Origin of the sequence: Streptomyces colonosanans (genome assembly GCF_001866645.1) — a bacterium.
GTDB classification, from domain to species: domain Bacteria; phylum Actinomycetota; class Actinomycetes; order Streptomycetales; family Streptomycetaceae; genus Streptomyces; species Streptomyces colonosanans.
In genome coordinates, this window is sequence record NZ_MLYP01000037.1 from 57672 (window position 1) to 111651 (window position 53980).

Consider the following 53980-nt stretch of genomic DNA (forward strand, 5'->3'; position numbering starts at 1 on the left):
TGCGCTCGCCCCCCTCTGACCCCTCGGAGGTGTGGCGCGTCCGAGGGCCTGAGACCGGGGCATGATCTTGGGTGTTCGGCTGCCCCGCACGGGGCAGTCATCCGTTCACTCCCCCGTGCAAGGGGGCTGCGGTCGCCCCCGTCGCACGCCGTAAGGTTGGGACGTACGCGAGGGCACGTCGGAAGGAGGCGCTGGGTGATCGAGCTCGAGGGGGTTCCCGAGCTGATCGACCCGGTCATGGTGGCCGCGTTCGAGGGCTGGAACGATGCCGGCGACGCCGCCTCCACCGCGGTCGCGCATCTGGACAGGGAATGGAAGGGCGAGGTGTTCGCGGCGCTGGACGCCGAGGACTACTACGACTTCCAGGTGAACCGCCCCACAGTGTTCATGGAGGCCGGGGTCCGTAAGATCACCTGGCCCACGACCCGGCTCTCGGTGGTCCGCGTCGGCGGCGACAAGCCCCGTGACCTGGTGCTGGTCCGCGGCATCGAGCCGTCGATGCGCTGGCGTTCGTTCTGCAACGAGCTGCTGGGCTTCGCCCACGAACTGGGCGTGGAACTGGTGGTGATCCTGGGTGCCCTGCTCGGTGACACCCCGCACACGCGTCCGGTCCCGATCAGCGGGACCACGTCCGACCCGGACCTGGCCCACCGGATGGACCTGGAGGAGACCAAGTACGAGGGCCCCACGGGCATCGTGGGCGTCCTGCAGGAGGCGTGCACGCATGCCGGCGTGCCCGCGGTCTCGCTGTGGGCGGCGGTCCCGCACTACGTGTCCCAGCCGCCGAACCCGAAGGCCACGCTGGCCCTGCTCAACCGTCTGGAGGACCTCCTCGACCTGCGCATCCCGCTGGGCGAGCTGCCGGAGGACACGCGCGCCTGGCAGGTGGGCGTGGACCAGCTGGCCGCGGAGGACAGCGAGGTCGCCGAGTACGTCCAGACGCTCGAGGAGGCCCGGGACACCGCCGAGCTGCCGGAGGCGTCGGGCGAGGCGATCGCCCGTGAGTTCGAGCGGTATCTGCGGCGGCGGGACGTCAACCCGCCCGGTGGGCACGCCACGGCGGACGGCGGCGAGGGCGGTTCGTATCTGCGGGACAACCCCAGCGGCCGTACGCGACCGCCCAAGCCGCCACGGCCGGGAAACGAGGACGAGGACTCGTCGGAGGACTGACAGGGCGGTGCGCATCCGGCGCACCGCCCTCGGCGTTCATGCGCGATGTTCACGCGCGAAGGGTGGTCGCGGTGCAGCCCATGAGCGGCGGCGCGGCCCGAACCCGGCAGCCGCGAGCGGCTGTTCACCGCCGACCGGGGCGAGGACGGCAAGCACCGGTGCGGTCCTCGCGGTGGACGGTCCGGCCCCCTGGCGAACAAAGGCGAGCGGCGCCGGGCGCGGTACGACCCGCCCGGCGCCGCCTTCCCTGTGCTGACAGGGCCCCCTGCTTACAGGGCCACGCCGAGCAGCGCATCCACGGCGCGCGAGACGACACCGGGCGCGCCCGTGTCCGTGCCGCCGCTCTCCTCCTGGAGCGCGACCCAGCGGTCGACCGCGGCGAGCGCGGCCGGTGCGTCCAGGTCGTTCGCGAGGGCCTCGCGGATCTCGTCGACGAGCGCCTCGGCGGGCGGGCCGTCGGGCCGCGAGACGGCGGAGCGCCAGCGGTCGAGCCGCGCCTCGGCGTCCCGCAGGACCTGGTCGGTCCACTCCCAGTCGGACCGGTAGTGGTGGGAGTGCAGCGCGAGCCGGATGGCGGCCGGGTCGACGCCGTCGCGCCGGAGCTGGGACACGAAGACGAGATTGCCCTTGGACTTGGACATCTTCTCGCCGTGCAGCGCGACCATGCCGGCGTGGACGTACGCCTTCGCCATCGGGTACTCGCCGGTCAGGACCTGCGCGTGCGAGGCGCCCATCTCGTGGTGCGGGAAGGCGAGGTCGGAGCCGCCGCCCTGGACGTCGAAGCCCATGCCCAGGTGGTCGAGCGCGATGGCCACGCACTCGATGTGCCAGCCGGGCCGGCCACGGCCCAGAGAACCGCCGTCCCAGCTGGGCTCACCGTCGCGGGCGGCCATCCAGAGCATCGGGTCGAGCGGGTTCTTCTTGCCCGGACGGTCCGGGTCACCGCCGCGCTCCGCGGACAGCAACCGCATGGCGGCGGCGTCGAGGCGGGACACCTCGCCGAAGTGCGGGTCGGACTCGACGGAGAAGTAGATGTCCCCGTCGAGGTCGTACGCAGCCCCGGCGTCCCTGAGACGCTCGACGAGCGGCACGATCCCGGGTATGGCCTCCACCGCACCTATGTAGTGCTTCGGGGGCAGCAGCCGCAGCGCGGTCATGTCCTCGCGGAAGAGGGTGGTCTCCCGCTCGGCGAGGGCCACCCAGTCGACGCCGTCGCGCTCGGCGCGCTCCAGGAGGGGGTCGTCGACGTCGGTGACGTTCTGGACGTAGTGCACCTGCCGCTTGGTGTCCAGCCACACACGCTGAACGAGGTCGAACGCGTTGTAGGTCGCCGCGTGACCCATGTGGGTCGCGTCGTACGGGGTGATGCCGCAGACGTAGATACGGGCGACGGGACCGGGGTCAAGGGGGACCAGGCCACCGGTCGCGGTGTCGTGGATCCTCAGGTCGCGGCCCTGACCAGGCAGGGCGGGGACCTCGGAAGCGGGCCAGGCATGCATGTCACGAGCCTAACCGGCGGGAAGTTGCGCATACGAACCGGACCGGGCCGGATGGCCGGGAAGGCGCTCTTGCAAAGCACTTCCCGGTGTGCAGATGCTCTCCCGGCCTGCCCTGCCGTCCGGCGCCGGGTGGCCTCACACCGGTGGCCAGGGGATCGCGGGCCACTCCCCGCTGGGCTCCGGATACTTCCCGCAGGCCAGCAGTGCCTCCACACGCGCGCGTGTGGCCGCCACCTCGGCCGCGGTGATCAGCCCGGCCAGCCGCACGGCCAGCGCCGCGCCCTCCTCCAGGGCTCCCTTCAGCCCTTTGAGCACCTCGACGGCCTCTCCCGTCAGCGGCTCCCCGGCCCACCCCCACAGCAGCGTGCGCAGCTTGTTCTCGGTGTTGAAGGTCACTCCGTGGTCGATGCCGTACAGGTGTCCGTCTTCGGTGGGCAGCAGATGGCCGCCCTTGCGGTCGGCGTTGTTGACGACCGCGTCGAGGACGGCGAGCCGCCGCAGCCGCTCGTCGTCGGCGTGCACGAGCAGAGCGGTCCTGCCGTCACCGAGGTCGGCGAGCCCGACGGCCTTCCAGCCGTCCTCCGGCTCCTCGGCGTCCACCAGGGCGAGCAGTTCGGCGTCCGGCTGCCCCTCGATCCACAGCTGGCACATGCCCTGGCCGTAGGGCCCGTCGCGCAGCACGGTGGGCGGCACGAGACTCCAGCCGGTCGCCTCCGACACCTCGTACGCGGCGACCTCGCGCTGCGCCAGCGTCCCGTCCGGGAAGTCCCACAGGGGTCGCTCGCCGGCGACGGGCTTGTAGATGCAGGCGGCTTGCCGGCCGTCGGACGAGACCGTGCAGTACAGCGCCGCGTTGGATGCGTCACGGATGCGTCCGCGTACGGTCAGCTCGCCTTCGGCGAGCAGTTCGGCCGTGGTCACGCTCCGCGGCGGTATCCGTTCTGGCGCGGACATACATGTCCTTCCGGGTCGAGCGGCAGGCTGCACAGCGGGCAGGGCGGACGCCCGGCGTTGACGACGTCGAGGGCGCGTTTGGCGAAGGCCCTGGCCTGCGCGCCGGTCAGCCGGACCCGGAGCATCGGCGGGCCGTTCTCCTCGTCCTGCAACAGCCGCTCCTCGGCCTCGGCGAGGTCCTCCTCGGAGTCCGCGTCCAGCTCGACGAGGGCCTGGGCCTCGACGATCATGCGCTGTTCGTCGCCGTCCCAGGCCAAGGCCATGGTGCCGACGCGGAACTCCTCGTCGATCGGGGTGTCCAGCGGCGCCGTGTCGGTGATCTCCGAGGGGGCCATGGCGGGCACGGCGGCGCTGCCGCCGCTGCGGCGCACCACTTCGTCGAGAAGCTCGTCCATGCGCTCGGCGAGCGCCGCGACCTGGGTCTTCTCCAGAGCCACGCTGGTCATCCGGTGTCCGGCCGAGGCCTGCAGGAAGAAGGTACGGCGCCCGGGCAGCCCGACCGTACCGGCCACGAAACGGTCCGGGGGGTCGTAGAGGAACACCTGACGGGACACGTCCTGTCTCCATTGGATCGGGACCGGCTGACCGCGCCGGCCCGCTTCGGTTGCTGACGATTACTGCTGCTGACAACTACTGCGCTGGTTCGACCGCTTCACCCTACTGCGGCCGACGATCACGGTGCGCCCGCACCGCCCCCGACCGTGGCGTCCTGGCCGGGGGGTTCCTCACGCGGCACCAGGGAGGCGAAATCACCGGTGTCCCCGAGACGTACGAGAAACGGCCGCAGTCGTGTGTAGCGGATCGCGGTGATGGAACACGGTTCGACGGAGATCCGCTGGAAGAGGTCGAGATGAAGGCCGAGGGCGTCCGCGACAAGGGATTTGATGATGTCGCCGTGCGAGCACATGAGGTACACGGCGTCCGCACCGTGATCGCGCTCCACGCGCGCGTTCCACTCCCGTACCGCTTCCGCGGCGCGGGTCTGCATGGCCCGCATCGACTCGCCGCCGGGGAAGGCCGCCGCCGAGGGGTGCGCCTGGACGACCTCCATCAGGGGCTCGTCCTTCAGCTCGGCGAGCTTGCGGCCGGACCAGTCGCCGTAGTGGCACTCGCCGATGCGTTCGTCGGTGTGCGCGCGCAGTCCGGGGCGGGCGTCGAGCAGCGGCCGGACGGTCTCCTGGCAGCGCTGCAGGGGGCTCGTCACGACCTCGGAGATCGGCAGTTCGGCGAGCCGCCCGGGCAGGGCCGCGGCCTGCGCGATGCCGCGCTCGTCGAGCGCGACGCCGGGCGTCCAGCCGGCGAGCAGTCCCGCGGTGTTGGCGGTGGAGCGTCCGTGCCGGACGAGGATCAACGTGGGCATGCGGCCCAGCCTAGGACCTGCCCCCGGACTCCCGCGCAGGGCCGAAGGGCGGCCCTGCGGTGATCCCGGGGACGGCGGCGCCGGCGTGCGCGCCACGCGCGTGTGGCAGGTTTCCGGCGCCTACGCGAACTCCGGTGCCGTCCTCGCGGGCCCCGGATGCCTGTGCCGAACAAAGGACAGGGAGGACCGCGCGGCGCGTAACCAGGGGCCTGCCGACGCGTTGTTCCCGGTGACGGCCGTGGCGGGGAAGACACCCGAGCCCCCACCACGGCCGTGGAGACCTTCCGCTCGTGTTACGCGAGCCCGGCCCGCTCCAGGGCCTCGGATCCAGCCCGGAGCGAGGCGATCCGCTCCTCCAGCGTGAAGCCCGCAGGGGCGAGCGTGAGCGTGGTGACGCCGGCCGCGGCGTAGGCCTTCATCCGGTCGGCGATGCGGTGCACGGAGCCGAGCAGGGTGGTCTGGTCGATCAGCTCGTGCGGGACGGCGGCGGCAGCACCCTGCTTGTCGCCCGACAGGTACTTGTCCTGGATCTCGGCGGCCGCCTTCTCGTAGCCCATGCGCTGGGCGAGCCGGTTGTAGAAGTTCTGCTTGCGGCTGCCCATGCCGCCGACATACAGGGCGGTGTAGGGGCGGAAGAAGTCGGCCAGCGCGGCCACGTCCTTGTCGTCGCCGACGGCGAGCGGGAGTGTCGGGCAGATGTCGAAGCCGTCGAGGGTCCGGCCGGCCTTCTCGCGTCCGGCGCGCAGATGCCTGATCGCGGTCTCCTCGAGGTGGTCGGCCGAGGGGAAGATCAGCAGGGCCCCGTCGGCGATCTCGCCGGTCTGCTCCAGGTTCTTGGGGCCGATCGCGGCGATGTAGAGCGGGATGTGCTCGCGCTCAGGGTGCACGGTCAGCCTGAGCGGCTTGCCGGGGCCGCCGGGCAGCGGGAGGGTCCAGTGCTCGCCCTCGTACGTCAACCGCTCACGCGCCATCGCCTTGCGCACGATCTCCACGTACTCCCGGGTGCGGGACAGCGGCTTGTCGAACGTGACGCCGTACCAGCCCTCGGAGACCTGCGGACCGGAGACGCCGAGACCGAGGCGGAAGCGGCCGCCGGAGAGCGAGTCGAGGGTGGCGGCGGTCATCGCGGTCATCGCGGGTTGACGGGCCGGGATCTGGAAGATGGCGGAGCCGACGTCGATGCGCTCGGTCTGGGCCGCGACCCAGCTGAGCACGGTGGCCGCGTCGGAGCCGTACGCTTCGGCCGCCCAGCACACCGCGTATCCGAGCCGGTCGGCCTCCTGGGCCACGGCCAGGTTGTCCGCGTCCATCCCGGCGCCCCAGTAGCCGAGGTTGATCCCGAGCTGCATGACCCAATCCCCTTACCGCTCAGTAATGTCCCTTGTGGAGGGAGACAGTAGTCGACCGGCCTGGCCGCGGACACGGGGGAAGTCGGTTGTCCACAGGCCCCCCATGAGCCAAGTTCAGGCCGTAATCTCGGCGTTCATGGAGCAGAGGCATCTCGGCCGTACCGGCCTTCGTGTGTCCCGGATCGGACTCGGCACCCTGACCTGGGGACGTGACACGGACGAGCACGACGCCGCGGACCAGTTGAAGGTGTTCTGGGAGGCGGGCGGGACCCTCGTCGACACCGCGGACGTGTACGGCGACGGGGAGGCCGAGTATCTGCTCGGGAAGCTCGTGGACGGGCTCGTGCCACGCCGGGATCTGGTCCTCTCGACGAAGGCGGGGAGCGTACCCGACCCCGACCGCCGTTTCGACGGTTCGCGCGGGCATCTGCTCGCCGCGCTGGACGCCTCGCTTTCCCGCCTCGGCACGGACTACGTCGATCTGTGGCACATCCATGCCTTCGACGCCGCCACCCCGCTGGAGGAGACCCTGCAGGCGCTCGACCTGGCGGTCAGCAGTGGCCGGGCGCGCTATGCGGGCGTGTCCAACTTCTGCGGCTGGCAGCTCGCGAAGGCGGCGACCTGGCAGCTCGCGGAGCCGGGTGTACGGACCCGGATCGCGAGCACGCAGATGGAGTACTCGCTGCTGCAGCGCGGAGTGGAGCGCGAGGTGCTGCCGGCGGCGCTGGACCTGGGGGTCGGGCTGCTGCCGTCCTCTCCGCTGGGCCGGGGCGTGCTGACGGGCAAGTACCGGAACGCGACGCCGGCCGACTCACGCGGGGCGTCCGAGCACATGGCCCCGTTCGTCGCGCCGTACCTCGACGACACGGCGAGCGGCATCGTCGATGCCGTGCAGACGGCCGCCGACGGACTGGCCACCACACCGCTCCAGGTGGCGCTGGCGTGGGTCCGCGACCGGCCGGGCGTGGTCGCCCCGATCGTCGGTGCGCGCAATGCGCAGCAGCTCACGACGGCATTGTCAGTGGAGACGCTTAGTCTTCCTGGCGAGATCTGCCGGGCGCTGGACGATGTGTCGGCCCCGGTACACCGCTATCCCGATCACGACTGGAGCACGCTGTGACCACGGACCCGGAAACCACGGAGACGGCCCCCAGCCCGGGGGAACCGGCTGACGAGGCCGGGACCGGGACGGGTGGGAGCACGGACGGCGGCGGAGCATCAGGGGGCCCGGAGCCGGCGCCTGCGGCCGGTGAGGTCTCCGCGACATCAGCGACACCGGCCGACGGCACCACAACCGACGATGGCTCTCGGAGCGCGGGCACCGGCGAGGGCGACACCTCGCCCCAGATGTCCGCGGCCGAGGCCGAGCTGGCCGCTCAGCGGGTTGAACGGGAGCGGATCGAGCGGCGGAAGGCGGAGAGGAAGGGCCCGATCGAGGCCGGCGGGAAGCTGAGTGGGAAGGCCGCCGACCTGCTCGCGGCGGTGCGGGCCGTGGAGAGCGGCGAGAAGCCGGTGCCGGGCACGTTCGGCGGGCAGGCACCGTCCCCGCGCCGGCCCGCCGCCCCCGAGCCCGTGCGGCGCCCGCAGCCCGTGGCGCCCCCGGTCGCGCCTGCGGCCCCCGCCGCGGAGGCCGTCGCCGCCGTACAGGCCGTTCTGGCCGGGGGCGGCGCCCCTGACTCCCTCGCGCCCCAGGTCGCCGAGGCCCTCGGTGAGGGCGCGGACGCACGACTGCGCGCGGACCCCTGGCAGTTGCTGCGGGTCGCCGGTGTGCGGCCCGAGCAGGCCGACGGGTTCGCCCGGGCGCTGCTCGGCGCCGAGTGCCGCCCGGACGACGAGCGCCGGGCCCGCGCGGTGACGGTCTGGCTGCTGGAGCAGGCGGCCCTGGCCGGGCACACCGCGCTGGAGGCCCCCGCCCTCGAGGCCGCGCTCGCGCAGCGCTCGGTGCCGGACCCCGATGCTGCCCTCCGCAGCACGATCGCCGAGGGTGAGGCCCTCGTCTTCGAGGACGCCCTGGAGACGGCCGCACCGGATGCGGACGAGGAGGACGACGAGCGCCCGGTCCGCCTCATGATCGGCCTGGAGCGGTACGCGCTCGCGGAGGAGAGCCTCGCCGACGGACTGGCCCGACTGCTCGACTCCGTACCGAAGGAGGACGGTTCGGCCGCGGACTGGGAGCGGGAAGCCGGATCGGCGCATGGCTGTGCCGCGGAGCTGATCCGCGCGGTCGCGGGCCACGGACTGGTGCTTCACACCGGCGGGGAGGCGTCGCGTGCCGAGTCGGCGACGCTGCTGCAGGCGGCGCAGCGGCTCGGTGTACGTGCCTGGGCCGCCCTGCACAGCCCGGCCGGCCGGCGTCCGTTCGCCGCGCTGCTCAGCCGGCCCGGTCTTCCGGATGCCCCCGCGGAGCCGACGCGTCCGGCGCTCGCCACGGTGGCGGGCCTCCTGTCCGGTGCGGAGGGCCCGGGCCGGGACGCGGACGGGGCGCTGGACCTCGATCTGCTGATCGTGCTCGACGCGCCCCAGTTGGACGTCGAGACGGCGGCCCTGCTCGTGGAGTCGCTGCCCGACGGCGCCCGCCTGGTGCTGAGCGGAGATCCGGGGGTGCTGGGGTCGGCCGGTCCGGGACGGGTGTTCGCGGATCTGCTCACCGCCCGCGTGTGCCCGCAGATCGCCTCACGCACGCCCGACCCCGGCCCGATCGGCGAGTTGGTCTCCGCGATCGGCGTCGGTGAGCTCCCGCAGGTCGACGCGCCCGGCAACGAGGTCGTGATCGTGCCGGTGCGGAACGCCGGGGAAGCGGTGCACCGTACCGTGCAGCTGGTCGCGGACTCGGTGCCGCGTGCCCTCGGCATCCCGGCCGAGGAGACGCAGGTGATCACACCTGGCCACGGCGGGGCGGCGGGCACACGCGCGCTGAACGCGGCGCTCAAGGAGCGGCTCAACCCCGGCCCCGGCCGCTTCGGCGGCTTCGACCCGGGCGACCGGATCGCCTACTCCCCCGCCCCGGGCCGTACGCTGCCGGGCCGTGTCGTGAAGGCGGACGCCGAGGGGCTGCACCTGGAGTGCTCGGGTGCCCCCGTCGTCGTACCGAAGGAGCGGGTGGGGCAGTGCGTGCGGCATGGCTGGGCGCTGACCGCGCACCAGGCGGTGGGGCAGCAGTGGCGGGCGGTGGTCGTGGTGCTGCCCGGTGACGCCGCTCAGGCCCTCACCCGGCCCTGGGTGTACACGGCCTTCGGCCGTGCGGTCGGCCACCTGTCCGTGGTGCACGGGGTGGAGCAGGCACTGCCCCGTGCTGTGGCCGAGGTCCCCGCCAGGCCGCGGACCACTCGCCTGCCCGTACTGCTGCGCCGCTAGTGCCACCGGCAGGCAACGTTTGCCCGTCGCCGGGCGCGCGTTGCCTGCCCCGGCACTAGCGGTCGGAGTCCAGAGGCTCCAGGTCCTCGTCGTCGTCCAGGTCGGAATCGGGTCCGAGGTCCTCCTCCACGTCGTCGTCCTCCGACTCCTCGTCGAAGACGGCGCTCATGTCGAAACGGCAGACGACCCTGTGCGGATCGACGGGTTCGAAGGGGGCCTCCAGCCATTCGCCCGGCTCCGCGGGTTCGTCCGCGGCCGTCACCCACAGCGTGGAGTCGCCCTCCTCCAGGCCGAACTCCTTGTGCCGGGAGGCGATCTCGTCGGGTTCGAACTCGCCGAAGAGGACGCCGAGGGCGCCGTGGACCGTGCCGGACGACGGCTCCGGCGCGCCCTCCTCCTCCGCGGCCTCCACACGCTCCGCCTGCGTCAGCAGCCGCTGCGGCTCCACCACCGTGTAGTCCCGGCGGATCAGCACGCTCAGCGCGTTCGGTTCCTCGGGGCCCGTGTACGGCGGGAGCTCTTCCTCCACCTCGGGGATCTCGAAGGGCGTGACCTCGTCGTAGCGGTCGTAGAGAAGCTCGTCGTACTCCTCGGCCGCCGCGGCCAGCTCGTTGAACGCCTCGTAGACGGCCGGGTCGTCCTCACCCGTCCTGCGCTCGACCGCGGCCAGGTGGCGGTCGAGCGCGGTCTTGACCGCCTCGGCGGCGGCGCGTACCTCGGTAGCGGTCGGCTGCACAGCATCAGACATAGTGCAGACGCTATCCGTAGCGGACCCCAGCCCGCACAATAGATGCGATGCCGGAATACGAATTTGTCGATGTGTATGTACCGCGCGGGGTCTCGCGCAAGGACGCCACGCGCCTGCTGACAGACCATGCCGAATACGGACACTGGGAGTTGGACCGCCTGAGTCTGCTGCGCGACGGCAGCCGCAGGGTGCGGTTGCGCCGGCGGATCATCCGCCAGGTGCGTGCCACATGGTGACCCAAGGTGGCTGAAATGAATCGGGCCCCGCTGCGGCGGGGCCCGATCCGCACGCCGTGCGGGGAGGGATACGGCGTGCGTGCGACGGGCGCGCTGTCAGACCGTGATGAGTCGCGCGCGGTGTGACGCCCTGGGCCGGGACGGCCGCTGGGGCGCTCCCGCCTCCGCGTTACACGTGCGCGCGCGCCCTGCGGTAGAGCAGCGCACCGCCGAGCAGGGCCCCCGCGCCGGCCGGCACCAGGATGCCGAGCGGAGCGCTACCGGTGTGGGCGAGCTGTGCGGCGCCCTGGGGCTGGGTGAGGACCTGCGTACCGGGGTGATTGGTGTGGCCGTAGCCGCCGCTCGGCTGCTGCGGTGTGCCGGGGTGGTTCGGGTGACCGGGCCGCCCCGGGTGCTCGGGCGTGCTGGGAGGCGTGGTGCCGCCGTGGCTGCCGGGCGGTGTCTCGTGGCCGCTTCGCGGAGGCGTGGTGCTGCCGCCCCCGCGGGGCGGGGTGGTCGACTGGCCGCCGCCGGTGTTGGCGCAGCGGTTGCCGCCCGCCCCGTTGCCGAGGCCGACCACGTTCACGGAGTTGCCGCAGACGTCGACGGGCACGTCCACCGGCGCCTGCACGGTGTTGCCGGAGCCGATTCCCGGCGAGTCACTGGTGCGCCCTTGCGCATACGCGCCGCCTGCGCCGCCGGTGCGGCTGCCCGAACCGATGTTGGCGCAGGCGTTGCCCGTCGCCGGGTTGAGCAGTCCGATCACGTTCACGGTGTTGCCGCAGACGTTGACCGGTACGTGCACGGGCACCTGCACCGTGTTGCCCGAGAGCACACCGGGCGAGCCGGTGGCCGATCCGTTCGCACCCGAGTCGGCGTGCGCGTAGCCGCCGGTGACGGCGAGGACGCCGGTCGCCGCCGCCACAGTCATCAGGCCCTTGCGGGTGACCTGTCGCATTGTTGATTCCCTGCCTTCGACGTTGTCGTGGACCTTCCGGAACACGCCCGCGCGCTGGATGCGCGGGCGCGGAGGAACCGGTCGGCCCCGGAGTGCGGCACGCACTCCGGGGCCGACGGACTCAGACCCTCATGGGGTGAGGCACAACGTCAGCTGTTGACGCAGGTGTTGCCGAAGGCGGGGTTCAGCAGCCCGATCACCGAGATCGTGTTGCCGCAGACGTTCACCGGGACGTGCACCGGAACCTGAACGACGTTGCCGGACAGGATACCCGGGGAGTTCGCAGCGGCACCCGAGGCACCCGAGTCGGCGACGGCCAGGCCCGCGCCCGCGAGAACCAGACCACCAGTGGCAGCCGCAGCAGCGACGACCTTCTTGATCATTATTCCTCCTTGTTGGCAAACGCGATCCAAGCCTCGGACCGCACCACCTGTAACGAGGAGGGAGTAATGGGGCTACGAGCCTATGGTCGCATTCACCCGTTCTCGTCTACTCCCGTACACGCTCGCGAATACCGGGGTCGCACGTCGACGCCCAACCCGAGGCGCGACGAAGGGGGTTGGGAGCGACGCGCAGGCCCTCAGGAGGCGTCGATGAACCGGTCGAGGACGCGCACGCCGAACTTCAGCGCATCCACCGGTACCCGCTCGTCGACACCGTGGAACATGCCCGCGAAGTCCAGCTCCGGCGGCAGCTTCAGCGGCGCGAAGCCGAAGCAGCGGATGCCGAGATCTGCGAAGGACTTGGCGTCGGTACCGGCCGACAGCATGTACGGCACGGCGCGGGCGATGGGGTCCTCGGCGGACAACGCGGTCTGCATGGCCTCGACCAGCGCCCCGTCGAAGGTGGTCTCCAGCGCCTTGTCCGTGTGCACGTCCTCGCGCTTGACGCGCGGGCCCAGGATGCGGTCGAGGTCGGCGAGGAACTCCTCCTCGTGACCCGGCAGATAGCGCCCGTCGACGTGCGCGGTGGCCTGTCCCGGGATCACGTTCACCTTGTAACCGGCGCCCAGCTGGGTCGGGTTGGCGGTGTTCTGCAGCGAGGCGCCGATCAGCTTGGCGATGCCGCCGAGCTTGGCGAGTGTCTCGTCCATGTTCTCGGGGTCGAGTTCGGTGCCGAGTGCGTCGCCGAGTTCGTCGAGGAAGTGCCGCAGGGTCTTGGTCACCCGCACCGGGAACTTGTGCCGGCCCAGGCGGCCGACGGCCTCGGACAGCTCGGTGATGGCGTTGTCCTTGTGGATCATCGAACCGTGACCGGCGGTGCCGTCCACGGTCAGCTTCATCCAGTGCATGCCCTTCTGCGCGGTCTCCACGAGGTACAGCCGCAGCTTCTCGTTGACCGTGAAGGAGAACCCGCCGACCTCTCCGATCGCCTCGGTGACCCCTTCGAAAAGATCCGGGTGCTTGTCGACCAGGTGCCGGGCGCCCCAGGTGCCGCCGGCCTCCTCGTCCGCGAGGAAGGCGAGGACGATGTCGCGCGGCGGCCTGCGCCCGCTGCGCAGCCGGTCACGGACGACCGCCAGTGTCATGGCGTCCATGTCCTTCATGTCGACCGCGCCGCGCCCCCACACGCATCCGTCGGCGATCTCGCCGGAGAACGGGTGGTGCGTCCAGTCCTGCGCGTTGGCCGGTACGACGTCGGTGTGGCCGTGGATCAGCAGCGCGGGCCGTGAGGAGTCCTCGCCCTCGATACGGGCCACCGTGGAGGCCCGTCCCTGGTGCGACTCGAAGATCTGCGGTTCGAGCCCCACCTCGGCGAGCTTCTCGGCGACGTACTCCGCGGCCCTGCGCTCGCCCGGCCCCGAGTGGTCGCCGTAGTTGCTGGTGTCGATCCGGATCAGCTCGCGGCAGAGGTCCACGACCTCGTCCTCGCCGGTGACGTTCCTGGCCGTGTCCGTGTGGGTCACGCTGGTTCCTCCCGCTGTCACTGCTGGTGGTCCCTTCATCCTCCCTCCGACCCCCCTCGCTCCCCAAGACCGGTCCCGGCCCCTCACGCGCCGTTCACGAGGGAACGGGGCGTGATCGAACACCCCCGAAAGCCTGGTAATGTTTCCTTCGTCGCCGCGGGGAAGACCGCACGACAGACACCTGGTCCGGGTGGCGGAATGGCAGACGCGCTAGCTTGAGGTGCTAGTGCCCTTTATCGGGCGTGGGGGTTCAAGTCCCCCCTCGGACACCAGCTGAAACCCCTGTTCACCAGGGGTTTTTTGCTTTCCAGGACTATGGCGTGACCAACCACGTGACCAACAGCCTGGAGACTCCCCAGGTCAGACCAGGGAGGACAGGCCAAGTCGGCCCGCACCGGAGGCGGCCAGTCGGCGCGCTCCGTCCTTACGAGAGTGGCCGTACCGGGCCATGGTGTAGCCGGGCGAGTGGTGCCGGACGTTGGCGGAGACCTCTACCGGATTCTCTCCGGCCTCCAGATCGTTCGTGACCTTGCTGTGCCTCCAGTCGTGAATCCGGAAGTCCTCCGGCAGGTGCAGGCGGGTGCGCAGGGTGCGCCACCGTGCAGACACCTTCTCCGGGTCCTGCGGGCCCCCGGCCTCGCCTCGGTAGAGCTTGAAGCCGTCTCGGGCGAACACAAGGTCATGATCGACCCAGGCGGAGCCGAGGCGTGCCCGCTCGGCGTCCTGCCGCTCCTTCTGCCACTTCAGAACGTTCATGACGCTCTGGTCCACGTAGATCAGCGCGTTGTCGTCACCGTCCTTGGTCAGCTTCCGGAGGCGATAAGTGTTGCCCTCTTCGACCACCACCCAGCCCAGTTCGATGGCTCCCTCTTCCCAGTGGACGAGAGACCACTTCATCCCAAGTGCCTCACTGCGCCGCACGCCGGTAGCGGCGTAGACGGTCCACAGCGGAGCATCACGCAGACAGTGATGGGTCAGGCCACCGTCACAGGCCCGGTTCCCGCAGGGCTCCCACACGGTTGCCAGGAAACGGGCCGTCTGGCCGTCGTCCACGGTGGGGTACTTCTGTTCCTGCGCCCGTATCTCCCGCGCCGTGGGCGGGTGCGCAGTCGCCGCCGGATTGGCGGGGATCAGCTTGGGCACAGCAGCCCCGAGAGCACCGGACAGGATGTTGTGGATGTGCCGGACGCTTTTCGCCCCGAGCGGCTTGCCCTTGTTGGTCGGACACGGAGCGGTCTCCAAGAGCCGATACAGATCATCAAGCGCGTCGTCGGTGACCTCGCACAGCTTCACGCTGCCGATGTGCGGCTTGATGTGAAGACGGATCTTCGTCTCGTACCCGGCCACGGTAGTTCCCTCCTTCCTGAGATTCGACAGCCACTTGTCGAGCCAGTCACCCAGCTTCATGTCAGAGCGGGCCGCGATCTTCCCCGCCTCGTGGTCTGTGTGCCACTGCCGGAGTGCCTTCTCCGCCTCCGTCTTGGTCTTGTACTCGCGACCTATCCAGTAGCGCTCCCTCTTGCCTGTCGCCTTGTTGAAGTGGAGCGGCGTACGCACACCCCAGGTGTTCGGTCTGCCCTTGCGCGGGATCTCCACCGGAGTCCCCCCGAGCCCGTTACCGCGCTTCGTCACGTGGGAAGGGTGCCCTTCTAGTCGTTGCCCATGAGGTGATCAGTGATCTTGTCGAGGTATGCGCCTGTCGTGATCTCCCTCGCCTTGGTGGTGAGCTGACCCCCGGCCTTGCCGGGCACCGTGGTCAGCAGATCCCGCTTCCGGGCCTCTTTGAGGTGGCCCCGGATCGTTTCGGGACGCTTGTGGGTTAGTTCGGCCAGATGCGCGGTGACGTTGGGCACGGCCCGTGAAACGGCCCTGACGTACGCCTCTGCCAGAAAGGCCAGGTACGCATCCGAGATGCCCTCGGAGGCCAGCAGCCACCGCAGCGCCTCTCCCTCCGCCTCCTGCGTGACCTGCTGCTCAGAGTCGGCCGGCCGGGCGGCACGGAATTGGTCGCCAGCCCTCTTGAAGTCGACCTGGCGCAGCACGGTGGAGGACACGCCACCCTGCGTGGAAGCGGGGTCCGCGTCTGGGTGCGGGGTGATCAGCACACGTCCGGGGCCGCTGGCCGGGTCGGCGTCGGCCGCCCAGCGCATGTGTACCCGCCACGGGCCTACGTCCTGGCTGATCTCGATGTGTTCGCTCATACCCTCACCATACCACCCCGGGTGGTCATACCCAGGTTTGACAGGCGGGGTGGGTGTGCGTACATGTGGAAATAGGCCGGACAGCAACGGGCGGAAGCGCCGCCCACCGGCCGCAGGGGAGACGCATTGACCAAGCTCATGACCGTTGACGATGTGGCCGCCTACCTGAACAAGCCCAAGAAATGGGTGTACGGGAACTGGAAGGCCGAGCAGATCCCGTTCCGGAAGGTGGGACAGTCGCTTCGGTGCCGCCCTGCGGACCTGGACCGCTGGCTGGACGCTCAGGGGGCGGAGTGATTCCGCCGTGGGACGCCGAGTATGAACTGGTCAAGGCCGAGCGACCTCCGGGGAGGGGGCCATGGTTCGGGCTGAGTCAATCGGCGGCGTTCGAGGCCGGACGGGCGAAGGCGATCAACTCGGAACTTCGGTTGTTCCTCTACGCGGTCGGCAGAGCCGACACCTACGGACATGCGGAGTTCGCGCCTGAGGAGTTGGAGCAGCGATTGGGCATTCAGGCCAGCGGTATACGAAAACTGATAGGCAAGCTGAAGAAGGCCGGGCTTGCTGCTCCGGAAGCAAACGCGCGATGCGTCTTGCTGGCCTACGAGGTGCGCGGTGGTGGCCACGCGCCAGATGACCCGAAGCGATGCGGATGGCATGGGGAAATGGGGGCAGCCACGGCCCGACGGCAACCGGTGCGTGTTCCGGAATCGGAGGGAGCACAGTTCTGGTTGGACCTCTACACCGAGGGCGTGAAGGCAGACGATCAGGCGTTCCTCTCAGGACCGGCACCAGCCCCCTGACCTGCGAAAACACACTCTCTCCTATAAGCCTGGGCTGGGTGTATCAGTATCTTCTAGTGAGCGCCCCGGCTGAGGGGCCGGGGTCCAACAGCAGTGGAGAAGTTCAGCAAGCCGCCCCCCTCTGAAGGGGGCGGTTTTCTGTATCTGTGAGATTGATTGAGTTGAAGCACGCGGGCGCCCCTGAAGGTGCCCGCTTCTTCTTGGGAAGTGAATGCTGCTTCCTCGCTCTCGCTCGTCGCTGTTCGAATCTCCGGCTTGGGCCGTTGATGCTTTCGAGTGTTCCTCAGCCTTGCTCAGCCCCTGTGGTTTTTCCTCCCCGGGCAGGGTGCGGGAGGAAAACTCCTCGCGTCCGAGCGCGGCCGAGGCTGGCGCGCGGCCACCCCACTTATTTGCTTCTCTGCGAACGACCAACAGGAGTGACCATGTTCGATCGCCACTTCTTCACTGCCCGCCGTATCACGCTTGGCCTGTCTGTTGAGGAACTGGCCGACGAAATGGCTGTGGCGCCGTCCACGATCTATCGGTGGGAATCCGGAGAGACCTGCCCGAGCCTTCGCACCCTCGCCCAGGCTTCCCACTACCTGCGCACCCCTCTGGTAGCGCTCATGACCGTCACAGAAGCCGACCGGCCCGCCTGAATCAGAACCATTAGCTTAGGAGGTCGCCATGAGCGACGCAGAACCGATTCCCGAGGCCGTGCCGGCCGACCCTTCCGCCCCTGTTCGAGCCGAGGTTGAGCGGGAGTATTCCGGCAAGCTGGCACGGGCCGAACTCAAGGGCTATGCCGCCCAGGCCGGGATCACTCTCCCCGATGGATTCACCGATTACCTGGATGGTTCCAAGCTACTTGGTGAAGACGGCAAGCCTTCGGCCGAGGCAATGGACAAGGCCCTGGCGCCTTTCAAGCCCAAGGAACCGGCGTTCCCTCATCTTGTCGGCTCCGGCCCTAACCGCAGTGGTGGCCCTCTCCCTGAGCGCCCCCGTGTTTCTCTCGACGTTCGTAAGCGATAACTAGGAGTTTATTTATGAGCCTTGCCTATCAGCAGCCCGGCACCATCACGTTCGTGCCGGAAATTTGGGATGCCGACCTTCTTACGCAGTTTGATCCGCTTCTGGTCTGGGCCTCGCCGATCGTCTCGAATAACAAGTACGAGGGCGAGATCCGACAGAAGGGCGATGTGGTCCACATCAATAGCCTTCTTCGTCCCACGGTTGGCGATTACACGATCGCTGACGGAATGACGGCCCAGCGGCCGGAAACCGTGGACCAGGCGCTGACCATTACTGAGGCGAAGTTTCTTCAGGTTCTCGTGGAAAACGCGGAACGGGTTCAGCTCGCCGGGGGCCTGGACTCGCCCATTAACCAGCAGATGATTCGCGCCCTGGCCCGTGAGGCTGACACCTTTATGGGCAACATCATCGCCACTGGGGCGACGGCGCTTCCGGCCGTCACGCCGACCGCCGACAACATCCCTCAGAGCCTGTACAGCGGCATCCTGGACATGATGCTGGCCCTTGACGACAACGACATCCCGGCAGGCCGCTACGTGGTCGTCTCGCCGCGTGTGAAGCGGTACCTCATCGAGCATCCGGCCGTGGCCAACGCTGCAGCGTACGGCGAGGGTGGCGTGACCGCGAACGGTGTCGTTGCTCGCCTTGCTGGCTTCACGATTCTGACCACTACGGCTATGCCCGTTGGTGTGGACATTGTGGCTGGTCACTCGGAGTTTGCCACCTACGCCAGCCAGTTCAGCGGTTTCCGTGAGGGGCAGTCGGAGAAGTACCGGGCTGACTACATCGACACCCTGCATCTGTACGGCGGGAAGATCGTGCGATACCCGGAACTGGACACGAAGAAGTCCGACAGCACCTTTGATGAGTCCAAGCCGACCAAGGGAATCGTCAAGGCCGCTGTCACGTGGCCTACTGCCTAACCTTCGATTAGTTCGGGCCCCTGCCAATCCGCGGGGGCCCGTTCTTCTCACTGTCCGTCGACCAGAAGCCTGCGCCGGCCGTCGACACCCCGTAACGGAAACCGGAGGGTCCCAATGCCAAAGATGCGTAACCCGAATTCGCCGCACTCTCGATACAAGGGACTGGATGTGCTGCCGAACGATCACGGCTTGCCCGTTCCTGATCTTCCTTCCGTAAGAGAGTGGTCGGCTCCAGAACGCGAGCAGTGGCAGCAATGGTGGAACAGCCCTCAGGCTGCACGATGGGATGAGTCCTACGTTCCGACTGTGGCCGTAATGCTGACCTATTACGGCAAGATTCTTGACGGAACTGCCACCCGTGACCATCTGACGGAATACAGACAACTCGCTACCGCCCTCGGCCTGACCGCTGACGGCATGAAGCGGCTGGGATGGACCTTTGAGGGGGACGAGTGAGTAGGCGTGCAGCCAAGGCCGGTGCGGCAGGAGCCCACGACGGCATACACCGGGCTGGCTATGAGTGCCCGTGGTCTGAACCGCAATGCTCGGAATGTGTGCAGGAGTTCGCCATGCACATCGGGTGGCAACTGACCGGAAAAGTGCGGCCGTGGGACGACGAACTGAAGCACCAACCGAAGAAGTGTTATGAGTGCCGTTCTGAGGCTTTGGGGATTTGATTGGCAAACGCGATGGAAGGACAGCACCCCCGGTGGGTCCTTTTCTATTGAAACAAAGTATTACCCCCACCCTTATAATCATTTGAGTAACGCTTCAGAAATTCGTTAGTTACCGTTCCGTGATATGGGTTTGGGAGAATAGAAGTCAAGCGGGGAGGCCGTCAGAGCAAGGCTCCGGGTACTCGCTGAGACTTCCACCCATCAAAGGAATGTGGCGCGATGATCAAGACAGTTCTTGTTCCCGTTGAATACACCTTTTGCGATGCCCACATTGCTCGTGACGGGTCGGAAGTGGAGGCCACGTCATCGCTGACGCTGGGAATGGACACGTGGCACCTGTGCTTGGAGCATGACGTCACATTCGGTCGCTACCTCTGCGACGCGTTGGGCGTTCCGACTGAGAACGGGGCCACGCTGACTGAGCCTGAGTCCGTGCCGGTTGCTGAGCCTGTCTCGGAGCCGGAGCCGGAGCCGGAGCCGGAGCCGGAAGCGGTTCCCGTGGGGGTGTCGGGCCCTGCACCTGCCCGATCCGTGATGATCGCTGGTGAGGTTCCGGGATACGAGTGGGACGACGCACGGGAAGCCGTGCGCCGCATGGGCTATGAGGTGGTCGGTCGTGCCGATGACAGCACGGTCCTGCTCATCCTTGGTGACGGAGGCGACCGGAACGGCACCAAACTGCGTGACGCTGCTGAGCGTGGCATCCCTGTGATGGACGTGCGGGAGTCGGGGCGTTTCAAGTCGGCTGTTCGCTCGGGTGAGTTGGTTGGTGGTGACCCGCTTCCGGAGCCTGCCAAGGTCGACCGCTCCGCGATGAGTGAGCGAGAGCGGAACCGCGCCGTACGAACGTGGGCTCGAGAGAACGGCTTCACCGTGCCTACCAAGGGGCGAATCCCGATGCACGTGCGTCATGCGTGGGAGCACCGGGACGCGTCGGAGGGAAAAGCGGCAGCGGCCTAACCGCCGCCCCCACCGTGCCGGGCGCCGAGTGCGCCCGGCCTCCCCGGCCAGAGGCCACCCAACTAACCCTTCTTGAGATAGAGGCGTCATGAGCACCCCCGTTCTGTACGGTCCCATCGGTCGAGCGGTTCGCCGGATCGCCCCGTTCCTGGAAACGGATGCGTTGGGGGTGTACGTGGCCGTCCTCTCGATGTGGAGTGCCGCTCTCGGTGGCACAGTCAAGGTGTCATCCCGTGGCAATGCTCGCCCTGTGCTGATCTGGTCAGCCTTGGTGGCCGGAACGGGCAGGGGCAAGGGAACTGCCCTCCGGGCCGCGCATCACGTCCTGGACAAGAGCCTGGGCCGCTTCCTGGCTACCCACACAACCAGCGGCATCACGTCCGGTGCCAGTCTCGTGCACCATCTGTGGGAACAGCAGGAAGCCACTGCGGAGACCGAGCACGGGCGTGACGTCCGATCCATGGTCGTGGAAGAGGAATGGACCGAGGTATTGAAGCGGGTCAAGCGTGACCCGTCCTTCACCACCAAGCTCCGCGCTGCCTGGGATGGCGCAACTCTCCGTAACACCACCAAGGATGAGGCCCAGGAAGTCCGCGACCCTGCCATGGTCCTGCATTCGCACATCACCCCGTCTGACTGGGCCAAGTACGTCGGTGAGTCTGAAGCGGCCGGAGGGTCGTATAACCGCATCCTGCCGTTCCTGCTCGGCTCCGTGCCGATGCTCGATGACGACCGGGTGACCCTGCCGCAGGTGGATGGACGGGAGCTGTCCGACGCCTATGGCTGGGCCACCGCACGACCCCGTGTGATCACGCTCGGGGAGGACGCCCGGCCTTTGTGGCGGATCGTACGGCGCTATGCGCGCATCCTTGGTGAGGCGCTGCCGGAAGGGCAGGCCGTATTTATCGAACGGACCGCAGAGCAGACGCTGAGGGTCGCTGCCTGCCTCGCAGCGTCCGAGTGCTCGGAGACGATTTCGGAAGAGATGCTGTCGGCCGCCTTCACTCTGGTTCGGCGGTCGGTACAGGACGCCGTACGGATCACCAAGGGAGCGACTGCGCCGAAGGTGAAGCGCCAGCCGCTCAGTCTCGAAGACAAGGTGCGAGCACGGATCGAGATGCACGGCGGTCGCGCAACGTCCTCTCAGGTTCTCCCGTTCGTCGGGGCGACGGCCGCTGAGGTCAAGGAACTGTCCGGAATCGTCGTGACCGTGGAACGGTCGGGGAAGACCGGCCGACCGGCCACCGTCTTCACACTCCGCGGTGACAGTTCCGGTGACTCAGTGCCGCAGCCGGCCAGCACGGACAGCGACAGGAAGCAGGACAGTTCCCGTCACTCAGAAGCGCAGCCGGCCAGAGCGGAGCGTGAGCAGAACCGCGCAAGCGTCGTGAGCCTGGACGCCTACCGTCCGGCACCCAATCAGGCCCCGGAGCCTGCGCCCGAACCGAAGCGGCCCGAAGCGTTCGAAGAGAACCCGTTCCGCGCGCTGCTCTAACGAACCAATGGAAGCGCCCCGACTCACGTGGTCGGGGCTTCTTTCGTTTGAGGGACAGTGCCGAGGTACCGGCTACCGGGCGGCAGGCATGTTGCCCTCGCGCCAGTCGTTCACTCGCTTACGGATGCTGGCGACCATGGGGAGCGCGTCGACCTCTGTGGGCTGGAACCAACGGACATCTGTGGATTCCTCGGATACCGCCAGTTGCCCAGCAACAGGACGAGCCAGGAAGCAGATGGAGAACTCCTGCCGTACCTCGCCATCGTCGTACGCGAAGACGTGACGGGGGTTCGTGTAGGTCCCGACGATGCCGATGATCTCGACATCGAACCCGGTCTCTTCGCGGGTTTCTCGAACCGCGCAGTCCGGCAAGGACTCGCCAATGTGCATGACGCCACCGGGGAGCGCCCACATGTCGTTGTCGCGCCGACGCTGAAGCAGGATGCGTCCAGAGCCGTCAACAACGATGGCGGAAGCGGCCGGAACCAGGCTGTTCGCGGCCGGGGCGTTCGGGTCATCCTCGTAATCGCGCCTACCCATTACCTTCCTCGTCCCACACTGGGGTGCCTCGCTTCCACAGTTCCTCAACATGTGTAGCGAAGCGATCAAACATGCCGTCATCCTGGTAACGGCGCAGATGCAGCGTAGGGGCGTCGTGCCCAACGCTGTGAGTCAGCAGGGGCGTAACGATCATGTCGTCATCGAAGCGGAACACGGACAAGTGGGCGTGCCCGTCGCTGAACCTCGCGTCGATGCCTGGTTGGCTTCTGATCTTCTCCAGCTCGGCGAGCGTCACGCGGATACGCGTTGCCAGCGTGAGCGCCACAGCTTCGTCTTGCTCGCGGGACCGCGTGAGATCGCTGTCGGGGTTGCCAACCAGGAAGCGCACTCGACACCCAGAAGCCGCCTTGCGACGCAACGCGGCGCCGAATCGGGCCTGTTCGAGCCACAGGAAGTAGTTGGTGTAACCGGCGAAGGTCAACTCTCGCTCGGCTTTAGTGATCAACGACTGCCATAGGGAAGCCGGGCAGCTCGACCGGTACGGATAGACGGAAACGACCTCACGGTCCGGACCGACCTTGATTGCCTTCTTCGCGGCTGCTGGCCATAGCACCGCCTCGTCCTCCCCGAGCGCCTCGCAGACGGCCCACCGATGCCGGGCACGAGGAACCCGCCCGGTCTCGGTGATCCATCGACCGACAGTCTTGATGTCGACGCCACACCTCTCAGCTAACTGACGGTCTGTCAACCGAGCCTGAAGCATGGCACGGCGCAGTGCTTCATTCACAAGTACCCCCTGGGACGTTAGGCACGTTTCTCACGGTAGACCTGTTCCGTGCCTAACGGTCTCGGAACGAAGTAGGAACGCACCATCAGGGGCGGAAGTGTGGTGGGTGACTGGACGCACAGACCCCCGCGACCGTGGCGACGGTCCGGGGGCGTGGCCACCAACCGACAAGGGGTTGACGACAGTGCCCAAAGCTACATCCCGACCGCCCGAGTGGCAGAAGCGGGCGGAGGCTGACACCGACGCTCAGCAAGACGAGTACATGACGTACGCCCCCAGGGGCGAGAAGTGTCGCAAGTGCCGGAAGCTGTTTGGGAGTTTGGAAGTCGTCCGGCGAGTGCAGCCCTGCGGCGAAGAGCCGTCCGGCCGTCCGTACTCGTGCGTCGAATGCCCGACCAAGGCCAAGTCATGACGGCCCGGACGCTGCCCAAGGGGTGGAAGTGGTTTCAGTCGGCTGCTGACAGCATGACTGAGAGCCACTGGTACGCAACGGCCCCGTACGACGTGGAGGCCGTCAGGAAGCTGTCTGGCTTCAACGACGACGCACCCATGTCCGAACAGATCAGCCACCCCGCGTGGAACTTGGATCGAACGGTGTCCGCCCAGTCCTGGAATGCGTTGCGCCTTGAGGTGGGCGAACAAATCAAGCTCTACCAGAAACTCATCAGCGGGGGTAAGGCATGACTGCCCCGGCAAGGCACCTCAGCGCCCGTAAAAGTTCCCTTCCTGAGCCTGATCTGGTCAGCCTGGTTGAAGGCTCGGAACGGTCCTCAGACGGCGACTGGTGGAAGGAATACGGCGGCACCCTTGACCCGGCATCCGGCGTGATCGCGCTCCCGCCCAACTCCCTGCCCCCGTGCACGTTCCCGTGCGAGCGGTGCGCTCAGCGAGAGGGGGCGTGATGGTGCGGGCAACATACCGGTTCCGTGAGCACACGCTGACGCCGGACCGAACCGAGGACGGCGACCCCACTCTCTACGCCATGGAATGCAAGAGGTGCGGGCAGAGCAGCGACGGCAGTACAGACCCAGCTGACGGCTCAGAGTGGGCCGCTGGTCACCTCAAGGCCAACCCCGGCCATCTGAACTATCGGGAAGTCATCACTCGTCCCTATCGATTCGAGCCGGGAGCGTGGCTGACCAACTAATCAAGGAATGGGGCCTGTCGCACTGTTCAGATCTCGCGAGTGACACCCCCTGGACTCCCGCTCTCAGTTCAGTCCTGGAGCGGGGCGCACAACGGTGTGGGGACCGCTTCCCCGCAACAGCACGACGAAGGGATAGGCAATGACGGCAGTCCCCGAGTTCGAGTTCCGCACGTCTACGGCGTGCAAGTACAACAACAACGACCCCCGCTGTGTCGAGGTGGCGACGAACGTTCCTGACAAGGTCGCGGTGCGCAACTCCGTGACCGGTCAGACGGTCGAGTTTACGGCTGTCGAGTGGACCGAGTTCCTGTCCGGTGCCAAGCTGGGCGAGTTCGACTTGTCGGCGTAGGGAGTCCTCATGGGGCAGTGTCCGCAGTGCGGCGGCAGCGCAGAGCCCGACCCGGAACACTCCGGGGTGCTGTGGTGCCTGTCGTGCTGGCTCGTCTGGACGCCGCCGCGTGAACGATCCTGTTCCGGTTACCGGCCGATGCTGATCACTGCGCTCCGCAGGCTGGACGACGACCGGGATCTACGCCGCTGAACCGCCCCGCACTCCGCCCCCGTCGTGTGCCTCCCCCGTGGCGCATGGTGGGGGCTTCCGGCCACTCAGAGCGGGTTGGCCACGTGACCAACGCATGACCAACAGCGGCCAGGAACGGGCAGAAACAGCAGGTGAGCATGACCAACGCTCACAGTCTCGAAGAAGGCTCAGAGCGTACGTTCCCGCAGGTCAGCTAACTAATGGGCTGGTGCCCGAGTGGAGAGTTCAAGTCCCCCCTCGGACACCGAATTTTCACCAACCAAGTGCTGGCCGGGAGAGATCCCGACCAGCACTTTGCGTTGCGCGTAATGATATTCGAGCGTGACGCCGAGCTCCGCGAACAAGCGGGCCTCGAGGGTGCGGTCCGCAGGGCGTCGGCGTCGCCTCCGGCGGCGTTCGCGAGCTGACCGGTCCTGTCGCGGCTGAGGGGCATGGGCCGGGTTGCGGCCAGGCGGGCGGCGGCGTTGCGGTGGGTTTCCGTCTCGGTGATCCAGGTGGTGAGGTGCTGGGAGCGCGCAGGCGGTCGATGGTGGCCGCACGGCGCCCTGGGGCGAACTCATCGCGAACGCGAGTGGCATCGCCGACGAGGAAACCCGCTTTCCGAAGCCGTCCGGCGCCTCACGCGTTGGCCGGCACGGCGGGGAGGTTCCTAGACTCTGAGGTGTGGCCCGGCCCAACGAAGAGGTCGAGGCGCTCCTTCGGGAGTACGCGGACCTCATCGCGATCACCGGAGGCGACGCCTTCAAGGTGCGCGCCTACGAGAAGGCCGCGCGTGCGATCGGCGGCCATCCCGAGGACATCTCCCGTCTGGACGCCGACGGGTTGCGGGACATCCCGAACGTGGGCAGGTCGATCGCCGAGAAGGTGGTCGAGTATCTGCGCACCGGCACCGTCTCGGTGGTCGAGGAACGCCGGTCGAGGATCCCCGCCGGGGTACGGGAACTCGTCGCGATCCCCACGCTCGGTCCGAAGAAGGCCCTGCGGCTCTACGAGGACCTGCACATCTCGTCGGTGGACGAGCTGGCCGCAGCCATCGAGGCGGACGCACTGCACGATCTCAAGGGCTTCGGTGAGAAGACGCAGGAGAACATCCTGCACGGCATCGCCCTCCTGCGGCAGGCGGGCGGCCGTATCCCGCTGCATCTCGCCATGGACGCCGCCGAGGACATCGTCGCCGAACTCTCCGAGGTGAAGGGCTGCCGTCGTTGCACATACGCCGGGTCGCTGCGCCGGATGAAGGAGACCATCGGCGACATCGACATCCTCGTCGCCGCGGCGCGGTCCGCACCCTTCATGGACGCACTCGCCGCTCTGCCGTCCACCGCCGAGGTGATCGCCCACGGCGCGAAGAAGAGGTCGGTCCGCACCACCAAGGGCGTCCAGGTGGACCTGCGGGTGCTCCCGCCGGTCTCGTGGGGTGCCGGGCTGCAGTACTTCACCGGTTCCAAGGCGCACAACATCCGCACCCGCACCATCGCCGTCCGCCAGGGGCTGAAGCTCTCCGAGTACGGCCTGTTCGACGTGGACAGCGGGACGTCGGTCGCCTCCCGCTCGGAGGAGGACGTGTACGCCCGGCTCGGCCTGCCGTGGATCCCGCCCACGCTGCGTGAGGACCGGGGGGAGATCGACGCCGCCCTGCGCGGCGAGCTGCCCGAGCTGGTGACCGAGCGGGACATCCGCGGTGACCTGCACACCCACACGGACCTCACCGACGGCCTCGCGCCGCTGGAGACGATGGTGACGGCCGCCGCCGAACGCGGCTACGCGTACTACGCGGTCACCGACCACGCGCCCAACCTGTACATGCAGCGCATGACCGACGAGAAGATCCTCGCCCAGCGGGAGCGGGTACGGGCGCTGGACGGTGCCCACCGGGGGATGCGGCTGCTGCATGGGACCGAGCTCAACATCGATCCCGAGGGGGAGGTGGACTGGCCCGACGAGTTCCTCGCCGGTTTCGACCTCTGCGTGGCCTCCCTGCACTCTCATTTCGACCTGGACCGCAAGGCCATGACCAGGCGGCTCGTACGGGCCTGCGAGAACCCGCACGTCCATGTCATCGGTCACCCGACCACCCGGCTGATCGGCAAACGGCCGGAGGTGGACGCCGATTGGGACGAGGTGTTCGCCGCCTGTGCGCGCACCGGCACCGCGCTGGAGATCAACTCCCAGCCCGACCGGCTCGACCTGTGCGACGAGGACATCCTGCGCGCCAGGCAGTACGGCGCGAAGTTCGCCGTGAACACCGACGCCCACTCCGTCCTCCACCTCGCCTGTCTGCGCTTCGGGGTCGGTACCGCACAGCGTGGCTGGCTCACCCCGAAGGACGTCGTCAACACCTGGCCGCTGAGTCGTCTGCGCCGGTTCCTGCGCAAGGACGGGTCCGTCTGAGAGCGGCCCCGGGTCAGGTGTGCCGCCCTCCGTCGGGTGGCCGCAGCACGAGCGTGCCGTCGGGCCCGCGGCCGACGCGGGTCCCCATGTCCCGGCTGTAGGTGTCGAGGACGGTACGCAGCCACTCGGCATCCTCGGCCGACGCGTGCTCCAGGCGCATCCTGCGCGCCTGGAGGGGGACGATCCGCGCGTCGGCCAGCCGGCCGGTGTCCGGCTCCAGCGACACCAGGTAGAGCAGCCGCAGGTCGTCCCGGTACCGTTCGTAACCGCCGATGCCCTCGTAGTCGTCGACCAGGTCACCGCAGCCGTACAGGACGAGCCTGTCCCGGTACACCTCCAGCGGGCGCGGATGGTGTGAGGAGTGTCCGTGCACGACGTCGGCGCCCGCGTCGACGAGCGCATGGGCGAAGTGGACCTCGGCGCGGGAGACGTCGTAGCCCCAGTTGGCGCCCCAGTGGACCGAGGCGACCGTGATGTCGCCCGGTTGTCTCACCTGCCGCAGACGGTCGGCGAAGCTCTCGGCGGCCGTGGCCGACGGTCCCGCGACGAAGTCGACACCGGCCCGTTCCTCGGTGGCGGCCCAGCCGTGCGGGATCCCGCTGGAGGGCATCCCGAAGCAGAAGACCAGCACCCGTCCTCCCGTGTTCAGGGGGACGATCGCCGGCCGCCTCGCCGCAGCGGCGTTCCGGCCGGCCCCCGCCGTGCGCAGGCCCGCCTCCGCCAGGGCGTCGAGTGTCTCGTCCAGGCCCCGCCGGCCGAAGTCGAGGACATGGTTGTTGGCCAGGGCGCAGACGTCGGGGCGGGCCGCGGCCAGGCACGGCAGGTTGGCCGGGTTCATCCGGTAATGGACGCCCTTGCCGGGGGCGAACTCCCCGTCCTGGGTGACGGCGGTCTCCAGGTTGATCACGCGTATGTCGGGCGCGGCGTCGTCCAGGACCGGCAGCGCCTCGCCCCAGGGCCAGCGGAAGCCGACCGGCCGCGGAATCGGCCCGTTCGCCACCTCGGCCAGGCCGACGTAGCTCCGGGCGTCGTGGATGTACGTCTCCCGCAGTGCCGGGTCACCGGGGTGCGGGAGGATCTGATCGACGCCCCGGCCGAGCATCACGTCACCGCCGAGGAACAGGGTGACCGCACCCTCGTTCATCCCTTCACGCTAATGCGCGCTCCGGCCGTGCGCGAAGGCTCACCCGGTCGTCATGGCTGCGGGTGCGGTGCTGGTGCCCGGCAGGCAACGTTTGCCCGTCAGGGAGCGGCGTCCGGCGCGTTCCCCCTCGCTCGGCTTCGCTCGCGCGGGCGGTGCCCCCACCGGCGTGCCGGCCGGAAGTCCTCGTACTGGATGTCCTTGGGTTTTCGGCCGGTGCGGCGAGTGGGGGTATCCCCTGCTCGAAGAGCTTGGGGGAGCGTGCCGGGCGTCGCGACGGGGCGAACACGGCCTGTCGGGGCACTAGACATGGGCGGGTGCCATGTGGTCGGTGAACCAGTCGCGGGCCAGGTCGGTCACCGCCTCCAGCGCTCCGGGTTCCTCGAACAGGTGCGTGGCGCCGGGGACGATCGCGAGACTGTTCTCGCAGCGCAGCTGGGCCTGCGCCTGCCTGTTGAGGTCGAGCACGGTCAGGTCGGCGCCACCCACGATGAGCAGCGTGGGGGACGTCACCGCGGGCAGCCGGAGCCCGGCGAGGTCGGGCCGGCCGCCGCGCGAGACGACCGCGGCGACGTGCGTCTCCGGCTCCGCGGCGGCCCACAGGGCGGCGGCCGCGCCGGTGCTGGCGCCGAAGTACCCGATCGCCAGCTGCTCGGCCTCGGGTTGTCCGCGCAGCCAGCCGGTGGCGTCGGCCAGTCGCCCGGCCAGCAGACCGGTGTCGAACACATTGGCCCGGTCGCGCTCCTCGTCCTCGGTGAGCAGGTCGAACAGCAGGGTGCCGAGTGCGGCCCGGTTCAGTCCCTCGGCCACGAACCGGTTGCGCGGGCTGCGCCGGCTGCTGCCGCTGCCGTGCGCGAAGACCACCATCCCGGCCGCCCCCTCGGGCACCGTCAACTGCCCTCGCAGCAGCACGGCACCGGCCACGACGTCCACCTCCCGGTCCACGCGCCCGGCGCCGGCGGCGGATCCGTGTGAGCGGCCCGTCGCCCGCTCCAGGCAGGCGGCAACCTCCTCGTCCTCGACCTGGGAGAAGTCGGCGTAGAACTGCCCGATCGCATAGAAGTCGCGCGGCGTCTCCAGGCAGACCAGTTCGTCGGCGTCCCCGCCCAGCCGCTCGGTCCAGTCCTGCGGCGCAACGGGTACCGCCAGCACGATCCGCGCCGCTCCACGGGCCCGCGCGATCCGGCAGGCCGCCCGCGCGGTGGACCCGGTGGCCACCCCGTCGTCGACCACGACCACCGTCCGCCCCGCGATATCGACCGGCGCACGCGCACCTCGGTAGAGCCGGCCCCGTCGCTGGAGTACCTCGCTCTCGCGCTCCTCCACCTGCGCCAGTTCCTCCGGTGTGACGCGCGCGTCACGCACCACCGCGTCGTTGATCACGCGTACGCCGTCCTCGCCGAGCGCTCCCATTCCCAGCTCCGGCTGGAAGGGCACGCCCAGCTTCCGTACCAGACAGACATCCAGCGGCGCGCCGAGCGCCCCGGCGACCTGCGCGGCAACCGGCACTCCTCCCCTGGGCAGCCCCAGCACCACCACGTCCTCGCCCCTGAGATGCGCCAGGCGGGCACCCAGCCGGTGTCCCGCTTCGAGACGATCCAAGAAGAGCACGGTTCAGCCTCCTCATTCCCGGGGCGACCACAGCGGCGCGGGCGAGGGTTCCTCCGACGCCCCGACGTCCCTGATGTCACCCGCGGCCGCCCGGAGCAGCTGCTGGCCCAGCGCGACCAGGGCCCGGCCGACGGCGAGTTCGTCACCGATCTCGGGCACCGCCGTGTCGTACGGGTTCCGGTGGGCCTCGGCAAGACTCTCCAGCACGTTGTCACCGGTGTTCAGGACGACCCGGGCCGTGGTGTCCGGATCGTGTTCGGAAAGGTAGAGACGCAGCGTCCACTCCTTGGCGGACGGAGGCCGGCTGCCGGCGGCTCTGGTCATCATCCGTCCCTCCTCATGCCGTGCGGGACAAGGGGACAGGGGGCGCGGCCCCTTTCCACTGTGACTCCGATGGGCGCCTGCCGCACGGGGCGGACGGCCCTGGTGTTCCGGCACATCGGGGCGAGCGGGCACGGCCGGTCCCACCGTCCGAGGCCCTGCCGTGGCCAGCCCGCGGGGCTCCCCGGCGCAGCGGGCACAATGGCGGTCATGACCACGCGTTCCTGCCCGTGCGGCCTGCCCGAGGCGTATGAGAAGTGCTGCGGCCGTTTCCTCCCCCAGCCTCGAACACCCTCGGCCGGGGGGACCCCCATGGGTGCCGCCGCCGCACCGACCGCCGAGGCGCTGATGCGCTCGCGGTACAGCGCCTTCGTGCGCCAGGACGCGGGCTATCTGTTGCGCACGTGGCATCCGCGCACCCGGCCCGCCCGGCTCGACCTCGACCCGGGGATGCGGTGGACGGGGCTGGAGATCCTGGACACGACGGACGGTTCGGCGTTCCACTCCACGGGGACCGTGACCTTCCGGGCCTCCTACCGGGGCGGCTCGCTGCACGAGCACAGCAGGTTCGAGCGGGTCGACGGGGCGTGGGTGTACGTCGACGGCGACTTCGTGGACTGACGCCCGTTCCGTAGGGACCAGTTCGGACTCCCGACGGTGCCGGGTCAGGGAGCCAGGATGTCCAGCTCCTGCAGCGCGCCGACGGTGATTTCACGGGTCAGTTGTTCCGCGCGGGCCGCGTCGCCCTCCCGTACCGCCTCCGCGACCTGGACGTGCAGGGTGACCGCGGCCGGGTCGGGGTCCTCGAACATGACGTCGTGATGGGTACGGCCGGTCAGGACCTCCGCGACGACATCGCCGAGCCGGGCGAACATCTCGTTGCCCGACGCCGCCAGGATCACCCGGTGGAAGGCCACGTCATGGAACAGGTAGCCGTCCAGCTTGTGGCCGCGTGAGTTCGCGACCATGCCCAGCGCGCACGCGGTGAGTTCGGCGCACTGCTCGGGTGTGGCGTCGCGGGCGGCCAGGGCCGCGGCCGCCGGCTCGATCGCCGAGCGCAGGATGGTCAGTGAGCGCAGCTGGTTCGGGCGGTCGGCGCCGGCCAGACGCCACCGGATGACCTGCGGGTCATAGACGTTCCACTCGGACTTGAGGCGGACCCTGACACCGACCCGGCGGCGGGATTCCACCAGATGCATCGACTCCAGGACGCGCACCGCCTCGCGCATCACGGAGCGTGACACCTCGAAGTGCTGGGCCAGTTCGTCCGTGCGCAGAACGCTGCCCGGCGGGTAGTCGCCCGCGGTGATCGCGGGGCCGAGGGTGTCGAGTACACGGCCGTGTAGTCCCCGGCCCGGTGTGGTCATGCGCTCAGGGTACGGGGCAGACCAGTCCCCGAAAAAGTCAGACTTATTTGTCACATACTCTTGAATTCGTCGTACCTAATCGGTTTCAGTGACGTCGACATCAGATGTCGACGAAGACAGCGAGAGCACGATGCACCCAGTGCGCACCCCCCACGTCGTCGTGGTCATGGGCGTCGCGGGCACCGGTAAGACCACGATCGGTCCCCTGCTTGCGACGCGGCTCGGCGTTCCGTACGCCGAGGGCGACGACTTCCACCCCGCGGCCAACATCGCCAAGATGTCGGCCGGCGTCCCGCTCACCGACGAGGACCGGTGGCCATGGCTGGACGCCATCGGTGCCTGGGCGCACGAGCAGGCGGGGCTCGGCGGGGTGGTCAGCAGCTCGGCGCTGAAGCGGGCGTACCGCGACCGCCTGCGGGCCGCGGCTCCCGGCGTCGTCTTCGTGCATCTGACGGGCGATCGCGCGCTCATCGAGGACCGGATGGCGCACCGGCAGGGGCACTTCATGCCCACGGCGCTGCTGGACTCCCAGTTCGCCACGCTCCAGCCGCTGGAGCCGGACGAGGCGGGGGTCGTGGTGGATGTCTCGGGCAGTCCCGAGGAGATCACCGCCCGCGCCGTGAACGCACTGCGCGACCTCGAACGCTTCGAGCCGCGGGCCGCCCGGTCCTCGCGTTAATTCCCCGCCCCTCTCGGCCGGCCCTCTCCCCCAGGGGCCGCGGACCGGGGGCGGTCCTCCTCACCAGAAACCGAGAGTTCCTCTCCTTACCCAAGGGACACCCGTGACCAGACTCAGCGTCGAGATGCTGGCAGCGGACACCGTCGAGCCGATCACGTCGGCGGGCCACGCTCAACTGGGCATCGCGGTACTGGCGGGCATCGCCGTCATCGTGCTGCTCATCACCAAGTTCAAGCTCCACGCCTTCCTGGCCCTGACCATCGGCTCGCTCGCGCTCGGCGCGTTCGCCGGGGCGCCGCTCGACAAGGCGATCGCCAGCTTCACCACCGGGCTTGGCTCGACCGTCGCCGGTGTGGGCGTCCTGATCGCGCTGGGCGCGATCCTCGGCAAGCTGCTCGCCGACTCCGGTGGCGCGGACCAGATCGTCGACACGATCCTCGCCAAGGCGGGAGGGCGTGGGATGCCGTGGGCGATGGTGCTGATCGCCTCGGTGATCGGGCTGCCGCTGTTCTTCGAGGTCGGCATCGTGCTGCTGATCCCGGTGGTGCTGATGGTCGCGAAGCGCGGCAACTACTCGCTGATGCGCATAGGCATCCCGGCGCTGGCCGGTCTGTCCGTGATGCACGGTCTGATCCCGCCGCACCCCGGCCCGCTGGTCGCCATCGACGCCGTCAAGGCGAACCTCGGCGTCACGCTGGCGCTCGGCGTACTGGTCGCCATCCCGACGGTGATCATCGCCGGCCCGCTGTTCTCGAAGGTCGCCGCCCGCTGGGTGGACGTCCCGGTCCCCGACCGGATGATCCCGCCGCGCGCCTCCGAGGAACTGGACAAGCGCCCCGGCTTCGGCGCCACGCTGGCCACCGTGCTGCTGCCGGTCGTCCTGATGCTGTCCAAGGCGCTGGTCGACATCATCGTCGACGACCCGGCGCACATGGTGCAGCGCGTCTTCGACGTGATCGGCTCGCCGCTGATCGCACTGCTCGCGGCCGTGATCGTCGGTATGTTCACGCTCGGCCGCCCGGCCGGGTTCGGCAGGGAGCGGATCACCCAGACGGTGGAGAAGGGGCTCGGGCCCATCGCGGGCATCCTGCTCATCGTCGGCGCCGGCGGCGGCTTCAAGCAGACGCTGATCGACTCCGGCGTGGGCCAGATGGTCCTGGACATCTCCAAGGACTGGTCGATACCCGCGCTGCTGCTGGCCTGGCTGATCGCGGTGGCGATCCGGCTGGCGACGGGGTCGGCGACCGTGGCGACCGTCTCGGCCTCCGGTCTGGTCGCCCCCCTCGCGGCCGACATGTCGACCACGCACACGGCCCTGCTGGTACTGGCCATCGGAGCCGGCTCGCTCTTCCTGAGCCATGTCAACGACGCCGGGTTCTGGCTGGTCAAGGAGTACTTCGGACTCAGCGTCGGCGAGAACCTGAAGACCTGGTCGGTCATGGAGTGCATCGTCTCCGTGGTCGCCGGTGGGCTGGTCCTGCTGCTGTCCCTGGTGATCTAGGGCCGTGGCAGGCAACGTTTGCCCGTTAAGGAGCGGCGTCCGGTGCGGGCTCTGGGGGTCCCCCTGCTCGAAGGGCTTGGGGGAGCGTGCCGGGCGTCGCGACGGGGCGAACGTCGCCTGCCGCGGCACCAGGAGCCGGCTCTCGCTGCTGGGGCCTACAGCGGGTGCCCCACCAGCGAGTCGAGGATGCCGCGGGCGGCGATCAGGTCGTCGATCGCCGCCGTGATCCGCTCGCGCTCCTTCGATGACGGCCCTGGGCGGCACGGCAGCGTATGTCGGTAGCGACCCGGGGCGGGCGGCGGCACGGGCGGCCGACCAGGCCGTAGCCGCCGGGTACGGTCAGGACGGGCTCGCCCGGCTCGTCGCGCATGTGACGGCTACGGCGGCCACACCGCTGGGGCACCAGGTTTCACCCGTCGGCCGGCTATCCGACCGCCCGCGCCGCCGCCCGCCCGGCCGTGCGTCCCGAGAACAGGCAGCCGCCGAGGAACGTGCCCTCCAGGGAGCGGTAGCCGTGGACCCCGCCGCCGCCGAAGCCGGCGGCCTCGCCTGCCGCGTACACACCCGGCAGCGGGTCGCCGCCCTCGGCCAGCACCCGCGAGGACAGGTCGGTCTCCAGGCCGCCGAGCGTCTTGCGGGTGAGGATGTTGAGGCGTACGGCGATCAGCGGGCCCGCCTCAGGGTCGAGGATGCGGTGCGGGGCGGCCGTGCGGATCAGCCGGTCGCCGAGGTATCTGCGGGCACCGCGGATCGCCGTCACCTGGAGGTCCTTGGTGAAGGGGTTGCGGATCTCCCGGTCCCGTTCGACGACCTGGCGGCGCAGTTCGGCCTCCTCTATGAGCGGCTCCTCGGTGAGGGCGTTCATGCCGCGCACCAGCGCCCCCAGGTCCTTCTCGACGACGAAGTCGACACCGTGGTCCATGAACGCCCTGACCGGGCCGGGTACGTCCGCGCGTGCCCGCCCGATCACATCCCTGACCGACTTCCCGGTGAGGTCGGGGTTCTGCTCGGAGCCGGAGAGCGCGAACTCCTTGCCGATGATCTTCCGGTCCAGCACGAACCAGGTGTGGTCGTACCCGGTCTTCATGATGTGCTCGAGCGTGCCGAGGGTGTCGAAGCCGGGGAAGAGCGGGACGGGCAGCCGCCGGCCGCGGGCGTCGAGCCAGAGGGAGGACGGGCCGGGCAGGATGCGGATGCCGTGGTTCTCCCAGATGGGGTTCCAGTTGTGGAGGCCCTCGGTGTAGTGCCACATCCGGTCGCGGTTGATCAGACGGGCACCGGCCTTCTCGGCGATGCCGAGCAGCTTCCCGTCGACGTGCGCGGGCACGCCGGAGACCATCCGCTCGGGCGGGCTGCCGAGGCGCTCCGGCCAGTTGGCGCGGACCAGATCGTGGTTGCCGCCGATGCCGCCCGAGGTGATGATCACCGCCTGGGCCCGGAACTCGAAGGCGCCGGTGACGGTGCGGCTGCTGGCCTTGCCCCGTGGCACGTCCGACGGGTCAAGGACCTCCCCGGTGACGGTGTCGACGGTGCCCGCGCTGCGCGTGAGCCCGGTGACGCGGTGGCGGAGCTTCAGCTGGACGAGACCGCGCGCGACCCCGGCGCGCACCCGCCGTACGAACGGTTCGATCACACCGGGTCCGGTCCCCCAGGTGATGTGGAAACGCGGCACCGAGTTGCCGTGGCCACCCGCGTCGTAGCCGCCGCGTTCGGCCCACCCGACCACCGGGAAGAAACGCATCCCCTGCCGGTGCAGCCAGGTCCGCTTCTCGCCCGCGGCGAAGTCGACGTACGCCTCCGCCCACCGGCGCGGCCAGTGGTCCTCGGGGCGGTCGAATGCGGCCGTGCCCATCCAGTCCTGGAGGGCGAGGGCGTGACTGTCCCTGATGCCCAGGCGGCGCTGCTCGGGCGAGTCCACGAAGAAGAGGCCACCGAAGGACCAGAACGCCTGGCCGCCCAGCGACTGCTCCGGCTCCTGGTCGAGGACGATCACCTTCCGGCCGGCGTCCGCGAGTTCCGCGGCCGCCGTGAGTCCGGCGAGGCCCGCCCCGATCACGATGACATCAGCGTCGTAGGCCATGCGCCCGTCCTCTCGCGGCGGCTACCGGTCGGCACGTTGTTACCGACGGGTCAGATCCTTGGGCACAGGAGTGACCGAGTCAACAGCCTGTTTACGGGTACTCGTTGCAGCTGGACCCGCATCGGGGGCTCCGCGCACAGGACCGTGCCGAGAAGCGGTCGAGCACGGGCGGGCCACGGCCGGGAGCGCTACAGTCAGCGTGATACGCGTCCCCGTGACCCCGCTGAACTATTGAGGTACGCAGCGTGTCGGTACTGGTTCTGGCTCTCTCCGTGAGCGCGGCCTTCTGCCTGGGCACCGGATTCGTGCTGCAGCAGAACGCCGCCCAGCAGGCACCGCTGAGCGACTTCCTCTCCTTCCGGCTGCTACTGGACCTGGCAAAAGTGCCGCGCTGGCTCGGCGGCCTCGGTCTGATGGTGGCAGGCATGATCCTCAGCGCGGTCGCGCTGACCCACGGTGAGATCTCCCTGGTGGAGCCGCTGGTCGCCACGAACCTGCTGTTCGCCATGGCCCTGTCCCGCCACCAGACCAGACAGCCCCTGGGCCGCCAGGGCTGGGGCGGACTCGCGCTGCTCGCCGGGGGCGTCACGGCCTTCATCCTGGCGGGCCAGCCCAGAGGGGGCGACGCGGTCACGAATCCCGTACGGCACTGGTTGATCATCGGCGTGATGGTCGGCCTGGCGTTGCTGCTGACGACGTACGCGAAGAAGTCACGGCTGATCATCGGGCCGGTGCTGCTGGCGCTGGCGGCGGGGCTGCTCTACGGCGTACAGGACGCGCTCACCCGGGTCAGCGGGGAGCGGTTCACGCTGGGCGGCTTCACGGAGTTCATCACGGGCTGGCAGCCGTACGCCGTGGTGGTGCTCGGTGTCACGGGACTGGTGCTGGTGCAGAGCGCGTTCGAGACGGCACCGCTGCGGATGTCCCTGCCGGCGCTCACCGCGGCGCAGCCACTGGCCGGGATCGCCTGCGGAGTGGGTTTCCTCGGTGACCGGCTGCGCACCGACACGGGCGCGCTGGCCTGGCAGGCGGCGGGGCTCGCGGCGATCGTCCTCGGCATCGTGCTGCTGGGGATGCACCCGGCGATGCCGCGGGGGACGGCGACGCCGAAGCGGGCGAAGGATCTGCAGCCGCGGTGATGCGGCGGGCTTCCCGGCGCCCGCGCTCGTGTCCCCGGGGCGTCGGGGACCTGCTTGGATGGGCCACATGAGTGCCGCTGACGAACTCCTCGACATCGTGGACGAGAACGACAGGGTCATCGGGCAGGCGCCGCGCGGTGAGGTGTACGAGCGCGGGCTGCGCCACCGGTGTGTGTTCATCGAGGTACGGGACGCCGAGGGCCGCCTCTTCGTCCACCGCCGCACCCCCACCAAACTGGTGTTCCCTTCGCTGTACGACATGTTCGTCGGCGGGGTCGTCGGCGCGGGCGAGGCGTACGACGACGCCGCCCTGCGGGAGGCCGAGGAGGAACTCGGGGTCAGCGGGCTACCCCGGCCCGAGCCGCTGTTCGCGTTCCTGTACGACGACGGCGCCGGCCGGACCTGGTGGTCCTCGGTTTACCAGGTCCGCTGCGACCTGCCCGTCAGCCCCCAGACCGAGGAGGTCGCCTGGCACGCCTTCCTGCCCCATGACGAGGTGGAACGGCGGCTGTCCGACTGGGAGTGGGTTCCGGACGGGCTCGCCGGCTACGAGCGGCTCAAGGCGTATCGCCGGTCCGTGGGCTGACCTCCCCGGCTCATGCACAGCTCAGGCCCCCCCGCAGCCGCCCGGTAGGGTCCTGCGCGTGAGCGAATTCGCACGGAACATCCGCCTCTGGTTCGCACCCGAGGAGATCCGGGAGGAAGGCGAAACCCCCGACTACCGTTTCTCGCTGGCCAACGAGCGCACCTTTCTGGCCTGGCTGCGCACCGCGCTGGCGCTGATCGGCGGCGGCTTCGCCGTGGACCAGTTTCTGCCGCACCTGTCCTGGGCCTGGCGCGCCGGGCTCTCCCTCGCGCTGCTCGTCTCGGGGGTGCTGTGCTCGCTGCGCGCCATCAACCACTGGGTGCGCTGCGAACGGGCGATGCGACGGGAGGAGGACCTTCCCTCGTCGCGCTTCCCGACACTGCTGAGCCTCGCCGTCGCCGTGGTGGCGGTCGCCATGGTCGCGGTCGTCCTCGTCGGCCGGGCAGGATGAGCGCCCCTACCTCGCGGCGCGATCCGGGGCTCCAGCCGGAACGCACCCGGCTCGCGTGGCGGCGCACCACCCTGTCGAGCACCGTGGCCGCCGTGCTCGCCGTGAAGGCGGCGCTGTACGACAGAGCGGCGGGCGGCTTCGCCATCGCCGCCCTGTGCTGCCTGTTCTGGCTCGGCTTCCTGGTCCTCGCTCACCGGCGTATCCGCGCCCTGGCGAGCGCCGGCGCCGGCCGCCCGCCGCTCCTCGCGCCCCGTCACGCGGCCGCCGCCACCCTCTGCGCCATCGCGCTCGCCGTCTGCGCCGCGGCGCTCGTACTCTGAACGCGGGGGGAGCCGGCACCGCACATACCGATGAGCCGGAATTACACCGTTTCGTTAGCCTGAGATAACCCTGAGACCCCCGAAGGCGAAGGCGAAGGTGAGCGTCATGAGCACCCCCCACCTGGACCACACCGCACACCGCCACAGCCACGGCCCGGCCTGCGGGCACGAGGCGGTGCCGCACGGAGACCACATCGACTACGCGCACGACGGGCATCTGCACCGCGAGCACAAGGACCACTGGGACGAGTGCGAGCCCGCCCAGCACGTCGCACACCAGAGCCATGAGCACCAGCACGGCGAGGGCTGCGGGCACCACCCCGTACGGCACGGTGACCACGTCGACTATCTGCACAACGGCCATCGGCACGCGGCCCATGAGGGACACTGGGACGATCACTGACGAGCACTCCGGTGGCCCCGTCGAAAGCCCCCGGTTCCGCCCGTCACCGTCGACAACGACCCGAGGGGGGTCCCGTGACCGCGGCGGAACCGTACACGCTCGCACTCGCCGACGACGTGCACGCGTATGTGCAGCCGGACGGCGGCTGGTGTCTGAACAACGCCGGGTTCGTGAGCGACGGGACGGCCACGCTGCTCGTGGACACGACCGCGACCGAGCGCCGTACGCGAGCCCTGGGCGCGGCGGTCGCGGCCACCGGGGCGCCCGCGCCACGGTGGGTCGTCAACACCCACCACCACGGGGACCACACGTACGGGAACGGCTTCTTCGCACCGGCCGCGACGATCGTGTCGCACGTCGACTGCCGCCGGGAGGCCCTGGCCGCAGGGCGTCAACTGGAGCTGATCTGGCCGGGGAACGACTACGGGGACATCCGGATCCAGGGCGCCGACCTGACATACCGGGACCGTACGACGGTGCACGCCGGCGGGGTCGACGCCGAGGTGATCCACCCGGGAGTGGCGCACACCGTCGGCGACTCGGTGGTCTGGCTGCCGCACCGGCGTGTGCTGTTCGCCGGGGACCTGGTCTTCGAGGGCGGGACGCCGTTCTTCCTGATGGGCTCGCTCAGCGGCTCGCTGCGGGCGCTGGAGCGGCTGCGCGCGCTGGGCGCGGAGACCGTCGTACCCGGGCACGGCCCGGTCACCGACCCGTCCGCGTTCGACCGCACGGAGCGCTATCTGCACTTCGTCGCCGATGTCGCGCAGCGCAACCACGCGGCGGGCCGTACGCCACTGGAGGCGGCCCGGGCCACGGACCTCGGCGGGTTCGCGGAACTGCGCGAGAGGGAGCGGCTGGTGGCCAATCTGCACCGCGCGTACGCCGAGCTGGACGGGCTGCCCGAGGGAGCACCCCTGGATCCGCTTCCCGCTTTCCAGGACATGGCGCTCATGAACGGCGGGGAGATGGTGACCAGCCACGCGTGAGCGCACGGTGGCCTCGTCCGGCCGTGGCACCCGCGTCATGCGCGCCCCGATGACACCGTGGCACCCCTCACGTTCGCCCCACGCACTGGACGACATACCGACCGGTCGGCATCATGATGCTGGTCCTGTTTCCGCGCACGGAGGAGCAATGATGAGCCCAGACCATCCACCAGGACTCGATCTCGACCGGCTGCGCGGCCTGCTCGACGCCGAGCGGCCGGGCCTGGTGAGCGGCCCCCTGACCGGCCGGCTGATCGAGGGCGGGCGGTCGAACCTCACCTACGCCGTCTCGGACGGCGCGGCCCGGTTGGTCGTACGGCGTCCCCCGCTCGGGCATGTGCTGGCCACCGCGCACGACATGAAGCGCGAGCACCGGGTGATCAGCGCACTGCACCCGACGACCGTCCCGGTACCGCGCCCGATGCTGCTGTGCGAGGACGAGGACGTGCTGGGAGCGCCGTTCTACGTCATGGAGTTCGTCGAGGGCACTCCGTACCGCACCGCCGGCCAGCTCGCCCCGCTGGGCGCCGAGCGCACCCGCGACGCCGTGCTGTCACTCGTCGACACCCTCGTCGAACTGCACGCGGTCGACCCCGCCGAGGTGGGCCTGGACGACTTCGGGCGGCCCGAGGGCTTCCTGGACCGGCAGCTGCGGCGCTGGGGCAAGCAGCTGGACGCCTCCCGGGGCCGCGAGCTGGCGGGCATCGACGAACTGCACGCCACGCTCGGACGCCACCTGCCCGCCTCCCCCGCGCCCACCGTCGTCCACGGCGACTACCGCCTCGACAACGTCCTCATCGGCGCCGACGACCGGATCAAGGCGGTTCTCGACTGGGAGATGTCCACGCTCGGCGACCCGCTCACCGACCTGGGCCTGCTGGTGATGTACTGCACGCCGCTCGGCATGCCCGACTCGCCCGTGTCCACCACCGCCGAGGCCCCCGGACACCCCTCGCCCGCCGAGCTGGTGGAGCGCTACGCCGCACGCTCGGGGCGCGACGTGAGCGCCCTGTCCTGGTACACGGCGTTCGCCTGGTTCAAGCTGGCCGTGATCCTGGAGGGCATCCACTACCGGTACACCCTCGGTCAGACGGTCGGCCGCGGCTTCGACCGCATCGGCGACCTCGTCCCCGTCTTCATCCAGCACGGCCTGACCACCCTTCACTCAGGCCTCCAGGAAGGCTGATCCCGCCATGGACTTCACGTTCGACGCGCGCACCGAGGAACTGCGCGCCAAGCTCCTCGCCTTCATGGACGAGTACGTGTACCCGGCCGAGCAACTCGTGGACGAGCAGCGCGCACAGCTCGTCTCCCCGTGGGAGAACCCCCCGGTGGTGGAGGAGTTGAAGGCCGAGGCACGCCGCCAGGGCCTGTGGAACCTGTTCCTTCCGGACGCCGAGTACGGAGCCGGGCTGACCAACCTTCAGTACGCGCCGCTCGCCGAGATCACCGGCCGTTCCCCACAGTTGGCGCCCACCGTCACCAACTGCGCGGCCCCCGACACCGGCAATATGGAGGTGCTGGCGCAGTTCGGCGACGAGCGGCAGAAGAAGCAGTGGCTGGAGCCGCTGCTGGCAGGTGAGATCCGTTCGGCGTTCGCGATGACCGAGCCCGAGGTGGCGTCCTCGGACGCCACGAACATCACCACGCGCATCGAGCGGGACGGTGGGGGAGACTACGTCATCACCGGCCGCAAGTGGTACATCTCCGGTGCCATGCACCCGGACTGCAAGGTCTTCATCGTGATGGGCAAGACCGACCCGGACGGGCCGGACATCCGCCGCCGGCAGTCGATGGTGCTGGTGCCACGGGACACCCCCGGCGTCACGGTCACACGGGCGATGCAGGTCTTCGGCTACGAGGACCACTACCACGGAGGGCACGCCGAGGTGGTGTTCGACCAGGCGCGCGTGCCGGTGTCGAACCTCATCGGCGAGGAGGGCGGCGGCTTCGCCATCGCCCAGGCCCGCCTCGGCCCGGGCCGTATCCACCACTGCATGCGGCTGATCGGCATGGCCGAGCGGGCGATCGAGCTGATGTGCCGCCGGGCGGTGTCCCGTACGGCGTTCGGCAAGGCACTGGCCCAGCAGGGCGTGGTCCACAACTGGATCGCGGACGCACGGGTCCAGGTCGAGCAGCTGCGGCTGCTGGTACTGAAGACCGCCTGGCTGATGGACACCGTCGGCAACAAGGGCGCCCACACCGAGATCCAGGCCATCAAGATCGCCACGCCCCGCACGGTGACCGGCATCCTGGACCGGGCGATCCAGCTGCACGGCGCGGGCGGTGTCAGCCAGGACTTCCCGCTGGCCGAACTGTACGCGGCCGCGCGCACGCTGATGCTCGCCGACGGCCCGGACGAGGTGCACCAGCGGTCGCTGGCCCGACGGGAGCTGAAGAAGTACCGGTAGGCACCCCTGGCCGGACGGGGCCGCGGCCCCGGAACCCGGCGGCCGTGGCCCTCGTCGCTCACCTCACGGCCGCAGCGCCCGCAGCAGCAGGTCGGCCAGGTGGTCGGCGACCTCCTGCGGGCTGAGCGGGCCGTCCGGGCGGTACCAGGTGGACAGGTGGTGGACGGAGCCGAAGTGGTAGTCGACCACCAGGTCGGCCGGGGTGGCCGTGGTGAAGACGCCCTGCTCCTGGCCCTCCTCGATGAGCGCGCGGAAGCGTTCGTGGTAGCGCCGGCGCTCGGCGCGGACCTGCTTGTTCTTCTCCGGGCTGAGGTGGTGCATGGAGCGGAAGAAGATCATCGCGTCGTCGAGGTTGTCGATCGTCGTCACGACGACGTCGGCGGCGGCATCCCGCACCCGCTTCTCGACGGGTTCGTCGGCGTCCGCGAAGGCGTCCAGCCGCTCCTGCTGGATCCGCAGCACGCGCGCGTACACCTCGTGGAGGAGGTCCTCCTTGGAGCCGAAGTAGTGGTACAGCGCCCCCTTGGTGACGCCGGCCGCCTCGACGATCTCCTGCACGGAGGTGCGGTCGTAGCCCTGGTCGGCGAAGAGCCGGGTGGCGGCGGCGAGAAGCCGCTGCGGGACGGGGGTGCCGTCTCCTTCCGTGGTCCTGGGCACTGCCGCCACCTGCCTTTCCATGGTCCTGCTGAGGTCCTGCCGGTCCTGCTGACTCTCCTGCGTACGGGAACGGGGGTTCCCGACGGAGGATCTTCCCACCTCCGCCCGTCAGGCCGCGTGGCGGGAGGCGGGAGAGACGGTCACCGGGTTTCTTCCCACTTCTGCTGGATGTGGTTCATGTGCGTCAGCCAGCGGTCGGGGTCGGTGGCCCGGGCCTGGTAGTACCCGGCGACCTCCGGGTGCGGCAGGATCAGGAAACGGTCCTGCGCGATGCCCTCGAACAGGGCGTCGGCCACGGCCTCAGGCTCGATCGCGGTCGGCCGCAGCACCAGGTCGCCCGCGCTGCCGGTGGCGGTCAGCATGTCGGTGCGCACACCCTGCGGGCAGATCGCGTGCACCTTGATCCCGCGGTGGCGGTACGTCAGCGACAGCCACTCGGCGAAGGCGTACGCCCCGTGCTTGGTGACGCTGTAGGGGGCGGCGCCGATCATGGTGAGCAGTCCGGCGGCGGAGACGGTGGAGACGAAGCGGCCGCTGCCGCGCTCCAGCCAGGCCGGGAGCAGCGTCTCGGCGGCACGTACATGGGCCATGACGTTGACGTCCCAGGCCTGCGCCCAGACCTTCTCGCCGGCCGCTTCCGACCCGCTCGAGCCGAGGCCCGCGTTGGCGCAGTACACGTCCACCGTCCCGCCGAGCGCCTCGCGCGCCTCGGTCACGATCGCGGAGGCGTCGCCCGCGAGCGCGACGCCGCCGATCTCCTCGGCGACGGACTTCGCCTTCCCGGGGTCGAGGTCGTTGACGACGACCCGGGCTCCCTCGGCGGCGAACCGGCGGGCCAGTGCGGCTCCGATGCCTCCCCCGGCCCCGGTGACGACGGCTCCCGCACCCTGAACGGCTTCCATCATCGGTCTCCTTCGACACGGCTTCGACACGACGCGAATCGGCTCCGACGCGCCACACTAACCGGTCGGTATGTTGCGGGGAAGAGTCGTTCCGGGTGGCGCTCCGCCGGCGGACCGGTCCGGATCATTCCGGTCCGGCTCGTTCCGTGGCGCCCTCACGCACGCTAGCGTGCGTGAGCATGACACGTGCCGAGATCACGGAGGTCGCCGCATGAAGCTGTCCAGACGGAGCCTGCTCGCCACCACGGCCGCGGTCGCGGCCTCGACGATCCCGGCAGCACAGGCCCAGGCGGCCCCCGAGGGCCGCGGCCGGCCGCCGAGCACAGGCTTCGAGCGCCTGGCGGCCGACGGTTACGCGCTGCTCGACGGGCAGCGGGTCGGCATCGTCACCAACCCGACCGGCATCACCCGGGACGTACGGCACATCGTGGACGTCATGCACGCCGACCGCCGGGTGAACCTGGTCGCCGTGTTCGGCCCGGAGCACGGCTTCCGCGGCACCGCGCAGGCGGGCGGATCCGAAGGCCGCTACGACGACCCGGCCACCGGGCTGCCCGTGTACGACACGTACCTCAAGAGCGGGCGGCCGCTCGCCGATGTCTTCACCGCCTCGGGCGTGAACACGGTCGTCTTCGACATCCAGGACGTCGGCGCCCGCTTCTACACGTACATCTGGACGCTCTACGACTGCATGGAGGCCGCCGCGCTGGCCGGCAAGCGATTCGTGGTGCTCGACCGCCCGAACCCGGTGACCGGCCGGGAGTCCCTGGGCCCGGTGCTGCACCCGGAGTTCGCCACCTTCGTCGGACGGCAGCCGATCTCCCAGGCGCACGGCATGACGGTCGCGGAACTGGCGCGGCTGTTCAACAGGGAGTTCCTGACCAAGCCGGTGCGTCTGGACACGGTCCGGATGACCGGCTGGAAGCGGTCGCAGTTCTACGACACCTCCGGGCTGCCCTGGGTACCGCCGAGCCCCAACATGCCGACCCCCGACACCGCCCTCGTCTACTCCGGAACCTGCCTGTTCGAGGGCACCAACCTGTCGGAAGGCCGTGGCACCACCCGCCCCTTCGAACTGCTCGGCGCGGCGGGCATCGACGGACGCTGGGCGGATGCCGCGGGCGCGCTCGGGCTGCCGGGTGTGCACTTCCGGGAGGCGTACTTCGCGCCCACCTTCTCCAAGTTCCAGAACACGACGGTCGGCGGCGTGCAGATCCATGTCCACGACCGGGCCGCCTACGACCCCGTACGGACCGGGATCGCGCTGCTCGTCACCGCCAAACAGGTCTGGAGCGACTTCGCCTGGCGCTCGGACAACTGGATCGACAAGCTCACCGGTTCCACACGCGTGCGCACGATGATCGACGCCGGGGCGGACACCGACGCGGTGGTGGCCGGCTGGCAGGAGGAACTGGCGGCGTTCCGGAAGGTACGGAAGGAGTACCTCCTCTACAACTGAGCCTCCAGGAGGGTCCCGTCCCCGGCTGAGCCGTGGCGTATGGCCAATTCTCCCCATTAGCAGGACGATGCATCACGCATCGTGCCGTTCGGGAGGGACGAGGGGGTCTGTCATGACAGGTCCGGAGATCAGCGTGGCTCCGTACTGGGAGCTGACCTTCGACGCGGACGGGGACGTGGACGGCCCGGAGCGGGACCGGCTGCTCGCCGCGCTCCCGGCGAGCGGCGTGCGCGACCTGATCGTCTTCGCGCACGGCTGGAACAACGACCGCTCCCTCGCGACCCGGCTCTACAGCGACTTCTTCGCGCCGATCCCGCGGCTCGCCCCGGCCGCGCGGATCGGGTACGTGGGCGTGGTGTGGCCGTCGATGCTGTTCTGCGACGAACCGATCCCCGACTTCCCGCGTCCGACCGCCGCCGGGCCCGCTCCGGGCCCGGCGCTGGACCAGGACACCCGGCAGGCGCTCAAGAAGGCCTTCCCGGGGAGGGCCACGGTGGTCGACCGGCTGGCGCGGATGCTGCACGGGCATCCGCGCGACGAGGCCGGTCTGGAGGAGTTCGGGCGGCTGGTCCGGTCGCTGGTGGAGGCGGAACCGCCGGGCCCGCAGGGCCTGTTCGCGGCGGACACGATGACGCCGGGCGCGCCGCAGCGCGAACCGGTGATGTTCTCACGGCCCACGGCGGCCGTCTGCGCCGAGTTCGCGCAGGCCGAGGCCCAGTTGGAAGCGCCGGAGGGGCAGGAGTCGTTCTCGCTGCCGAACCCGTGGAACGGGGCGAAGGAGTTGCTGCGTCAGGCGACGTACTACGCGATGAAGCGGCGCGCGGGCACGGTCGGTGAGCGCGGGCTGGGCCCGGCGGTAGGGCGGCTGGCGGGCGCGGCCCCGGGCCTCAGGGTCCATCTGGTCGGGCACAGCTTCGGCGGGCGCCTGGTGTCGTTCGCGCTGTGCGGGCTGCCCGCGGGGGCAGGGGCGGTGAAGTCCGTGACCCTGCTCCAAGGAGCCTTCTCGCACTACGCGTTCGCCGCCCGGCTGCCGGACGACCCGCGCGCGGGAGGGGTGCTGCAGGGCCGGGAGCACCGTATCGACGGACCCCTGGTGTGCTGCTTCTCCCGTTTCGACGCGGCGCTCGGCACGTTCTATCCTCTGGCCTCGCGCCTGGCGCACGACGACCGGTCGCTGCTCGACCTCGGCCTCGGCTCGCTGCTCGGCGCGAGATGGGGGGCGATGGGGCACGACGGGGTCCAGGCGGTGCCGGGCACACGCTCGTGCACCCTCGCCGACGCCCTGGGTTCGGCGATGCCGGCGTCCGGGTGCGTGAACGTCGACGCGGCCGGGGTGGTCCGGCGCGGCGGCCCGCCGAGCGGCGCGCACAGCGACATCCTGCACCCGGAGCTCGCGCGAGTGGTCCTGGCGGCGGGCCGCATCCACTGACCCGCCGCCGGAGGGCGTCGTCGATGGTGGCCGCTTCCGCGGTGCCGACGGCCGCCGGCACGCATATCGACGCGGCCTTGAGGAACTCGGGGAATCGGCGGGGAGTTCTCGGAGTGTCGAGCGTGATGCGTGGGGTGCGCCGTGGCATGGCAGCTCCTCCGGACGATGGTGGGCCGGACGTTACCGTCGCTATCCCCGCGAGTGAAGATGAACATGCGTCAACTTGCGAGGGCCACCGTGGTTCACGCGGCGCCCTCGACGAGGAACGACGGCGTGCGGGAAGAGGGCCGGAAGCCGTTCGACGGATGGCTTATGGAGGTCATCGGAAAACGGATGGAGCCGAATCGCTTGTCGATACGTCTATTCGGCGACGTCCCTACGACGACGCCGAAGTGACCGCAGTACAGGTGCAGGTGTGACGGAGGTGCAGGGCGATGGCCGGTTTCCGGAGTCTGGCGAGACAGGTGCGGGATCCGCGGTGCGATCTGGCACTGCGACGCTACTCACTGCGCAAGTGCCTGGAGAAGTTCGCCCCTTACGGGCACAGGGCGACCTGGGACCATCTGTGCTCCCGGGCCGGGTTCGGCGGCGAGGACCGCTCCCCCGATCCGGTGCGGCTCGTGGCCGCGCTGGACGAGCTGGAGGAGGCCCGCTCCGTCTGGCTCGCCTACGAGGCGGAGTTCACGCAGCGCCGCAGAAGGGAGAAGCACGAGGGACTGCGCAGGCCGGGCAGTGTGGACGACTGGCACCGGCTGACCTGGGGCGGCTTCGGGGTCGCCTGGTGCGAGGACCCGCGCGTCCATCCTCATGAACCGCTGGCCGAGGTGTTGCGCCGGCTCATCGCCGCACTGGAGCGCGATCCGGGCTCGGCCTGCCCGGTGTGCACCGGTGAGCGCCTCGTCTGGAAGTACGACCTCGCTCACGAGCCCTCCTCGGGCCCGGTCTGCACGGACTGCGGCATCGTGGTGCCGCGGCCGGTGCTCACGCCGGGGGCCCTGGCGGAGACCAGGCGGCCACGGCTGCTGGCATCGGCGTGACGAGAAGGCCTGGGGGGCATGGGGGTGCGCCGGGAAGCCGCACCCCCCACTGCCGGCGGCGTCCGGCACCGGCACCAGTTCAGTCCAGGCGGTCCCAGCGCTGCTCCTGAGGGAGGGCGAGGACGGCCGCCTGCTCGGCGAGGCCGGGTTCACCCTGGGCACGGAGACGGTCGGGCGCATATCGAGCGAGCCACGACTGGAGTTCCTCCACCGCCGTGTCCTCGGCGCGCTGAAGCCAGCAGAACGGTGAGAGGTCGTCGAGCAGATCGGGTAGCCAGAGGCCGGCGCAGTGGACGAGGTGCGTGTCTGCGACGGAGCGCGGCAGCCACTGGTCGAGCAACGGGGTCACGGTCCCGCTGATGGCGGCGCAGGTCTCGAAGATCTCGTCCACCGGGTACGGAGGCTCGGGCGCGGTGAGGACGTCCTCCCACCAGGCGTGCAGGAACGCCTCGATGGCGGCCGCCTGCTCGGCAGGCCAGGAACGCCAGTCCACCCGGCTCAGTCCGTGGGCACCCCAGCCGACGCCGTCCAGGCTGCCGTCGGCCATGGCCCGCGCCGTCTGCGGCAGCAGCCGGCGCATCGAGGCGGCGTGGTCGTCGAAGTGGTCGGGGACCTCGAAGACGAACTGCCTGAGCACGTCCGGGGGCACGCGGACGTGCGGGGTGCGCAGGAACGCGACCTCATGGGGCAGGTGGCAGCGGCCACAGCCGGTCTCGTCCGGGCTCGCGAAGCCGTTGAAGACGGTGTCGATGTCCGCGAGGGCGGCGTCAAGGGCCGGGGATGTCATGGGAGCTTCTCCCGTCGGGACTCCGTGCGCGGCGCTGCCGCCGGCCGAAGGAGGCGACGCTACCAGCCGCAAATCCGCTGGCTCCATCCCTTTCCCGCACGGACAGTTGGGGGCGATGAATCACACCTGAGGCACCGCAGGAAACCCGAGGAGTCCCGATGTCGACGCTGCGCGTCACCGCCGAAGTACTGACCGTCCACGAGCATCCGAACGCCGACGCGCTCGAGCTGGCCCAGGTGGGCCTGTACCGCGCCGTCGTCGCCAAGGGTCAGTACCGCACCGGTGACACCGCCGTCTACATCCCGGAGCAGTCCGTGCTCCCGGCCGGGCTGATCGAGGAACTGGGGCTGACCGGGCGGCTCGCGGGCGGCAACAGCGACCGGGTCAAGGCGGTACGGCTGCGCGGCGAGCTCTCGCAGGGCATCGTCTGCCGGCCCAGGGCGCTGACGGGAGTCGACCTCGCGCAAGCCGCGGCGGACGGCACCGACTTCGCGGTGGCGCTCGGCATCACCAAGTGGGTACCGCCGATCCCGCCCACCATGAACGGTGACGTGGCGTCCGCACCGGATCTGCTGCCCTGGGTCGACATCGAGAACATCCAGCGCTACCCGGACGTCTTCGCGCCGGGCGAGCCCGTCGTCCTGACGGAGAAGCTGCACGGGTCGGTGTGCCTGCTGACGTATGTCGCGGACGAGGACCGGGTGCTCGTCTCGTCGAAGGGATTCGGCGCCAAGTCCCTGGCCCTGGTGGAGGATCCACGCAACCTGTACTGGCGGGCGATACGCGGCCACGGCGTCCCCCAGGTCGCAGCGCGGCTGGCCGAGCGGCTCGGCGCACGCCGGGTCGGAATCTTCGGCGAGGTCTACGGGGCGGGCATCCAGGATCTGACCTACGGCGCCGACGGCCGGCGGGACACTCTCGGGTACGCCGTCTTCGACGTGTCGGCGGAGATCGGCGGGACGCTGCACTGGCTGGACGCCGCGGACCTGCTCACCGGGGACCTGCCGTTGGTCCCACGGCTGTTCGAGGGAGCGTACGACATCGAGCGGGTGCTGGAGGTCGCGACCGGGCGGGAGACCGTGTCCGGACGGGAACTGCATCTGCGCGAAGGAGTGGTGATCCGGCCGACCACCGAGCGGTACAGCCCGGTGACCGGCGGAAGGGCGATCGCCAAGGCGGTGAGCCCGGCCTACCTGACCCGGAAAGGCGGCACCGAATACGAGTGAGCGCCGCGGCCGGGGCCCCATCAGCGGCAGTCCCCGGCCACTTCCCGCTGCTCCTGCTTGCGGTCGTGCCGTCGGGAGGCGCGGTCCACCATCAGGCGCGAGCCCGACTGCCGTTCACCGAAGACGTCGTCCGGGTTGGACAGCACGCAGGTCTCCAGGGACAGACAGCCGCAGCCGATGCAGTCCGTGAGGTGATCGCGGAGTCGGCTCAACTGACTTATGCGGTCTTCGAGTTCGGAACGCCAGGCCTCGGAGAGGCGGGCCCAGTCCGCACGGTTCGGGGTCCGCTCCTCCGGGAGCCGGGCGAGCGCCTCGCGAATGGTGGCCAGCGGGATGCCGACGCGCTGGGCGGCGCGCACGAAGGCGACCCGGCGCAGCGCGTCCCGCTGGTAGCGCCGCTGGTTGCCCGATGTGCGGCGACTGCTGATCAGGCCCTTGGACTCGTAGAAGTGCAGGGCGGAGACGGCGGCACCGCTGCGGGCCGACAGCTGGCCGACGGTCAGCTCGTGGATCTTCTCGGGAATCTGAGGCACCCCGCAGAGCCTACCCACCGGTCACACCGACGGTCCGTTGACAGGCGGACCGCACCCGGCCATGCTAAGCAGTTGCTTAGACATGGTGACTTCACGATGCGAGAGGCCGGCGACATGGCAGAGCCGAGGACCTTCACGTCCACCGACGAGCTGAAGGCGGCGGTGGGCGAGCAGCTGGGGTACAGCGACTGGCTGGAGATCGACCAGAAGCGGATCGACCTGTTCGCGGACGCCACGAGCGATCACCAGTGGATCCATGTGGACCCGGAGAAGGCGGCGACCGGCCCCTTCGGCAGGACCATCGCGCACGGCTACCTCACGCTGTCGCTGCTCCCGCTGTTCGGGCCGCAGTTGCTCAAGGTCGAGGGCGTGACGATGGGCGTCAACTACGGGACGAACAAGGTCCGCTTCCCCGCCCCGGTGCCCGTCGACTCCCGGCTGCGCTCCACCGCGACCATCACCGGTGTCGAGGACGTGCAGGGTGGGGTGCAGGTGACCGTCACCTTCATCGTGGAGCGTGAGGGCGGTGACAAGCCCGTCTGTGTGGCCGAGTCGGTGGTCCGCTACTACCTGTGAGCGGTCCGGGAACTACTTCGCGCCCACCATGCGCAGTACGAGGCCGGCGTAGAGCGCGCCGACCTCGTCGGGCGTGCGGGGGCCGTCGACATTGAACCAGCGGGCGACGTCGATGCACAGCGACATCACCGCGAGGGTGGTTCCCCGCACGTCCGCCACGTCGAACGCGCCGCTCGCCACGCCGTCCTCGATGATCCCGCGCACCTCGGCGTCGACCTGGCGGCGCAGTGCGACGACCTCCGCCCACGCCTCCGGGCCGAGCGCGTCGAGTTCGTACTGCACGACCCGCGCGACGGTGTGCTGAGCGGCGTGCCAGCACACGAAGGAGCGCACCGCGTCGGCCAGCCGCTCGGCGGCGGTGCCCTCGCCCCGCCCCGCCGTGCGCAGAACGTCCAGGGCCTTCTCGTGGCCGATCCGGCTGATGCGGTGGAGCAGCTCTTCCTTGGTCTTGTAATGGATGTAGAGCGCGGCCGGGCTCATGCCGGCCCGGCCCGCGATGTCACGTGTCGTCGTCGCGTGGTAGCCGCGCTCGGCGAAGGCCTCCACGGCGGCGACGAGCAGCCGCCGGGCCGCGTCAGGGGTGACCTCGGCCCATGGCTGCGCCTCGCCGCCCGACTCCTCCGCCGCACTCATCGCTCACTCGCCCCTCTCGCCGGCAGGGGTAACACCATACCGCCGCGGGTGAGCGGGCGCTTAGCCTGTCCGGCCGGCGAAGGGCGCGGGCCTGGGCGTCATAGCTTCTCGAAAGGATCGTGCTCGGCGAGCAGCTTCTCCATCCGGGCCTGGTCGACCCGGCTGACGATCCGGCCCGCCTCCTGGCGGTCCCTGATCACCTTGGCGAGCGTGAAGGCTGAGGTGACCAGGTACAGGACGGCGATGGCCAGGAATGCCCGCACCCAGGCGTCGGCGTTCAGCTTGAAGATGCCGACGGCGGTCGCGGCTATCGCCACGGAGAAGGACGCGACGGCCTGGCCGTAGAAAGCGGCCGTGCTCTGCTGCTTGACCGGTGTCTCACTCATGGGGACAAGGGTCGGCAAAGGCGGCCCGAGCTACCATCCGCCGATGTACTCAGACACGTACTCAGAATGCCGAAACGCCTTTCTGGGTACGCCCGAGGGGACGTCCGCACCCTTGGACGAGCACTGCTGGTTCCCTGTCCGCCGCCCTACCATGTGCGCCATGGCCCGACCGCGCAAGCCGCTCCTCAGCACCGACCGCATCGTCGCCGCGGCACGGGCGCTGGTGGATGCGGAGGGCCTCGCGGCCGTCTCCACACGCCGGCTCGCCGCCGAACTCGGGGTCAGCGGACCGTCCCTGTACAACCACTTCCGCACCAAGGACCAGATCCTGGAGGCGGTCGCGGACTCGGTGAGCGCCCAGGTCGACCTGTCGATGTTCGAGGACGGCCGCGACTGGCGGACCGCACTGTACGACTGGGCGGTCTCCTACCGGGCCGCGCTGCGCGACCACCCGAACATCGTGCCGATCCTGGCCCGCGGGCCCGGCCGCCGCCCGGCCGCGCTGCGCCTCGCGGACGCCGTGTACGGGGCGATGGTCGAGGCGGGCTGGCCGCCCGCGCAAGCCACCTCCATCGGAGCGCTGATGCGCTACTTCGCCACGGGGTCCGCGCTCGGTTCGTTCGCGGGCGGGTTCGTCGACGACGAGACGGCGTACGACCCGGCCGACTACCCCCACCTCGGCCAGGCCCATCTCCTCGCCGAGCAGCAGGAGAGGATCGACGAACGAGCCTTCGCAACCGGGCTGACGGCGCTGCTGGACGGGCTGGAGCGGCAGTACGAGCGGCTCGGGGAGACCGGGTAGGGGCCGTCCGTGCACACTTCGGGCGAGGCCGAAGTGTCCGTGCCCCATGCTGGGGTGCATGACCACCAAAGATCCGGGCCGGGCGCGGCCCAGGGACGCTCAGGCACCGGGACTCGCCGCGCTCGCCGGGCTGATCGCCGACGAGACACGGGCCGCCTGTCTGCTGGCGCTGCTCGACGGACGGGCGTGGACCGCCGGGGAGTTGGCGCGGTATGCGGGCGTCGCCGCGTCGACGCTGAGCGAGCATCTGGGCAAGCTGGTCGCGGGCGGGCTGCTCGCCGAGGAGCGGCAGGGGCGGCACCGGTATGTGCGGCTAGCCGGCGCACGGGTCGCCCAGTTGGTCGAGGACCTGGCCGCGCAGGTCGCACCGGACGCCGACGCGGCACGCCCGCGCACGCTGCGGGAGTCGAGCGCCGGGTCCGCGATGGCCCGCGGCCGCACCTGCTACGACCACCTCGCGGGACGGCTCGGTATCACCCTCACCGATGCGCTGACCGCCCGCGGGCTGCTGCGCACCACGACTGAGCTGAAGGAACGCGCCGGTGTCGAAGAGGTGAGTGCGGCCGGGCTCTCGGCACCGGAGGAAGGGGCCAGTACCGGGTTCGCGCTCACGGACGCGGGCCTGAGGTGGTTCGACGCCGCCGGTATCGGCCTCGACCGCAAGGGGCGCCGCCCGCTGGCCCGCGCCTGCCTCGACTGGACCGAACGGCGCCGCCATCTCGCGGGCGCCGCGGGCGCGGCGCTGTGCCGGCACGCCCTGGACACGGGCTGGTGCGTACGCATCGGCTCCGAGCGGGCCGTGAAGATCACGGCGGCGGGCGAGCGGGCCCTGTCGGAGCTGCTGGGAATCGAGGCTGGGGCGCTGCACTGATCCCTGGTGCCGCGGCAGGCCACGATTGCCCGTCAAGGAGCGGCGTCGTGGGGGCACCTCGCGCTCTGGGGGTCCCCCTGCTCGAAGAGCTTGGGGGAGCGTGCCGGGCGTCGGTGCGCAGACGGGGAACTCAGCACAGGCCCTGGTCCAGCACCCGCTCCAGATACCCCGTCAGCAATGCGCGGGTCTCCTCGATGATCTTCTCGTCGCCGTTCGGGGCGACCCGGAAGGCGAGGTGGACCAGGGCGTCGGCGGTTTCCACCGCGATCAGGAACATGCGGCGCAGACCGTCGTCGGGTTCGCGGTCGAGGCGGGCCGACAGAAGGTCCGTCAGCCGGTCGGCGACCCGGTGGTTGGGTTCGGCGCGGGCGCCGACCGGTATCTGGTTGCCGAAGTCGACCAGGGAGAAGCCCGGTGCCGTGCGCCTCAGGTCCAGGTACTCGTCCAGGATCGCGTCCATGGCGGCGCGCCAGTCACCCTCGCCCGCCGTCCTGGCCAGGCGGCGGGTGACGCGCTCGGTGTAGCGCTCCAGGTTGCGTTCGGCGAGGGCGTCGACCATCGCCCGCTTGTTGTCGAAGAAGCGGTACACGGATCCGATCGGCACGCCCGCGCGCAGGGCCACGGCCCGGGTACTCAGGGTGTCGTAGCCGACCTCGTCGAGGAGGTCGGCGCAGGCGTCGAGAATCCTGGTCAGTCGTTCGGCGCTCCGGCGTTGGACGGGCGCACGACGCAGCGA

General features: G+C 69.9%; 62 protein-coding genes and 1 tRNA gene (2 of these 63 only partly in view). 37 read left to right on the forward strand and 26 right to left on the reverse strand.

The features are described from left to right. A protein-coding gene (locus BIV24_RS13620) for a FadR/GntR family transcriptional regulator (RefSeq protein WP_071366541.1) crosses the window boundary here: on the forward strand, positions 1-65 show its end. The gene continues 655 nt to the left of window position 1, outside the view; only the last 65 of its 720 coding nucleotides appear in the window; its start codon lies off the left edge, out of view; its stop codon occupies positions 63-65. A gap of 130 nt (positions 66-195) precedes the next feature. Next, positions 196-1170, forward strand: coding sequence for a PAC2 family protein (locus BIV24_RS13625; protein ID WP_071366542.1), 975 nt, complete (start codon positions 196-198; stop codon positions 1168-1170). A gap of 269 nt (positions 1171-1439) precedes the next feature. Here the strand turns inward: BIV24_RS13625 and mshC are convergent, their stop codons facing one another. The 5 genes from mshC to BIV24_RS13650 form a co-directional block, all read right to left on the reverse strand. Beyond that, the gene (gene mshC, locus BIV24_RS13630; RefSeq protein WP_071366543.1) at positions 1440-2669 is read right to left on the reverse strand and encodes a cysteine--1-D-myo-inosityl 2-amino-2-deoxy-alpha-D-glucopyranoside ligase; all 1230 of its coding nucleotides are present in this window, start codon (positions 2667-2669) and stop codon (positions 1440-1442) included. 135 nt (positions 2670-2804) lie between these two features. Beyond that, positions 2805-3623: an SCO1664 family protein gene (locus BIV24_RS13635; protein ID WP_079168249.1), complete on the reverse strand. Its 819-nt coding sequence runs from the start codon at positions 3621-3623 to the stop codon at positions 2805-2807. Further along, on the reverse strand, positions 3587-4177 hold the full coding sequence (locus tag BIV24_RS13640; protein ID WP_071366545.1) for a DUF3090 domain-containing protein: 591 nt from the start codon (positions 4175-4177) through the stop codon (positions 3587-3589). Before BIV24_RS13640 ends, BIV24_RS13635 begins: the two co-directional genes overlap by 37 nt. A 119-nt stretch (positions 4178-4296) precedes the next feature. Then, positions 4297-4983, reverse strand: coding sequence for a histidine phosphatase family protein (locus tag BIV24_RS13645; protein ID WP_071366546.1), 687 nt, complete (start codon positions 4981-4983; stop codon positions 4297-4299). A gap of 293 nt (positions 4984-5276) precedes the next feature. Then, positions 5277-6332: an LLM class F420-dependent oxidoreductase gene (locus BIV24_RS13650; RefSeq protein ID WP_071366547.1), complete on the reverse strand. Its 1056-nt coding sequence runs from the start codon at positions 6330-6332 to the stop codon at positions 5277-5279. 136 nt (positions 6333-6468) lie between these two features. On the opposite strand from BIV24_RS13650, the gene BIV24_RS13655 reads away from it, so the two are divergent. Both BIV24_RS13655 and BIV24_RS13660 read left to right on the forward strand, forming a co-directional pair. Then, positions 6469-7452, forward strand: a complete 984-nt coding sequence (locus BIV24_RS13655) for an aldo/keto reductase (RefSeq protein ID WP_071366548.1) — start codon at positions 6469-6471, stop codon at positions 7450-7452. Between the two features lie 227 nt (positions 7453-7679). Then, entirely contained in the window at positions 7680-9686 is a 2007-nt protein-coding gene (locus BIV24_RS13660) for an ATP-dependent DNA helicase (RefSeq protein WP_177198711.1), read from the forward strand. Positions 9687-9741: 55 nt separating this feature from the next. Here BIV24_RS13660 and BIV24_RS13665 read toward each other — a convergent pair whose 3' ends face one another. Then, complete coding sequence (locus BIV24_RS13665) at positions 9742-10434, reverse strand: hypothetical protein (protein WP_071366550.1); 693 nt, start codon at positions 10432-10434, stop codon at positions 9742-9744. Between the two features lie 47 nt (positions 10435-10481). Between BIV24_RS13665 and BIV24_RS13670 the strand changes: the two genes are divergently transcribed. Next, the gene (locus BIV24_RS13670; protein ID WP_005485166.1) at positions 10482-10670 is read left to right on the forward strand and encodes a DUF5703 family protein; all 189 of its coding nucleotides are present in this window, start codon (positions 10482-10484) and stop codon (positions 10668-10670) included. Between the two features lie 169 nt (positions 10671-10839). Here the strand turns inward: BIV24_RS13670 and BIV24_RS13675 are convergent, their stop codons facing one another. The 3 genes from BIV24_RS13675 to BIV24_RS13685 all read right to left on the reverse strand — a co-directional run bounded on the left by BIV24_RS13675 (position 10840) and on the right by BIV24_RS13685 (position 13552). Then, positions 10840-11607, reverse strand: coding sequence for a chaplin (locus BIV24_RS13675; RefSeq protein ID WP_071366551.1), 768 nt, complete (start codon positions 11605-11607; stop codon positions 10840-10842). Between the two features lie 149 nt (positions 11608-11756). Further along, entirely contained in the window at positions 11757-11990 is a 234-nt protein-coding gene (chpH, locus tag BIV24_RS13680) for a chaplin ChpH (protein ID WP_071366552.1), read from the reverse strand. Between the two features lie 197 nt (positions 11991-12187). After that, the gene (locus tag BIV24_RS13685) at positions 12188-13552 is read right to left on the reverse strand and encodes a M20/M25/M40 family metallo-hydrolase (protein ID WP_425442565.1); all 1365 of its coding nucleotides are present in this window, start codon (positions 13550-13552) and stop codon (positions 12188-12190) included. Between the two features lie 145 nt (positions 13553-13697). Here BIV24_RS13685 and BIV24_RS13690 point away from each other — a divergent pair. Next, positions 13698-13785, forward strand: a tRNA-Leu gene (locus tag BIV24_RS13690). 88 nt (positions 13786-13873) lie between these two features. Here the strand turns inward: BIV24_RS13690 and BIV24_RS13695 are convergent. Both BIV24_RS13695 and BIV24_RS13700 read right to left on the reverse strand, forming a co-directional pair. Continuing rightward, positions 13874-15145, reverse strand: coding sequence for a tyrosine-type recombinase/integrase (locus BIV24_RS13695; protein ID WP_107459415.1), 1272 nt, complete (start codon positions 15143-15145; stop codon positions 13874-13876). Positions 15146-15162: 17 nt separating this feature from the next. Beyond that, positions 15163-15714, reverse strand: coding sequence for a hypothetical protein (locus BIV24_RS13700; protein ID WP_071366555.1), 552 nt, complete (start codon positions 15712-15714; stop codon positions 15163-15165). A gap of 126 nt (positions 15715-15840) precedes the next feature. Here BIV24_RS13700 and BIV24_RS13705 point away from each other — a divergent pair, with 126 nt between their 5' ends. From BIV24_RS13705 to BIV24_RS13730, 8 genes are all read left to right on the forward strand, one after another. Next, positions 15841-16011, forward strand: coding sequence for a helix-turn-helix domain-containing protein (locus BIV24_RS13705; protein ID WP_245766800.1), 171 nt, complete (start codon positions 15841-15843; stop codon positions 16009-16011). Then, a complete protein-coding gene (locus BIV24_RS33855) occupies positions 16008-16517 on the forward strand; it encodes a hypothetical protein (protein WP_143064606.1) in 510 nt (169 codons plus the stop codon). The genes BIV24_RS13705 and BIV24_RS33855 overlap by 4 nt, the downstream gene beginning before the upstream one ends. A gap of 422 nt (positions 16518-16939) precedes the next feature. Further along, on the forward strand, positions 16940-17155 hold the full coding sequence (locus BIV24_RS33275) for a helix-turn-helix domain-containing protein (protein ID WP_071366556.1): 216 nt from the start codon (positions 16940-16942) through the stop codon (positions 17153-17155). 28 nt (positions 17156-17183) lie between these two features. Beyond that, entirely contained in the window at positions 17184-17528 is a 345-nt protein-coding gene (locus BIV24_RS33860) for a hypothetical protein (RefSeq protein WP_143064607.1), read from the forward strand. A 14-nt stretch (positions 17529-17542) separates the two neighbouring features. Next, positions 17543-18451: a phage major capsid protein gene (locus BIV24_RS13715; RefSeq protein ID WP_071366557.1), complete on the forward strand. Its 909-nt coding sequence runs from the start codon at positions 17543-17545 to the stop codon at positions 18449-18451. A 123-nt stretch (positions 18452-18574) separates the two neighbouring features. Next, complete coding sequence (locus BIV24_RS33865) at positions 18575-18907, forward strand: phage terminase small subunit (protein ID WP_143064608.1); 333 nt, start codon at positions 18575-18577, stop codon at positions 18905-18907. Between the two features lie 440 nt (positions 18908-19347). Then, positions 19348-20088, forward strand: a complete 741-nt coding sequence (locus BIV24_RS13725) for an Lsr2 family DNA-binding protein (protein WP_071366558.1) — start codon at positions 19348-19350, stop codon at positions 20086-20088. Between the two features lie 88 nt (positions 20089-20176). Next, positions 20177-21583 (forward strand): DUF3987 domain-containing protein, encoded by a 1407-nt coding sequence (locus BIV24_RS13730; RefSeq protein ID WP_071366559.1) that lies wholly within the window; start codon positions 20177-20179, stop codon positions 21581-21583. A gap of 72 nt (positions 21584-21655) precedes the next feature. On the opposite strand, the gene BIV24_RS13735 is transcribed toward BIV24_RS13730, so the two are convergent. Beyond that, positions 21656-22123 (reverse strand): NUDIX hydrolase, encoded by a 468-nt coding sequence (locus tag BIV24_RS13735; RefSeq protein WP_071366560.1) that lies wholly within the window; start codon positions 22121-22123, stop codon positions 21656-21658. Further along, positions 22116-22871 (reverse strand): DUF5919 domain-containing protein, encoded by a 756-nt coding sequence (locus BIV24_RS13740; protein WP_071366561.1) that lies wholly within the window; start codon positions 22869-22871, stop codon positions 22116-22118. Before BIV24_RS13740 ends, BIV24_RS13735 begins: the two co-directional genes overlap by 8 nt. A gap of 408 nt (positions 22872-23279) precedes the next feature. Between BIV24_RS13740 and BIV24_RS13745 the strand changes: the two genes are divergently transcribed. The 5 genes from BIV24_RS13745 (at position 23280) to polX (ending at position 26950) form a co-directional block, all read left to right on the forward strand. Continuing rightward, entirely contained in the window at positions 23280-23555 is a 276-nt protein-coding gene (locus BIV24_RS13745) for a hypothetical protein (RefSeq protein WP_107459419.1), read from the forward strand. 217 nt (positions 23556-23772) lie between these two features. Next, a complete protein-coding gene (locus tag BIV24_RS36655) occupies positions 23773-24018 on the forward strand; it encodes a DUF7848 domain-containing protein (RefSeq protein ID WP_079168252.1) in 246 nt (81 codons plus the stop codon). A 139-nt stretch (positions 24019-24157) separates the two neighbouring features. Continuing rightward, entirely contained in the window at positions 24158-24367 is a 210-nt protein-coding gene (locus BIV24_RS13750; RefSeq protein WP_071366563.1) for a DUF397 domain-containing protein, read from the forward strand. 9 nt (positions 24368-24376) lie between these two features. After that, positions 24377-24559 carry a hypothetical protein gene (locus BIV24_RS31855; protein ID WP_079168253.1) on the forward strand — a complete coding sequence of 61 codons (183 nt, stop codon included), beginning with the start codon at positions 24377-24379 and terminating at the stop codon, positions 24557-24559. A gap of 663 nt (positions 24560-25222) precedes the next feature. Next, a complete protein-coding gene (polX, locus tag BIV24_RS13755) occupies positions 25223-26950 on the forward strand; it encodes a DNA polymerase/3'-5' exonuclease PolX (protein WP_071366564.1) in 1728 nt (575 codons plus the stop codon). Between the two features lie 13 nt (positions 26951-26963). On the opposite strand, the gene BIV24_RS13760 is transcribed toward polX, so the two are convergent. The 3 genes from BIV24_RS13760 to BIV24_RS13770 form a co-directional block, all read right to left on the reverse strand. Continuing rightward, complete coding sequence (locus BIV24_RS13760; RefSeq protein ID WP_071366565.1) at positions 26964-28094, reverse strand: CapA family protein; 1131 nt, start codon at positions 28092-28094, stop codon at positions 26964-26966. A gap of 300 nt (positions 28095-28394) precedes the next feature. Next, positions 28395-29702 carry a phosphoribosyltransferase gene (locus BIV24_RS13765; protein WP_071366566.1) on the reverse strand — a complete coding sequence of 436 codons (1308 nt, stop codon included), beginning with the start codon at positions 29700-29702 and terminating at the stop codon, positions 28395-28397. A gap of 12 nt (positions 29703-29714) precedes the next feature. Then, the gene (locus BIV24_RS13770; RefSeq protein ID WP_071366595.1) at positions 29715-30026 is read right to left on the reverse strand and encodes a dsRBD fold-containing protein; all 312 of its coding nucleotides are present in this window, start codon (positions 30024-30026) and stop codon (positions 29715-29717) included. Between the two features lie 198 nt (positions 30027-30224). Here BIV24_RS13770 and BIV24_RS13775 point away from each other — a divergent pair, with 198 nt between their 5' ends. After that, positions 30225-30644: a YchJ family protein gene (locus BIV24_RS13775; RefSeq protein ID WP_071366596.1), complete on the forward strand. Its 420-nt coding sequence runs from the start codon at positions 30225-30227 to the stop codon at positions 30642-30644. A gap of 44 nt (positions 30645-30688) precedes the next feature. On the opposite strand, the gene BIV24_RS13780 is transcribed toward BIV24_RS13775, so the two are convergent. Then, the gene (locus BIV24_RS13780) at positions 30689-31390 is read right to left on the reverse strand and encodes a FadR/GntR family transcriptional regulator (RefSeq protein WP_071366567.1); all 702 of its coding nucleotides are present in this window, start codon (positions 31388-31390) and stop codon (positions 30689-30691) included. Positions 31391-31520: 130 nt separating this feature from the next. On the opposite strand from BIV24_RS13780, the gene BIV24_RS13785 reads away from it, so the two are divergent. Further along, positions 31521-32069: a gluconokinase gene (locus BIV24_RS13785; RefSeq protein ID WP_079168254.1), complete on the forward strand. Its 549-nt coding sequence runs from the start codon at positions 31521-31523 to the stop codon at positions 32067-32069. 103 nt (positions 32070-32172) lie between these two features. Then, a complete protein-coding gene (locus tag BIV24_RS13790) occupies positions 32173-33570 on the forward strand; it encodes a GntP family permease (RefSeq protein WP_071366569.1) in 1398 nt (465 codons plus the stop codon). Between the two features lie 155 nt (positions 33571-33725). Here BIV24_RS13790 and BIV24_RS34385 read toward each other — a convergent pair whose 3' ends face one another. Together BIV24_RS34385 and BIV24_RS13795 are read right to left on the reverse strand one after the other, a co-directional pair. Then, positions 33726-33875: a hypothetical protein gene (locus tag BIV24_RS34385; protein ID WP_177198712.1), complete on the reverse strand. Its 150-nt coding sequence runs from the start codon at positions 33873-33875 to the stop codon at positions 33726-33728. A 119-nt stretch (positions 33876-33994) separates the two neighbouring features. Beyond that, positions 33995-35650, reverse strand: a complete 1656-nt coding sequence (locus tag BIV24_RS13795) for an FAD-binding dehydrogenase (protein WP_071366570.1) — start codon at positions 35648-35650, stop codon at positions 33995-33997. A 245-nt stretch (positions 35651-35895) separates the two neighbouring features. On the opposite strand from BIV24_RS13795, the gene BIV24_RS13800 reads away from it, so the two are divergent. The 8 genes from BIV24_RS13800 to BIV24_RS13835 all read left to right on the forward strand — a co-directional run bounded on the left by BIV24_RS13800 (position 35896) and on the right by BIV24_RS13835 (position 41946). Next, entirely contained in the window at positions 35896-36789 is an 894-nt protein-coding gene (locus BIV24_RS13800) for a DMT family transporter (protein ID WP_071366571.1), read from the forward strand. A gap of 67 nt (positions 36790-36856) precedes the next feature. Beyond that, positions 36857-37375, forward strand: coding sequence for an NUDIX hydrolase (locus BIV24_RS13805; RefSeq protein WP_071366572.1), 519 nt, complete (start codon positions 36857-36859; stop codon positions 37373-37375). A 58-nt stretch (positions 37376-37433) separates the two neighbouring features. Further along, positions 37434-37826, forward strand: a complete 393-nt coding sequence (locus BIV24_RS13810; protein WP_071366573.1) for a YidH family protein — start codon at positions 37434-37436, stop codon at positions 37824-37826. Next, on the forward strand, positions 37823-38146 hold the full coding sequence (locus BIV24_RS13815) for a DUF202 domain-containing protein (protein ID WP_071366574.1): 324 nt from the start codon (positions 37823-37825) through the stop codon (positions 38144-38146). Before BIV24_RS13810 ends, BIV24_RS13815 begins: the two co-directional genes overlap by 4 nt. A gap of 106 nt (positions 38147-38252) precedes the next feature. Next, entirely contained in the window at positions 38253-38549 is a 297-nt protein-coding gene (locus BIV24_RS13820; RefSeq protein WP_071366575.1) for a hypothetical protein, read from the forward strand. Between the two features lie 74 nt (positions 38550-38623). Continuing rightward, positions 38624-39535 (forward strand): MBL fold metallo-hydrolase, encoded by a 912-nt coding sequence (locus BIV24_RS13825; RefSeq protein ID WP_071366576.1) that lies wholly within the window; start codon positions 38624-38626, stop codon positions 39533-39535. 151 nt (positions 39536-39686) lie between these two features. Then, complete coding sequence (locus tag BIV24_RS13830) at positions 39687-40721, forward strand: phosphotransferase family protein (protein ID WP_071366597.1); 1035 nt, start codon at positions 39687-39689, stop codon at positions 40719-40721. 7 nt (positions 40722-40728) lie between these two features. Beyond that, a complete protein-coding gene (locus tag BIV24_RS13835) occupies positions 40729-41946 on the forward strand; it encodes an acyl-CoA dehydrogenase family protein (protein ID WP_071366577.1) in 1218 nt (405 codons plus the stop codon). A 63-nt stretch (positions 41947-42009) separates the two neighbouring features. On the opposite strand, the gene BIV24_RS13840 is transcribed toward BIV24_RS13835, so the two are convergent. Further along, positions 42010-42603, reverse strand: a complete 594-nt coding sequence (locus BIV24_RS13840) for a TetR/AcrR family transcriptional regulator (protein WP_071366598.1) — start codon at positions 42601-42603, stop codon at positions 42010-42012. Positions 42604-42743: 140 nt separating this feature from the next. After that, a complete protein-coding gene (locus BIV24_RS13845) occupies positions 42744-43508 on the reverse strand; it encodes an SDR family oxidoreductase (RefSeq protein ID WP_071366578.1) in 765 nt (254 codons plus the stop codon). Positions 43509-43716: 208 nt separating this feature from the next. On the opposite strand from BIV24_RS13845, the gene BIV24_RS13850 reads away from it, so the two are divergent. The 3 genes from BIV24_RS13850 to BIV24_RS13860 all read left to right on the forward strand — a co-directional run bounded on the left by BIV24_RS13850 (position 43717) and on the right by BIV24_RS13860 (position 47430). Further along, positions 43717-44964 carry an exo-beta-N-acetylmuramidase NamZ family protein gene (locus BIV24_RS13850; RefSeq protein ID WP_177198713.1) on the forward strand — a complete coding sequence of 416 codons (1248 nt, stop codon included), beginning with the start codon at positions 43717-43719 and terminating at the stop codon, positions 44962-44964. A 112-nt stretch (positions 44965-45076) separates the two neighbouring features. Next, positions 45077-46393 carry a serine-threonine protein kinase gene (locus BIV24_RS13855; protein WP_071366580.1) on the forward strand — a complete coding sequence of 439 codons (1317 nt, stop codon included), beginning with the start codon at positions 45077-45079 and terminating at the stop codon, positions 46391-46393. Between the two features lie 434 nt (positions 46394-46827). Beyond that, positions 46828-47430, forward strand: a complete 603-nt coding sequence (locus tag BIV24_RS13860; RefSeq protein WP_071366581.1) for a hypothetical protein — start codon at positions 46828-46830, stop codon at positions 47428-47430. Between the two features lie 79 nt (positions 47431-47509). On the opposite strand, the gene BIV24_RS13865 is transcribed toward BIV24_RS13860, so the two are convergent. Next, on the reverse strand, positions 47510-48217 hold the full coding sequence (locus BIV24_RS13865; RefSeq protein ID WP_071366582.1) for a hypothetical protein: 708 nt from the start codon (positions 48215-48217) through the stop codon (positions 47510-47512). A gap of 158 nt (positions 48218-48375) precedes the next feature. On the opposite strand from BIV24_RS13865, the gene BIV24_RS13870 reads away from it, so the two are divergent. Continuing rightward, positions 48376-49443, forward strand: a complete 1068-nt coding sequence (locus BIV24_RS13870; RefSeq protein WP_071366583.1) for an RNA ligase (ATP) — start codon at positions 48376-48378, stop codon at positions 49441-49443. 20 nt (positions 49444-49463) lie between these two features. Here the strand turns inward: BIV24_RS13870 and soxR are convergent, their stop codons facing one another. Beyond that, the gene (soxR, locus tag BIV24_RS13875; protein ID WP_071366584.1) at positions 49464-49976 is read right to left on the reverse strand and encodes a redox-sensitive transcriptional activator SoxR; all 513 of its coding nucleotides are present in this window, start codon (positions 49974-49976) and stop codon (positions 49464-49466) included. A gap of 114 nt (positions 49977-50090) precedes the next feature. On the opposite strand from soxR, the gene BIV24_RS13880 reads away from it, so the two are divergent. Beyond that, a complete protein-coding gene (locus BIV24_RS13880; protein ID WP_071366599.1) occupies positions 50091-50552 on the forward strand; it encodes a MaoC family dehydratase in 462 nt (153 codons plus the stop codon). A 12-nt stretch (positions 50553-50564) separates the two neighbouring features. Here BIV24_RS13880 and BIV24_RS13885 read toward each other — a convergent pair whose 3' ends face one another. After that, the gene (locus tag BIV24_RS13885; protein WP_071366585.1) at positions 50565-51185 is read right to left on the reverse strand and encodes a TetR/AcrR family transcriptional regulator; all 621 of its coding nucleotides are present in this window, start codon (positions 51183-51185) and stop codon (positions 50565-50567) included. Between the two features lie 98 nt (positions 51186-51283). Continuing rightward, complete coding sequence (locus BIV24_RS13890) at positions 51284-51571, reverse strand: YiaA/YiaB family inner membrane protein (protein WP_071366586.1); 288 nt, start codon at positions 51569-51571, stop codon at positions 51284-51286. Between the two features lie 160 nt (positions 51572-51731). On the opposite strand from BIV24_RS13890, the gene BIV24_RS13895 reads away from it, so the two are divergent. Both BIV24_RS13895 and BIV24_RS13900 read left to right on the forward strand, forming a co-directional pair. Then, positions 51732-52373 (forward strand): TetR/AcrR family transcriptional regulator, encoded by a 642-nt coding sequence (locus tag BIV24_RS13895; RefSeq protein WP_071366587.1) that lies wholly within the window; start codon positions 51732-51734, stop codon positions 52371-52373. A gap of 46 nt (positions 52374-52419) precedes the next feature. Continuing rightward, a complete protein-coding gene (locus BIV24_RS13900) occupies positions 52420-53244 on the forward strand; it encodes an ArsR/SmtB family transcription factor (protein ID WP_071366588.1) in 825 nt (274 codons plus the stop codon). A 130-nt stretch (positions 53245-53374) separates the two neighbouring features. Here BIV24_RS13900 and BIV24_RS13905 read toward each other — a convergent pair whose 3' ends face one another. Continuing rightward, a protein-coding gene (locus BIV24_RS13905; RefSeq protein WP_071366600.1) for a TetR/AcrR family transcriptional regulator crosses the window boundary here: on the reverse strand, positions 53375-53980 show its 3' portion. The gene runs 24 nt beyond the window's last position; only the last 606 of its 630 coding nucleotides appear in the window; the start codon falls outside the window, past its right edge; the stop codon is at positions 53375-53377.

What these genes read in the sequence shown, in the direction of transcription:
- BIV24_RS33275 (WP_071366556.1), top strand. Translation starts at nt 16,940, where the DNA reads ATGTTCGATCGCCACTTCTTCACTGCCCGCCGTATCACGCTTGGCCTG.
- BIV24_RS33865 (WP_143064608.1), top strand. Translation starts at nt 18,575, where the DNA reads ATGCGTAACCCGAATTCGCCGCACTCTCGATACAAGGGACTGGATGTG.
- BIV24_RS13650 (WP_071366547.1), bottom strand. Translation starts at nt 6,332, where the DNA reads ATGCAGCTCGGGATCAACCTCGGCTACTGGGGCGCCGGGATGGACGCG.
- BIV24_RS13760 (WP_071366565.1), bottom strand. Translation starts at nt 28,094, where the DNA reads ATGAACGAGGGTGCGGTCACCCTGTTCCTCGGCGGTGACGTGATGCTC.
- BIV24_RS13820 (WP_071366575.1), top strand. Translation starts at nt 38,253, where the DNA reads ATGAGCACCCCCCACCTGGACCACACCGCACACCGCCACAGCCACGGC.
- BIV24_RS13890 (WP_071366586.1), bottom strand. Translation starts at nt 51,571, where the DNA reads ATGAGTGAGACACCGGTCAAGCAGCAGAGCACGGCCGCTTTCTACGGC.
- BIV24_RS13770 (WP_071366595.1), bottom strand. Translation starts at nt 30,026, where the DNA reads ATGACCAGAGCCGCCGGCAGCCGGCCTCCGTCCGCCAAGGAGTGGACG.
- BIV24_RS13880 (WP_071366599.1), top strand. Translation starts at nt 50,091, where the DNA reads ATGGCAGAGCCGAGGACCTTCACGTCCACCGACGAGCTGAAGGCGGCG.
- BIV24_RS13735 (WP_071366560.1), bottom strand. Translation starts at nt 22,123, where the DNA reads ATGGGTAGGCGCGATTACGAGGATGACCCGAACGCCCCGGCCGCGAAC.
- chpH (WP_071366552.1), bottom strand. Translation starts at nt 11,990, where the DNA reads ATGATCAAGAAGGTCGTCGCTGCTGCGGCTGCCACTGGTGGTCTGGTT.
- BIV24_RS33860 (WP_143064607.1), top strand. Translation starts at nt 17,184, where the DNA reads ATGAGCGACGCAGAACCGATTCCCGAGGCCGTGCCGGCCGACCCTTCC.
- BIV24_RS13815 (WP_071366574.1), top strand. Translation starts at nt 37,823, where the DNA reads ATGAGCGCCCCTACCTCGCGGCGCGATCCGGGGCTCCAGCCGGAACGC.
- BIV24_RS13860 (WP_071366581.1), top strand. Translation starts at nt 46,828, where the DNA reads ATGGCCGGTTTCCGGAGTCTGGCGAGACAGGTGCGGGATCCGCGGTGC.
- BIV24_RS13885 (WP_071366585.1), bottom strand. Translation starts at nt 51,185, where the DNA reads ATGAGTGCGGCGGAGGAGTCGGGCGGCGAGGCGCAGCCATGGGCCGAG.
- BIV24_RS13775 (WP_071366596.1), top strand. Translation starts at nt 30,225, where the DNA reads ATGGCGGTCATGACCACGCGTTCCTGCCCGTGCGGCCTGCCCGAGGCG.
- BIV24_RS13645 (WP_071366546.1), bottom strand. Translation starts at nt 4,983, where the DNA reads ATGCCCACGTTGATCCTCGTCCGGCACGGACGCTCCACCGCCAACACC.
- mshC (WP_071366543.1), bottom strand. Translation starts at nt 2,669, where the DNA reads ATGCATGCCTGGCCCGCTTCCGAGGTCCCCGCCCTGCCTGGTCAGGGC.
- BIV24_RS13675 (WP_071366551.1), bottom strand. Translation starts at nt 11,607, where the DNA reads ATGCGACAGGTCACCCGCAAGGGCCTGATGACTGTGGCGGCGGCGACC.
- BIV24_RS13745 (WP_107459419.1), top strand. Translation starts at nt 23,280, where the DNA reads ATGACGGCCCGGACGCTGCCCAAGGGGTGGAAGTGGTTTCAGTCGGCT.
- BIV24_RS13750 (WP_071366563.1), top strand. Translation starts at nt 24,158, where the DNA reads ATGACGGCAGTCCCCGAGTTCGAGTTCCGCACGTCTACGGCGTGCAAG.
- BIV24_RS13635 (WP_079168249.1), bottom strand. Translation starts at nt 3,623, where the DNA reads ATGTCCGCGCCAGAACGGATACCGCCGCGGAGCGTGACCACGGCCGAA.
- BIV24_RS13660 (WP_177198711.1), top strand. Translation starts at nt 7,680, where the DNA reads ATGTCCGCGGCCGAGGCCGAGCTGGCCGCTCAGCGGGTTGAACGGGAG.
- BIV24_RS13830 (WP_071366597.1), top strand. Translation starts at nt 39,687, where the DNA reads ATGAGCCCAGACCATCCACCAGGACTCGATCTCGACCGGCTGCGCGGC.
- BIV24_RS13780 (WP_071366567.1), bottom strand. Translation starts at nt 31,390, where the DNA reads ATGACCACACCGGGCCGGGGACTACACGGCCGTGTACTCGACACCCTC.
- BIV24_RS13855 (WP_071366580.1), top strand. Translation starts at nt 45,077, where the DNA reads ATGACAGGTCCGGAGATCAGCGTGGCTCCGTACTGGGAGCTGACCTTC.
- BIV24_RS13700 (WP_071366555.1), bottom strand. Translation starts at nt 15,714, where the DNA reads ATGAGCGAACACATCGAGATCAGCCAGGACGTAGGCCCGTGGCGGGTA.
- BIV24_RS13730 (WP_071366559.1), top strand. Translation starts at nt 20,177, where the DNA reads ATGAGCACCCCCGTTCTGTACGGTCCCATCGGTCGAGCGGTTCGCCGG.
- BIV24_RS13795 (WP_071366570.1), bottom strand. Translation starts at nt 35,650, where the DNA reads ATGGCCTACGACGCTGATGTCATCGTGATCGGGGCGGGCCTCGCCGGA.
- BIV24_RS13665 (WP_071366550.1), bottom strand. Translation starts at nt 10,434, where the DNA reads ATGTCTGATGCTGTGCAGCCGACCGCTACCGAGGTACGCGCCGCCGCC.
- BIV24_RS13785 (WP_079168254.1), top strand. Translation starts at nt 31,521, where the DNA reads ATGCACCCAGTGCGCACCCCCCACGTCGTCGTGGTCATGGGCGTCGCG.
- BIV24_RS13870 (WP_071366583.1), top strand. Translation starts at nt 48,376, where the DNA reads ATGTCGACGCTGCGCGTCACCGCCGAAGTACTGACCGTCCACGAGCAT.
- BIV24_RS13655 (WP_071366548.1), top strand. Translation starts at nt 6,469, where the DNA reads ATGGAGCAGAGGCATCTCGGCCGTACCGGCCTTCGTGTGTCCCGGATC.
- BIV24_RS13850 (WP_177198713.1), top strand. Translation starts at nt 43,717, where the DNA reads ATGAAGCTGTCCAGACGGAGCCTGCTCGCCACCACGGCCGCGGTCGCG.
- BIV24_RS13865 (WP_071366582.1), bottom strand. Translation starts at nt 48,217, where the DNA reads ATGACATCCCCGGCCCTTGACGCCGCCCTCGCGGACATCGACACCGTC.
- BIV24_RS13670 (WP_005485166.1), top strand. Translation starts at nt 10,482, where the DNA reads ATGCCGGAATACGAATTTGTCGATGTGTATGTACCGCGCGGGGTCTCG.
- BIV24_RS13895 (WP_071366587.1), top strand. Translation starts at nt 51,732, where the DNA reads ATGGCCCGACCGCGCAAGCCGCTCCTCAGCACCGACCGCATCGTCGCC.
- BIV24_RS31855 (WP_079168253.1), top strand. Translation starts at nt 24,377, where the DNA reads ATGGGGCAGTGTCCGCAGTGCGGCGGCAGCGCAGAGCCCGACCCGGAA.
- BIV24_RS13715 (WP_071366557.1), top strand. Translation starts at nt 17,543, where the DNA reads ATGAGCCTTGCCTATCAGCAGCCCGGCACCATCACGTTCGTGCCGGAA.
- BIV24_RS13845 (WP_071366578.1), bottom strand. Translation starts at nt 43,508, where the DNA reads ATGATGGAAGCCGTTCAGGGTGCGGGAGCCGTCGTCACCGGGGCCGGG.
- BIV24_RS36655 (WP_079168252.1), top strand. Translation starts at nt 23,773, where the DNA reads ATGGTGCGGGCAACATACCGGTTCCGTGAGCACACGCTGACGCCGGAC.
- BIV24_RS13835 (WP_071366577.1), top strand. Translation starts at nt 40,729, where the DNA reads ATGGACTTCACGTTCGACGCGCGCACCGAGGAACTGCGCGCCAAGCTC.
- BIV24_RS13805 (WP_071366572.1), top strand. Translation starts at nt 36,857, where the DNA reads ATGAGTGCCGCTGACGAACTCCTCGACATCGTGGACGAGAACGACAGG.
- BIV24_RS13685 (WP_425442565.1), bottom strand. Translation starts at nt 13,552, where the DNA reads ATGAAGGGACCACCAGCAGTGACAGCGGGAGGAACCAGCGTGACCCAC.
- BIV24_RS13725 (WP_071366558.1), top strand. Translation starts at nt 19,348, where the DNA reads ATGATCAAGACAGTTCTTGTTCCCGTTGAATACACCTTTTGCGATGCC.
- BIV24_RS13900 (WP_071366588.1), top strand. Translation starts at nt 52,420, where the DNA reads ATGCTGGGGTGCATGACCACCAAAGATCCGGGCCGGGCGCGGCCCAGG.